45 protein-coding genes (2 of these 45 only partly in view) are annotated in these 57,671 nt (G+C 33.3%); 10 read left to right on the top strand and 35 right to left on the bottom strand.

Annotated elements, in window-relative coordinates; genetic code table 11:
• On the bottom strand, positions 1 to 671 hold the beginning of the coding sequence (locus P0R33_RS11830) for a T9SS type A sorting domain-containing protein (RefSeq protein WP_276175629.1). The gene continues 4,189 nt to the left of window position 1, outside the view; the window shows 671 of its 4,860 coding nt (coding positions 1–671); its start codon is at positions 669 to 671; its stop codon lies off the left edge, out of view.
• 119 nt (positions 672 to 790) lie between these two features.
• The gene (locus P0R33_RS11825) at positions 791 to 5,068 is read right to left on the bottom strand and encodes a T9SS type A sorting domain-containing protein (protein WP_276175628.1); all 4,278 of its coding nucleotides are present in this window, start codon (positions 5,066 to 5,068) and stop codon (positions 791 to 793) included.
• A 291-nt stretch (positions 5,069 to 5,359) separates the two neighbouring features.
• Here P0R33_RS11825 and P0R33_RS11820 point away from each other — a divergent pair, with 291 nt between their 5' ends.
• The gene (locus tag P0R33_RS11820) at positions 5,360 to 6,997 is read left to right on the top strand and encodes a S8 family peptidase (protein ID WP_276175627.1); all 1,638 of its coding nucleotides are present in this window, start codon (positions 5,360 to 5,362) and stop codon (positions 6,995 to 6,997) included.
• Positions 6,998 to 7,061: 64 nt separating this feature from the next.
• Positions 7,062 to 8,942, top strand: a complete 1,881-nt coding sequence (locus P0R33_RS11815; protein WP_276175626.1) for a M1 family metallopeptidase — start codon at positions 7,062 to 7,064, stop codon at positions 8,940 to 8,942.
• 433 nt (positions 8,943 to 9,375) lie between these two features.
• Here P0R33_RS11815 and P0R33_RS11810 read toward each other — a convergent pair whose 3' ends face one another.
• The gene (locus tag P0R33_RS11810) at positions 9,376 to 10,314 is read right to left on the bottom strand and encodes an L-threonine 3-dehydrogenase (protein ID WP_229353317.1); all 939 of its coding nucleotides are present in this window, start codon (positions 10,312 to 10,314) and stop codon (positions 9,376 to 9,378) included.
• A gap of 321 nt (positions 10,315 to 10,635) precedes the next feature.
• Between P0R33_RS11810 and P0R33_RS11805 the strand changes: the two genes are divergently transcribed.
• Both P0R33_RS11805 and mfd read left to right on the top strand, forming a co-directional pair.
• Positions 10,636 to 11,250, top strand: coding sequence for a hypothetical protein (locus P0R33_RS11805; protein WP_276175625.1), 615 nt, complete (start codon positions 10,636 to 10,638; stop codon positions 11,248 to 11,250).
• Positions 11,243 to 14,608, top strand: a complete 3,366-nt coding sequence (gene mfd / locus P0R33_RS11800; RefSeq protein ID WP_276175624.1) for a transcription-repair coupling factor — start codon at positions 11,243 to 11,245, stop codon at positions 14,606 to 14,608. The genes P0R33_RS11805 and mfd overlap by 8 nt, the downstream gene beginning before the upstream one ends.
• A 69-nt stretch (positions 14,609 to 14,677) precedes the next feature.
• Here mfd and P0R33_RS11795 read toward each other — a convergent pair whose 3' ends face one another.
• Positions 14,678 to 15,184 (bottom strand): DUF6169 family protein, encoded by a 507-nt coding sequence (locus P0R33_RS11795; RefSeq protein WP_276175623.1) that lies wholly within the window; start codon positions 15,182 to 15,184, stop codon positions 14,678 to 14,680.
• On the bottom strand, positions 15,168 to 15,317 hold the full coding sequence (locus tag P0R33_RS11790; protein WP_276175622.1) for a hypothetical protein: 150 nt from the start codon (positions 15,315 to 15,317) through the stop codon (positions 15,168 to 15,170). The genes P0R33_RS11795 and P0R33_RS11790 overlap by 17 nt, the downstream gene beginning before the upstream one ends.
• A gap of 179 nt (positions 15,318 to 15,496) precedes the next feature.
• Between P0R33_RS11790 and P0R33_RS11785 the strand changes: the two genes are divergently transcribed.
• A complete protein-coding gene (locus P0R33_RS11785) occupies positions 15,497 to 16,051 on the top strand; it encodes a DUF5683 domain-containing protein (RefSeq protein WP_276175621.1) in 555 nt (184 codons plus the stop codon).
• 222 nt (positions 16,052 to 16,273) lie between these two features.
• On the opposite strand, the gene P0R33_RS11780 is transcribed toward P0R33_RS11785, so the two are convergent.
• From P0R33_RS11780 to P0R33_RS11735, 10 genes are all read right to left on the bottom strand, one after another.
• Positions 16,274 to 18,421 carry a glycoside hydrolase family 97 protein gene (locus tag P0R33_RS11780; protein WP_276175655.1) on the bottom strand — a complete coding sequence of 716 codons (2,148 nt, stop codon included), beginning with the start codon at positions 18,419 to 18,421 and terminating at the stop codon, positions 16,274 to 16,276.
• An 80-nt stretch (positions 18,422 to 18,501) separates the two neighbouring features.
• Entirely contained in the window at positions 18,502 to 19,884 is a 1,383-nt protein-coding gene (locus P0R33_RS11775; RefSeq protein WP_276175620.1) for an alpha-amylase family glycosyl hydrolase, read from the bottom strand.
• Between the two features lie 98 nt (positions 19,885 to 19,982).
• Complete coding sequence (locus tag P0R33_RS11770) at positions 19,983 to 21,062, bottom strand: SusE domain-containing protein (protein WP_276175619.1); 1,080 nt, start codon at positions 21,060 to 21,062, stop codon at positions 19,983 to 19,985.
• Positions 21,063 to 21,075: 13 nt separating this feature from the next.
• The gene (locus tag P0R33_RS11765) at positions 21,076 to 22,584 is read right to left on the bottom strand and encodes a RagB/SusD family nutrient uptake outer membrane protein (protein ID WP_276175618.1); all 1,509 of its coding nucleotides are present in this window, start codon (positions 22,582 to 22,584) and stop codon (positions 21,076 to 21,078) included.
• 8 nt (positions 22,585 to 22,592) lie between these two features.
• Positions 22,593 to 25,796 carry a TonB-dependent receptor gene (locus P0R33_RS11760; protein WP_276175617.1) on the bottom strand — a complete coding sequence of 1,068 codons (3,204 nt, stop codon included), beginning with the start codon at positions 25,794 to 25,796 and terminating at the stop codon, positions 22,593 to 22,595.
• A 190-nt stretch (positions 25,797 to 25,986) separates the two neighbouring features.
• Positions 25,987 to 27,165 (bottom strand): FecR family protein, encoded by a 1,179-nt coding sequence (locus tag P0R33_RS11755; RefSeq protein ID WP_276175616.1) that lies wholly within the window; start codon positions 27,163 to 27,165, stop codon positions 25,987 to 25,989.
• A 449-nt stretch (positions 27,166 to 27,614) separates the two neighbouring features.
• A complete protein-coding gene (locus tag P0R33_RS11750) occupies positions 27,615 to 28,178 on the bottom strand; it encodes an RNA polymerase sigma-70 factor (RefSeq protein ID WP_276175615.1) in 564 nt (187 codons plus the stop codon).
• Between the two features lie 363 nt (positions 28,179 to 28,541).
• Positions 28,542 to 29,198, bottom strand: coding sequence for a hypothetical protein (locus P0R33_RS11745; RefSeq protein WP_008466087.1), 657 nt, complete (start codon positions 29,196 to 29,198; stop codon positions 28,542 to 28,544).
• A gap of 117 nt (positions 29,199 to 29,315) precedes the next feature.
• A complete protein-coding gene (locus P0R33_RS11740) occupies positions 29,316 to 29,687 on the bottom strand; it encodes a YraN family protein (protein WP_276175614.1) in 372 nt (123 codons plus the stop codon).
• A 167-nt stretch (positions 29,688 to 29,854) separates the two neighbouring features.
• On the bottom strand, positions 29,855 to 30,754 hold the full coding sequence (locus P0R33_RS11735) for an LD-carboxypeptidase (RefSeq protein WP_276175613.1): 900 nt from the start codon (positions 30,752 to 30,754) through the stop codon (positions 29,855 to 29,857).
• A 228-nt stretch (positions 30,755 to 30,982) separates the two neighbouring features.
• Here P0R33_RS11735 and P0R33_RS11730 point away from each other — a divergent pair, with 228 nt between their 5' ends.
• From P0R33_RS11730 to P0R33_RS11720, 3 genes are all read left to right on the top strand, one after another.
• A complete protein-coding gene (locus P0R33_RS11730) occupies positions 30,983 to 32,080 on the top strand; it encodes an endonuclease/exonuclease/phosphatase family protein (protein WP_276175612.1) in 1,098 nt (365 codons plus the stop codon).
• 118 nt (positions 32,081 to 32,198) lie between these two features.
• Positions 32,199 to 32,738, top strand: coding sequence for a 3-hydroxyanthranilate 3,4-dioxygenase (locus P0R33_RS11725; protein ID WP_276175611.1), 540 nt, complete (start codon positions 32,199 to 32,201; stop codon positions 32,736 to 32,738).
• Positions 32,739 to 32,861: 123 nt separating this feature from the next.
• On the top strand, positions 32,862 to 33,173 hold the full coding sequence (locus P0R33_RS11720) for a hypothetical protein (RefSeq protein WP_276175610.1): 312 nt from the start codon (positions 32,862 to 32,864) through the stop codon (positions 33,171 to 33,173).
• Here the strand turns inward: P0R33_RS11720 and P0R33_RS11715 are convergent.
• Together P0R33_RS11715 and P0R33_RS11710 are read right to left on the bottom strand one after the other, a co-directional pair.
• Positions 33,170 to 33,469, bottom strand: coding sequence for a type II toxin-antitoxin system RelE/ParE family toxin (locus P0R33_RS11715; RefSeq protein ID WP_276175609.1), 300 nt, complete (start codon positions 33,467 to 33,469; stop codon positions 33,170 to 33,172). The two genes, P0R33_RS11720 and P0R33_RS11715, sit on opposite strands and share 4 nt — an antisense overlap.
• Positions 33,470 to 33,523: 54 nt before the next feature.
• Positions 33,524 to 34,480, bottom strand: a complete 957-nt coding sequence (locus P0R33_RS11710) for a 3',5'-cyclic-nucleotide phosphodiesterase (protein ID WP_276175608.1) — start codon at positions 34,478 to 34,480, stop codon at positions 33,524 to 33,526.
• A 182-nt stretch (positions 34,481 to 34,662) separates the two neighbouring features.
• Between P0R33_RS11710 and P0R33_RS11705 the strand changes: the two genes are divergently transcribed.
• Positions 34,663 to 36,216, top strand: a complete 1,554-nt coding sequence (locus P0R33_RS11705) for an aldehyde dehydrogenase family protein (protein ID WP_276175607.1) — start codon at positions 34,663 to 34,665, stop codon at positions 36,214 to 36,216.
• A gap of 67 nt (positions 36,217 to 36,283) precedes the next feature.
• On the opposite strand, the gene P0R33_RS11700 is transcribed toward P0R33_RS11705, so the two are convergent.
• The 18 genes from P0R33_RS11700 to aspS all read right to left on the bottom strand — a co-directional run bounded on the left by P0R33_RS11700 (position 36,284) and on the right by aspS (position 56,519).
• Positions 36,284 to 39,136 carry a T9SS type A sorting domain-containing protein gene (locus P0R33_RS11700; protein ID WP_276175606.1) on the bottom strand — a complete coding sequence of 951 codons (2,853 nt, stop codon included), beginning with the start codon at positions 39,134 to 39,136 and terminating at the stop codon, positions 36,284 to 36,286.
• 464 nt (positions 39,137 to 39,600) lie between these two features.
• A complete protein-coding gene (locus tag P0R33_RS11695; RefSeq protein WP_276175605.1) occupies positions 39,601 to 40,371 on the bottom strand; it encodes a Bax inhibitor-1/YccA family protein in 771 nt (256 codons plus the stop codon).
• Between the two features lie 157 nt (positions 40,372 to 40,528).
• Positions 40,529 to 41,920 carry an NADH-quinone oxidoreductase subunit N gene (locus tag P0R33_RS11690; RefSeq protein WP_276175604.1) on the bottom strand — a complete coding sequence of 464 codons (1,392 nt, stop codon included), beginning with the start codon at positions 41,918 to 41,920 and terminating at the stop codon, positions 40,529 to 40,531.
• 64 nt (positions 41,921 to 41,984) lie between these two features.
• The gene (locus P0R33_RS11685; RefSeq protein ID WP_276175603.1) at positions 41,985 to 43,424 is read right to left on the bottom strand and encodes an NADH-quinone oxidoreductase subunit M; all 1,440 of its coding nucleotides are present in this window, start codon (positions 43,422 to 43,424) and stop codon (positions 41,985 to 41,987) included.
• 10 nt (positions 43,425 to 43,434) lie between these two features.
• On the bottom strand, positions 43,435 to 45,318 hold the full coding sequence (gene nuoL / locus P0R33_RS11680; RefSeq protein ID WP_276175602.1) for an NADH-quinone oxidoreductase subunit L: 1,884 nt from the start codon (positions 45,316 to 45,318) through the stop codon (positions 43,435 to 43,437).
• Between the two features lie 6 nt (positions 45,319 to 45,324).
• Entirely contained in the window at positions 45,325 to 45,645 is a 321-nt protein-coding gene (gene nuoK, locus P0R33_RS11675) for an NADH-quinone oxidoreductase subunit NuoK (protein WP_008466103.1), read from the bottom strand.
• A complete protein-coding gene (locus P0R33_RS11670; RefSeq protein ID WP_276175601.1) occupies positions 45,645 to 46,184 on the bottom strand; it encodes an NADH-quinone oxidoreductase subunit J in 540 nt (179 codons plus the stop codon). Before P0R33_RS11670 ends, nuoK begins: the two co-directional genes overlap by 1 nt.
• Complete coding sequence (locus P0R33_RS11665) at positions 46,185 to 46,730, bottom strand: NADH-quinone oxidoreductase subunit I (protein ID WP_276175600.1); 546 nt, start codon at positions 46,728 to 46,730, stop codon at positions 46,185 to 46,187.
• An 83-nt stretch (positions 46,731 to 46,813) separates the two neighbouring features.
• Positions 46,814 to 47,866 (bottom strand): NADH-quinone oxidoreductase subunit NuoH, encoded by a 1,053-nt coding sequence (nuoH, locus tag P0R33_RS11660; RefSeq protein ID WP_276175599.1) that lies wholly within the window; start codon positions 47,864 to 47,866, stop codon positions 46,814 to 46,816.
• A gap of 3 nt (positions 47,867 to 47,869) precedes the next feature.
• Positions 47,870 to 48,898 (bottom strand): 2Fe-2S iron-sulfur cluster-binding protein, encoded by a 1,029-nt coding sequence (locus P0R33_RS11655; protein ID WP_229353267.1) that lies wholly within the window; start codon positions 48,896 to 48,898, stop codon positions 47,870 to 47,872.
• A 171-nt stretch (positions 48,899 to 49,069) separates the two neighbouring features.
• The gene (gene nuoF, locus P0R33_RS11650) at positions 49,070 to 50,440 is read right to left on the bottom strand and encodes an NADH-quinone oxidoreductase subunit NuoF (RefSeq protein WP_276175598.1); all 1,371 of its coding nucleotides are present in this window, start codon (positions 50,438 to 50,440) and stop codon (positions 49,070 to 49,072) included.
• Position 50,441: 1 nt separating this feature from the next.
• Positions 50,442 to 50,972: an NAD(P)H-dependent oxidoreductase subunit E gene (locus P0R33_RS11645; RefSeq protein WP_276175597.1), complete on the bottom strand. Its 531-nt coding sequence runs from the start codon at positions 50,970 to 50,972 to the stop codon at positions 50,442 to 50,444.
• Positions 50,973 to 51,171: 199 nt separating this feature from the next.
• Positions 51,172 to 52,410 carry an NADH-quinone oxidoreductase subunit D gene (locus tag P0R33_RS11640; protein ID WP_229353263.1) on the bottom strand — a complete coding sequence of 413 codons (1,239 nt, stop codon included), beginning with the start codon at positions 52,408 to 52,410 and terminating at the stop codon, positions 51,172 to 51,174.
• Positions 52,411 to 52,431: 21 nt separating this feature from the next.
• Entirely contained in the window at positions 52,432 to 52,953 is a 522-nt protein-coding gene (locus P0R33_RS11635) for an NADH-quinone oxidoreductase subunit C (protein ID WP_276175596.1), read from the bottom strand.
• Between the two features lies 1 nt (position 52,954).
• A complete protein-coding gene (locus P0R33_RS11630; RefSeq protein ID WP_276175595.1) occupies positions 52,955 to 53,503 on the bottom strand; it encodes an NADH-quinone oxidoreductase subunit B in 549 nt (182 codons plus the stop codon).
• A gap of 154 nt (positions 53,504 to 53,657) precedes the next feature.
• A complete protein-coding gene (locus tag P0R33_RS11625) occupies positions 53,658 to 54,023 on the bottom strand; it encodes an NADH-quinone oxidoreductase subunit A (protein ID WP_276175594.1) in 366 nt (121 codons plus the stop codon).
• A 242-nt stretch (positions 54,024 to 54,265) separates the two neighbouring features.
• Complete coding sequence (locus tag P0R33_RS11620; protein WP_007137066.1) at positions 54,266 to 54,460, bottom strand: cold shock domain-containing protein; 195 nt, start codon at positions 54,458 to 54,460, stop codon at positions 54,266 to 54,268.
• Between the two features lie 307 nt (positions 54,461 to 54,767).
• A complete protein-coding gene (aspS, locus tag P0R33_RS11615; protein WP_276175593.1) occupies positions 54,768 to 56,519 on the bottom strand; it encodes an aspartate--tRNA ligase in 1,752 nt (583 codons plus the stop codon).
• 157 nt (positions 56,520 to 56,676) lie between these two features.
• On the opposite strand from aspS, the gene P0R33_RS11610 reads away from it, so the two are divergent.
• Positions 56,677 to 57,671, top strand: partial view of a TlpA disulfide reductase family protein gene (locus P0R33_RS11610; RefSeq protein WP_276175592.1) — the 5' portion only. 1 nt of this gene lie beyond the right edge of the window; 995 of the gene's 996 nt are visible here — the first part of the coding sequence; the start codon lies at positions 56,677 to 56,679; only part of the stop codon is in view: it crosses the right edge, with 2 bases visible at positions 57,670 to 57,671.

Below are 57,671 nucleotides of genomic sequence, written 5' to 3'. Positions count from 1 at the left end.
AAGTTTAAATTTTTTAGCGAAGCGAAATCTTGAAGCCCCGTTAAATCGCTAATACCGCTAAAAGATAAATCTAAACTAGTAACGGAATAAATGTCTGTGGTTATAACTTTTCCATTTTTTCCATCTTTATCGATGCCTAAGGCTATTAATTTTTTTTCAAAATTTTCATCTCGAATGCTCGTATAAATGTAGCAAGCAACACTATTGAATTTAGTAAGAGCATCTGTTTTTTTTCTCCAATTTGAAGTCAACGCAACATCATCAACCAAAATACACTCTAAAGAATAATTGTAAGTTGTATTAAGTTCAAATGAGGTGGCTCTTTTTCCTGTTTTTAAATTAAGGCTGATTAATTTATTATCAGAACAGTCTAATCTGTTTAAATTTGTGTTTTTAGAAAGATCAAGAATTTTTATTGCGTTTCCATAACAATTAAGATATTGTAAAGAAGTAAAATCTTGAATTCCAGTTAAATCTGATATACCGCTTGTTGAAACACTTAGAGAGGTAACATTAGCAACATCAGCAGTTAGAACTTGCCCGTCTGCAGTACCCGAATCAATCCCAAGAGCTATTAATTTTTTTTCAAAATTAGCATCAGGAATTAAGGTATATTGAGCGTGAAGAAAAAAGTTTGATAATAAGAATAACAAGAGTAGTTTTGTTTTCATAGGCTATAATTTCAGAATTTTAGGCAGTACAATAATACAGTATTTATTCTATAAATTGTATGAAAAATCCCGTTTTCTAAAAGTTGAAAACGGGATTTTTTTATTTTAAATAATAGTGATTATTCAACAATTATTTTTTTCGCAGAAGCAGCGTCTCCGCTAATTAAATACACAAAATAAACTCCTCTTGGTAAACCAGATAAATTTATAGTATTACTAGTTTCGCCATTATTGAAAACAAATGTTTTAACAAGTTGTCCTAACGAATTGTAAACAGTTGCTTTTTCTAAAGAAACATTATTAATGTTAACCTCTCCTTTTGTTGGATTCGGGAAAACTGTTGCTTTGCTGAAAATAGAATCTTCAAGTCCTAATGTACAAGTTGCAGAATAAGAAGCCGTAGCATCTTTAAAGAACACACCGCTTGAAGCAGCAAAAGATGGATTGTCAACTGTGATACAAGTTAAAGATGCATTTTTGTTTAGCAATGCACCTGTAAAATTGCTGTTATTGCCATTTTTAAGGTTTAACGTTTTCAATGAGTTCTCCGCCACATTCACATAAACCAATTTGCTGTTTTTAGATAAATCTAAAGCAGTCAGTTTGTTTTTGTTGGCATACAAAGTCGTAAGAGCAGTATTTGCAGATACATCCAATGTTGTCAAATCATTTCCGTGCGTGTACAATTCAATTAATTTTGAATTTTTAGATACATTCAAAGAAGTTAAAAGATTGAATTGGCAGTTTAAAAACTCTAAAGAAGTAAAATCTTCAATTCCAGTTAAGTCTTTAATATCGCTTAATTGGACATTTAAGTCTTTAACAGTTGAAATAGTTGAAGTTAAAACTTTTCCGTTTTTACCATCAATATCAATTTTTAAAGCGATTAACTTATCTTCAAAATTTGAATCAGGAATTAAAGTATAACTTCCGCAATTTTCTGTAAAGAAAGAAGTTTTGTCTAATTTTCCATTCCAGTTGTCATTAGAATATTTAGCATTATCAACTTGAATACAAGATAGAGAAGGGTTTTTAGTAAAATTCACACTAAACCAATCCATATTGGTATTGAAACCATTTTTTACGTTCAAAGAATTTAAATTATTGTTTGAAACATTTAATGCAGTCAATGCTTTGTTTTTACTAACATCAAGAGTTGTTAAAGCGTTGTAAGAAACATTTAATTCTGTTAATGTAGGATTGTTTGCAGGAGTTAAAGAAGTTAATTGGTTTGTACTACAGTTTAATACTTTCAAAGAAACAAAATCTTGAATTCCAGTAAGATCTTTAATAGAACTTGATGAAACGTCCAGTGTAGTAACAGAAGCAATACTTGAAGTTGCTACTTTTCCGTTTTTACCATCTTTATCAATTTGCAATGCAATTAATTTATCTTCAAAAGCAGCATCTGGAATTAAAGTATAAACTGCACAATCTAGATTGTAATTTGCTGTTGCATCTTTAATAGCAGACCAATTAGCGTTAGAAAATTCTACATTGTCAACTTGAATACATGAAAGATTCTTATTGTTTAAGAAATTACAAGCATCAATTACGGCTGCGGTTTTATTTGTGCCGTTTGTTGGAGGCAATATAAAGTTTTCATTATTTCCATTTTGAAGATTTAATGTAGTTATTGGATTGAATCGTATTAAAACAAGCTCTAGAATTGGATTATGAGATAAGTCTAAAGATTTTAATAAGTTATTACTAACGTTAATTCTTTTTAAAAGAGTATTATTGCTCACATCCAAAGTTGTCAACTGGGCATTGTCGAAATATAAATTTTCTAATTTTTTGTTTGTTGAAACATCAATTTGTGAAATTGAAGTAAAAGTACAATTTAATTGTAAAAGATTTGGTTGGTGTGACACATCTAGGGCTGTCAAATTATTATTACCACAATATAGAGATTCTAGCTTTGTATTTGCAGATATGTCAAGACTGCTTAGTAAATTTCTATCCGCAGTTAAAAGAACAAGAGCCTTGTTTTGTGATAAATCTATTGTTGAAATTTGATTTTTAGAGAACATTAAATTATATAAATTAACGTTTTTAGTAACATTCAAACTAGTTAATTTATTTTCGTGTAATGCTAGTTTAGTTAGTAACTTATTGTTACTAATGTCGATATTACTAATACTGTTATAATTAGCATCTAAATATGTTAACGATATAAAATCCTGAATTCCAGTAAGATCTTTAATATTACTTGATTGGACATCTAATGAAGTTACATTAGCAATACTTGCAGTTTGTACTTTTCCATTTTTACCATCTTTATCAATTCCAAGATCAATTAATTTTTGTTCAAAATTATCATCAGGAATTAACGTGTATTCATTACAATCTAAATTAAAACTTGTAATAGCTTCTTTATAAATTGACCAATTTGCAAGAGCATAATCAACTTCCGCAACCTGAACACATTTTAATTGGTAATTTAGTCTACTATCCAGGTAATTTAGGTTAGTATTTTTAGAAAGATCTATAGTAGTAAAATTGTTGTTCATTAAAATCAATTTTACTAATGCTTTATTCTCAGAAAGATCAATATTCTTAAATTCATTACTAGAAATATTTAACTCATTCAAAGCTATATTTTTAGTTAAGTTTAGTGTTGATAAATTGTTATTTCCGCAATCTAAAGTAACTAAGTTTATGTTGTTTGTAATATCCAGGGCATTTAGATTTACACCGGAACAGTTCAATGTTTTTAATGCAATATTTTTACTAAGATCTAAATTTAGCAAATCATGTGGTGGAACAGTTAATTTTTCTAAAGCAGTAAAACCTTCAATACCGGTTAAGTCACTAATTTTATCGTATGTTGAATATTTCAAATCAAGCTCTTTAACACTAGCGATTAGTGATGTTAGTACTTTACCGTCAAGTACGCCGTCATAACCTTTTAACATCAGTACTTTTTCAAATTCAACGTCCGGAATTGTTGTGTATTGAGGTGTTTGACATACAGAAGAATAATGAACCCATTTTTCCTTACTAACAGACCAATTAGATTCTGAATATACAGGATCATCAACTAAAATACAGTGTAAACTTGGTGTTTGTGTGAGATATAAAGTAGAAGGATTTATAATAGCATTATTTCCGTTTTTTAGATTTATAGTTTCTAAAGATTTGGCATCTGTACATCTTAACAATCTCATTGCAGGATTATGCGAAAGATCAAGATTTATTATTTTAGTATTAGAAATATATAGTTCTCTTAAATTAATATTATTTGAAAGATCAATGTTTTCAAGTAAAAAAGAATTGTTTATACTTAAACTTTTCAATGCTATATTAGCAGAAAAATCAAAACTAGTAGCTCTGGACGCATCAAAACTAATCGATTCAAGTTGCGGATGGCTGCTAAAATCAAAATTAGGGAGTTTTTGACCATCACATTCGAAAATTTTTAAATTTGGGTTATGAGAAAGATCTAAACTTGTAAATAATCCTGATCCTTCTTGTCCAGTGTTATAACCGCCAGAAGAAATAACTAATTCTTGTAAATTAACATTTGCGGTAACATCTATACTGCTTAATGAAGTTCTAACCAAAGATAGTTTTTCCAAATTTATATTTGAAGATACATTTAACGTGCTTTGTTTTAATCCGTCAAAACGGATTTCTTTTAAAGCCAAATTTTTAGAAAGATCTACAGTAGTTATATTATTATAATAAGATTTTAAGGAAGTCAATGACGTAAAATCTTCAATACCAGTCAGGTCTGTAATAGAATCGAAAGAAAGGTACAAATCTTTTACTCCTGAAATATTGGCCGTCTGCACCTTTCCATCTGGAGCTCCGGAGTCATAACCTAATGAAATTAACTTATTTTCAAAATTAACATCTGGTATTAGTGTATATTTTGGTCCAATTTCTGCCACGTCAACAATCGAAACATTATCAACCAAAATTTGAGCGCCAGTTGTTCCCTTTATCCAAATGCTAATTTCTGCGTTTTGAGTAGTGGTGGCAACATAATCAAATTCAATTTTTTGCCAGGCAGAATTTAAAGAAGTTGTTACTTCTTTTTTTGTTATAGGTGTTTTAAAAACATCAGCTTTTGTTAAGCTTAATTCCACAGAAGTTATCGTTCCCGAAAAAAGCTTATGATACATCGTAACACGATACGTTTTTCCTGATTGAGTAGCAAAAGGACTGCTATTCATGTAGTGGAAAGTTCCGCTTGTAATCTCCATTTTTGTACTTGAGGAACCTTTTTGTGCATCAGAATCTTGATATAAAAGTCCATTTGAGTAACGGAACCAATCGGTTGGTTGCGAATGTGCAGTCCAAGTTTCAAAATCTCCGTTAGAGACTAAGTTTGTTTGCGCATAAATAGAAAAATTTGCTAATAATAGCAACAAGAGTAGTTTTGTTTTCATAGAAATGGTTTAGAATTAGGTCGCGCAAGTTTAATACTAATATTCGGAGATTCCTTACGTGATTCCGTAAGCGCATAAAAAATATTTTGTGGAAGAAAAATAAATACGTAACCAGTTGGTCGGTTTTTTAATCAGATTAGTTCTAAAAAATTGATTTCTAAAGAATTGTATAGTCCTTGAGATGTGATAATTTTGGTCAAAATTTCATAACACATTGTTAACAGTTAGTTTTTTGTAACAAAAAATCATAATTTAGGCCCATCTTTTAACTTTACTTATATTTATAGATAGATGAGTCATATAAAACCTCTTAAATTATCTGCTTTTGCATTACTTGTTTTAGCAGGCTGCAGTGCAAGTTTGCAAGCACAAAATTCAGCGCCAAAACAGCCAATTGTAGCTCCTTTGGCAGTTGTAAAAAAAGCACCAGTTAGTGAAAATGAATTAAAAAGATGGAGTCATTTAGATTTAGTAAAAGATTCTATTCCGGGAATGAGTGTAGACAGAGCTTGGGCTGAATTACTGCAAGGTAAAACAGGTAAAAAAGTTATTGTAGGTATTGTAGATTCAGGAGTAGATATCGAGCACGAAGATCTAAAAGGAATGATCTGGACAAATACTAAAGAAATTCCAGGAAACGGAATCGACGATGATAAAAACGGATTTATCGATGACGTGCACGGATGGAATTTCCTTGGAGATGCTGTACACGAAAATCTGGAATTGACTCGCGTTGTTAAAAAAGGAGACGACGGATCTGCTCAATACAAAGAAGCTTTAGCTCAATATAATGAAAAGTATGAGGAAGCTTTAAAAGATAAAGAACAAGTAGATTTTTTACTTGAGGTTCACAATACAATCAAAAAAGAGCTAAATAAAGCAGATTACAAACTGGAAGATTTAAGTAAGATTACTTCAACAGATTCAAAAGTTTTAAGAAGCAAAGCAGTAATGACTCAGGTTTTTACAAATGCAGGACCAACTTTTAACCCTGAAGCTGATTTTGGAGAATACAAAGATCAAGTTTACGATCAGTTGAATTACAATTTAAACAAAGATTTTGACGGAAGAAAAATCGTAGGCGATAATCCAGAAGATATTAAAAACACGAAATACGGAAATAACGTTGTTTTTGGTCCAGATAAAGAAAAGGCACTTCACGGAACTCACGTTGCTGGAATTATTGCTCAAATTAGAGGAAATAATTTAGGAGGAGACGGAGTAGCTTCGCCAAATGTTGAGATTTTAACGGTTAGAGCGGTGCCAGACGGAGACGAATATGATAAAGATATTGCATTGGCAATTCGTTATGCCGTAGATAATGGTGCAAAAGTAATCAACGGAAGTTTCGGAAAAAGCTTTTCTCCACACAAACAATGGGTTTACGACGCTATTAAATATGCGGCTAAAAAAGACGTTTTAATTGTTCACGCAGCAGGAAATGACGGATACAATATTGATGAAACAAAAAACATCAATTATCCAAACGATTCTGAAGACAATGTAAAAGAATTTGCAGATAATTTAATTACAATTGGAGCAATTAATAAAGAATACGGAGAAAATGTTGTGGCTCCATTTTCAAACTTTGGAAAAATCAACGTAGACGTTTTTGCTCCAGGTGAAGAAATTTACGCAACAGTTCCGAATAATAAATACAAATATTTGCAAGGAACTTCAATGGCATCTCCAAACGCGGCAGGTGTAGCAGCATTGATTCGTTCATACTATCCAAAATTAAAAGCAGCTCAGGTTAAAAAGATTTTAATGGAATCTGGAGTAGCGCTTCCTTCAAAGGTTGTTCTTGGAAAAAGTGAAAATCCGCAAGAGAAACCAGTTGCAGTTTCTTCAGCAGAATCTTCAAAAACAGCAAAAATGGTAAATGCTTATAACGCTTTATTAATGGCTGAAAAGATGTCTAAAAAATAAAGAATAATATACTATTAACCGAATGGAAGGGCGAACGCTCTTCCATTTTCTATTACATATCTACATGCGAAAAATTATTTTACTTTCTTTCCTAAGCTTAGGTTTTACTTCTGCTTTTGCACAAAGCGCTCCATATTGGCAACAACATGCCGATTATAAAATGGAGGTTTCAATGGATGTAAAAAACTATCAGTACAAAGGAAAACAAGAATTGGTTTACACCAATAATTCTCCTGATACTTTAAAAAAGGTATTCTATCATTTATATCCAAACGCTTTCCAGCCAGGAAGCGAAATGGATGCACGTCTTCATTTTATCAAAGATCCAGACGCGAGAATGGTAAATAAAGTAAAAGGTGCTGATGGAAAAGAGGTAAAACAAAGCCGTATTGAAACTTTAAAACCAAATGAAATTGGATTTTTAAAAATTACAAACTTCAAACAAGACGGAGTTACAGCTCAGACAAGAGTTTCAAATACTGTTTTAGAAGTAACTTTGGCTAAACCAATTTTACCAAATTCTAAATCTACTTTTACCTTAGATTTTGACGGACAAGTTCCAGTGCAGATTCGTCGTTCTGGAAGAAATAATTCTGAAGGAATCGAGCTTTCAATGTCGCAATGGTATCCAAAATTAGCCGAATTTGATTTCGAAGGATGGCACGCAGATCCATACATTGCAAGAGAATTTCACGGAGTTTGGGGTAATTTTGATGTAAAAATTACAATCGACAAAGAATATACAATTGGTGGTTCAGGATATTTACAAGATAAAAATGCAATCGGACACGGTTATGAAGATGAAGGTATAACGGTTACATATCCTAAAAAAGCAAAAACATTGACTTGGCATTTTATCGCGCCAAATGTTCACGATTTTACTTGGGCTGCAGATAAAGATTATGCACATGATATTGTAAAAGGACCAAACGATGTCGATTTGCATTTCTTCTACAAAAACACGCCAAAAGTGGCAGAAAATTGGAAACAATTAGAGCCATTAATGGTAAAAGTTATGGAATATTACAACCAAAGAGTTGGAGCATATCCGTACAAACAATATTCATTTATTCAAGGTGGAGACGGCGGAATGGAGTATGCAATGTGTACTTTAATGTTAGGAAACGGAACTCTTGAAGGAATTCTTGGAACTGCAACGCACGAATTAGGACACTCTTGGTTCCAGCATATTTTGGCTTCAAACGAATCAAAACATCCTTGGATGGACGAAGGTTTTACGACTTATATTGAAGACAGCGCTTTGAATGAATTAAAAGGAGACAAAAAAGAAGTGAATCCATTTAAAGGAAATTATGCGGCTTATTATAGTTTAGTAAATTCTGGAAAAGAACAGCCTCAAACAACTCACGGAGATCGTTATGACGAAAATCGTCCGTATAGCATTTCTTCTTATATAAAAGGAAGTCTTTTCCTTTCGCAATTAGATTATGTAATTGGAAAAGAAAATGTTGATGCAACTTTAAAAAGATATTTCAACGATTTCAAATTCAAACACCCAACGCCAAACGATATCAAAAGAACAGCAGAAAGAGTTTCTGGAGCTGAGTTAGATTGGTATTTAACAGATTGGACACAAACGCTAAACACAATCGATTACGGAATTAAAGACGTTGCTGATAATGCAGGAAAAACAACGGTTACTTTGGAAAGAATCGGAAGAATGCCAATGCCAATCGATTTAAAAGTAGATTATACAGACGGAACTTCTGAAACATTCTACATTCCGTTAAGAATGATGAATTTCATTAAACCGAATCCAAACCCGAACGAAAAAAGAACAGTTCTAGAAGATTGGGCTTGGGCGCAGCAAAACTATAGTTTTACAATCGACAAAAACAAAACGTCAATCAAAAAAATCACTATCGATCCAAGCGGATTAATGGCTGATGTAAAACAAGCAAATAATGTTTTTGAAGTGAAATAATCTTTAAAAATGACAATTTAAAAAAGTCCCGTTTAAGAAATTTGACGGGACTTTTTATTTTAATGATCAGGAGCACCACAAAATGCATTTTAATAAACATGGTTTCCCGCTCTCGGCTATATCTCGCTGTTGCCCGACGTCGGGCCAGCAAGGATACCGCCTCCATCGGGGCTAGATACAAACAATTGGCTTCTTTTAAAGATTTATATTTATCTCTGCCCAAAACGTTCGCATTTTTGTCATTTCGACGAAGGAGAAATCTCCGCGAGAAGCTCGACAAAGATTGAACAATTGTTGCGGAGTTACTTGCGGAGATTTCTCCTTCGTCGAAATGACAAACCAATTAAAAAACTTCCCATAAAAAAACCTCCAGCTAAAGCTGGAGGCAATTGAGATTTTTCATTTTATAATGATAAATAATATCGATAGAGATCTAACTCAAATGCTCAATCATATCTTTTGTCATAGATTCCAAGTCAAATTTATGATTCCATCCCCAGTCTTCTCTTGCAGAACTGTCATCAATACTTGCAGGCCAGCTATCCGCAATTTTCTGACGGAAATCTGGATTATAAGTAATCTCGAATTCAGGAATATGTTTTTTAATTTCTGCAGCAATTTCAGTCGGAGTAAAACTCATCGCAGCTAAATTATAAGAAGAATGAATTTTGATTTCTTCGACAGGTGCTTTCATAATGTTTATTGTAGCATCAATCGCATCATCCATATACATCATCGGCATTTTAGTTTCTGATGATAAAAAGCATTCGTATTTTTTATCAGCAATAGCTTTATAAAAAATATCAACAGCATAATCTGTAGTTCCGCCGCCTGGAGGTGTAGACCAGCTAATTAAACCAGGATAACGAATACTGCGCACATCAACGCCATAAATATTATGATAGTACTCGCACCATCTTTCTCCCGCTTGTTTACTAATTCCGTAAACAGTTGAAGGTTCCATTACAGTATATTGAGGCGTATTTTCTTTTGGAGTCGTTGGTCCGAAAACGGCAATACTTGATGGCCAGAAGATTTTCTTGATTTTTTTTGCTTTCGCTAAATTCAAAACATGAAAAAGCGAATTCATATTCAAATCCCAAGCAAATGCTGGGTTTTTTTCAGCGGTAGCAGACAAAAGTGCCGCCATTAAATAAACATCAGTAATTTGATGTACTTCTACCAAATGTTCTATTTGATTAAAATCTAAAGCATTGACCACTTCAAAAGGTCCTGAGTTTACAACATCAGTATTTAATTTACGAATATCAGAAGCGATAACATTTTCTGTTCCGTATATTTTGCGCAGCTTTTGTGTCAGCTCCGTTCCAATTTGACCGCAAGCGCCAATGATCAATATTTTTGGATTCATTTTTTTGATGATTTTTAGAAAAACAAATATAACGTTTTCGCAATTACTTATGCTTTTTAGAATCATAAATTATTAATTCAATAATGAAAAAGTTTGTTTTTTGGATAATTCTCTCTGAAGGTGTGTCTTTGTGCCTTTTTGAAAACGGAACAAATACAAGCTAAAATTAAGATTGAAAGAGAAAAAATCACTTTAAATTAGTATTCTGTAAAGCATCAGAACAAACAAAAAAATAACAATCATTTACCGAATCTTTAGCAAAAATCAGAATTCGTAATTGTAAATTTACTTTGTAACTTTGTAGCTTAATGTTTTTATCAAATGAAATATAAAATATCTCTTTTTCTGCTTTTGACAGCTGTATTGTTTTCTTGCCAAGATCAAGATGAAAAACGCCGCGCAGAAAATGCAAAAGAAGCTAAAAAGAAAGAAGCTATTTTTAATAATATAAATAAAGGCTGGACGTTTATAGATGAGCCGATCAACGAGATTTCTGAATCGCAATTAAATTCGTGGACAGAATGGCGTGATTTTATGAAGGAAATTGGAGATAAGCCAAGAAAAACAATTGGAGCTTTTCAGAAAAAATCGGTTGCGATTTCCAAAAAAGCAATGGCTTTAAACAATACCATTCCAACAATATTTGATCAGCCCGCCTTTAAAAGCCGTATTTCTATTTTAATTACTAAAATTAGAATGTTGGATTTGTTTATTCATTTAAATAAAATTCCAGATGATAAAGTTGTTTTTTTAGTTCAAGAAATCAACAAAGAACTGATTTCTTTAGAAAGACAAATGGATAAAATTGTCGAAAGAGCCAAAGTTCCGAAAGAAGAAGGAGAAGAAGATTTCCTTAGAATGTTAGATACAGCGCGTGCAATTCCGAATGCTGTTGCACCGCCTCAAATAGATCAAAAAGTACCAAAACTTGAGTAAAAACGCCCTATATACAACTTATGATAATCTGCCAAAAGCGCAGCAGATTGCCACAAATTTACTGGAAGGGAATCAGATAAAAATGAACATCAGCGGATTGTTAGGATCTGCAGTTTCATTTATAATTCGTTCCGTTTTTAAGAAAACAGAATTACCTTTTTTAATTGTTTTAGACAATAAAGAAGAAGCCGCTTATTACCTGAACGACTTGGAGCAGATGATTGGAGAACAAGATGTTTTGTTTTATCCAGCTTCTTTTCGACGTCCGTATCAAATTGACGAAACTGATAATGCGAATGTTTTGCTTCGTGCTGAGGTTTTAAATAGAATCAATTCCAGAAAAAAACCAGCTGTAATTGTTACTTATCCTGAAGCGCTTTTTGAAAAAGTAGTTACCAGAAGAGAACTCGATAAAAACACTTTAAAAGTGGCTTTGAATGATAAAATTTCAATTGATTTTATCAACGAAGTTTTGTTTGAATACGAATTTAAAAGAGTCGATTTTATTACAGAACCTGGCGAATTTTCTGTTCGTGGAGGAATTGTCGATGTTTTCTCTTTCTCAAACGATCATCCGTACCGAATTGAGTTTTTTGGAAACGAAGTAGACAGTATTAGAACTTTTGATGTTGAAACACAATTGTCTGTCGAAACACATAAAAAAATCACGATTATTCCGAATGTGGAGAACAAACTTTTTCAGGAAAATCGTGAAAGCTTCTTAGATTATATTGCGGAGAAAACAGTTATTTTCATCCAAAATACCGAAGGTTTATTTAGTCAGTTAGACAAACAGTTTGCGAGAGCAGAAGAAGCTTTTGAGAAACTTTCTAAGGAAATAAAACACGCCATACCAGAACAATTATTTTTAAATCAAGCTTCGTTTATCAAACGCGCTTTGGATTTTTCGGTTGTAGAATTGGCTTCAAGACCTATTTTTAAAACCACTAAAAAATTCGAATTCCATATTCAGCCTCAGCCTTCTTTCAATAAACAATTTGATTTGCTGTTGAATAATCTAAGTGAAAATCATTTTAATGGATATGTTAATTATCTATTTTGTTCGAATGAAACGCAAGCAAAACGTTTTCACGATATTTTTGAATCTTTGGATGAAGCCAATTCTGAAAATATCAGAAAACAATATAATACGATTGTATTGCCTTTGTATCAAGGTTTTATTGATGAAGAAAATCAAATTACGGCTTATACAGATCATCAGATTTTTGAACGTTATCATAAATTCAATATTAAAAATGGCTATTCGAAAAAGCAAAATATTACGCTTAAAGAATTAACAGCACTTTCGGTTGGCGATTATGTAACACACATTGATCACGGAATTGGTAAGTTTGGCGGTTTGCAGAAAATTCAGGTAGAAGGAAAAATGCAGGAAGCCATAAAATTGGTTTATGCAGATAATGATATTGTGTATGTGAGTATTCACTCATTGCATAAAATTTCAAAATACAACGGAAAAGACGGAACGCCTCCAAAAATATACAAATTAGGATCGAACGCTTGGAAAGTTTTAAAACAGAAAACCAAAGCGCGAGTTAAACATATTGCATTCAATTTGATTCAGTTGTATGCAAAACGTCGTTTAGAAAAAGGGTTTCAGTTTGCGCCAGATAGTTATTTGCAAAACGAATTAGAAAGTTCGTTTATTTACGAAGATACTCCCGATCAAACCAAATCGACAGCAGAAGTAAAAGCCGACATGGAAAGCGATCGCCCAATGGATCGTTTGGTTTGCGGTGACGTTGGTTTCGGAAAAACAGAAGTTGCAATCAGAGCTGCTTTTAAAGCCGTAGATAATAGTAAACAAGTTGCGGTTTTAGTTCCGACAACGATTTTGGCTTATCAGCATTACAGAACTTTTTCGGAACGTTTAAAAGATATGCCGGTTACAATTGGTTATTTAAACCGATTTAGAACTGCAAAACAAAAAACACAGACTTTAAAAGATTTAGCCGAAGGAAAACTAGATATTGTTATCGGAACACACCAATTAGTAAACAAAAATGTCGTTTTTAAAGACTTAGGTTTGTTGATTGTTGATGAGGAACAAAAGTTTGGTGTTAACGTAAAAGATAAACTCAAAACGATTGCAGCAAATGTTGATACATTGACTTTGACTGCAACGCCAATTCCGAGAACGCTTCAGTTTTCTTTAATGGCAGCGCGAGATTTATCGGTAATTACAACGCCTCCGCCAAATCGTTATCCTATTGAAACGAATGTAGTTGGTTTTAATGAAGAGATTATTCGTGATGCGATTTCGTATGAAATTCAGAGAAACGGACAGGTTTTCTTCATCAATAACCGAATCGAAAATATAAAAGAAGTGGCAGGAATGATTCAGCGTTTGGTTCCAAATGCAAGAGTCGGAATTGGTCACGGACAAATGGACGGTGCCAAACTAGAAGAATTGATGTTAGGTTTCATGAATGGAGATTTTGATGTTTTGGTCGCAACAACAATCATCGAAAGTGGTTTGGATGTTCCAAATGCCAACACAATTTTCATTAATAATGCCAACAATTTCGGACTTTCAGATTTGCACCAAATGCGAGGTCGAGTAGGACGTAGCAATAAAAAAGCATTCTGTTATTTTATCTGTCCGCCGTATTCATCGATGACCGAAGATGCAAGAAAACGTATTCAGGCTTTAGAACAATTTAGCGAATTGGGAAGCGGTTTTAACATTGCGATGAAAGATTTGGAGATTCGTGGAGCGGGAGATTTATTAGGTGGTGAGCAAAGTGGTTTCATTAACGAAATTGGTTTTGATACGTACCAAAAAATCATGAATGAAGCGATCGAAGAATTAAAGGAAAACGAATTCAAAGATTTGTATCCTGAAGAAAATAATATCGACACGAAAGAATATGTAAAAGACATTCAGATCGACGCTGATTTTGAATTATTATTCCCAGATGAATATATCAATAATGTTTCGGAACGGTTGGTTTTATACAACGAATTGGGAGCGATAAAAGACGAAGCCGGTTTACAGGAATTTGAGAAAAAATTAATTGACCGTTTCGGGCCATTACCAAAACAAGCGGTTTCTTTATTAAACAGCATCCGAATAAAATGGATTGCGACCAAAGTTGGAATCGAGAAATTGGTTCTGAAACAAGGCAAAATGATTGGTTATTTTGTATCCGATCAACAGTCTGATTATTACCAGTCAGTGAAATTCAGAAATGTTTTAAACTTCGTTCAAAAGCACAGCACGCTCTGCAAAATGAAAGAAAAACAAACCGTAAACGGATTACGATTGTTATTGACTTTTGAAAATGTGAAGTCGATAAAACGGGCGCTGGAATTGATGGAGTTGTTTGAGGAGTAAAATTTATTTAGTTTTTTAAAATAATGAAACCGATATATAGAAGTATATCGGTTTTATCATTAATTGGAACTATGGCTTTTCTCCATCTAATGCATTCCTAATATTATTAAATGCTATTTTTATGTTTTCAATATTGCGATTATCTTTATGAAACATCAAAGAAGTATAAAGCTTAATCTTTTCATTATCAGAATCAAATTCTATAATATTATTAAGCTTTGTTATATGACCTGTCATTGAGCTATTATTGTACCATCTATCAAAAGCAGAAAATCTCTGAAAGGCTTTTTTGTCATTATCATCACAAATATAAATCAATGCATCTTCAATATTTTCAAAAAAAGAAATTATAATATTTTTGATTGTTTCTGAAACCTTTCTATCATAAAAAGCAGGTTTAGTGCCAATTTTATCAATCGTAATTTGATAGATATTTCCGAGTTTTTTGTCATCACTAATACATGATTCTAAAGTGAAATCTTCATAAAAGGCAACTCTGTATTCAATCTCACTTGTTGTAAAAAAACTATAATAACCAGAGTCAGCGTTAAAAGTATAATTATATCGTTTTAACAAGCTTGATACCTTTTGAAGTTAAGGTTTCGATCGATGCTGTTCCTTGTAAAAAAGAACGCACAGCAATTTTATCTTCTCTCATTTTGATAATTGCAGCTTTAATGGCTTCTTTATTTATTGTTGTAGATTTCATAATGCAAAGTAACAGATTTAAGTTGAATATTGCAAAAATTGTAGTATTATTTTTATTTTTAATGCATATATGATTGAGTATTAGGCAAATTAAAAATTGGCTTTTATTTGTCTATAATTTAAGAAAATTCTTAGAACTAAAAAGTTTTCTTTGAAACAAATATTTTAAAAGAAAACTTTATGCAGAATCAATTCATACTTCTATTATTCTTTTTGGGATTAAATTCAGTATTTGCTCAAGAAAAAACACAAATAATTTTAAAAGACACTTTTAAATCGGAAGAAATTGATCCGCTTCGTCCTGAAAAAGCAGCATTTTATTCGGCAATTTTCCCAGGTTTAGGACAGATTTACAATAAAAAGTACTGGAAACTTCCTTTAGTTTATGGGACAATAGGAACAAGTACGTATTTGTACATGGATAATCAGAAAAATTATAATGTTTACAGAGATGAATACAAAAATAGATTGGAAGGAATTAAAAGTGATTCACAATTTTTAGCAAACTTAAGCGAAAGCCAATTAATTTCTGCTCAAAAAATATATCAGAGAAATAGAGATTTATCAGCTTTATTTATCGTTGGATTTTATGTCTTAAATATCATAGATGCCAATATTGATGCGGCACTTTCACAATTTAATGTAGATGAAAAATTGGCATTTAAGCCTACTGTCATTAAAAACGATATTACATTAAAGAATGATTTTGGGGTTGCGCTCAATTATTCTTTCTAAAAAAATGTTGCCACGAATTGCACAAATTTACACGAATTCTTTTTTTGCCACAGATTAAAAGGATTAGGAAGATTAAAAAAAATCATTTAAATCCTTTTAATCTGTGGCAATAATTGTTTAAAATAAATTCGTGCAAATTTGTGCAATTCGTGGCAAAAGAAAAATAAAAAAAGCCGTATGAAATTTTCATACGGCTTTTTAATTACAACTATATTAACCAATTTATAGTTTTTTCAATCCTTTTAACTCTGCATTATTTCCTTCTTTAATGCTAATGGCAACTCCACCGCCAGAAGCTAAATACTGTTTCAATTTGCTTTTTGAATTTACAATAACTTTAGAAACCGTATACTTTTGTGGATTTTGATTCCAATTTGCATCTTTTGCATCGGCATAAATTGTGGCAACGAAATTTTTTCCGGCAGGTAAATAATCAAAAGAAATGTTGGCAGTTCTTGCATTTTCGTCTGTAATTCCGCCAATGAACCATTCGTTTTTGCTTTTTGCTTTACGCGCAATTGTGATGTAATCTCCAGGTTCTGCTTCTAGAATATAACTATTATCCCAATCTACAGCAACATCTTTAATGAACTGAAAAGCATCTGGAAAACGCTCGTAATTCCCAGGAATATCAGCCGCCATTTGCAACGGACTGTACATCGTAACATAATACGCCAATTGTTTTACCAAAGTAGTATTTACGCGTTGCGTGCTTCCTGTTCCATAATACGAAAGATCAGTTTGGAAAATTCCAGGTGTGTAATCCATCGGACCACCCATTAATCTTGTAAATGGCAAAATTGTCGTATGATCCGGCGCTAATCCTCCCATAGATTCGAATTCCGTTCCACGAGCAGATTCCTGTGCGATCCAGTTTGGAAAAGTTCGATTTAATCCCGTTGGGCGAACCGCTTCGTGACTATTCACCATAATTTTATAATCAGCAGCACGTTTGGCAACATTGATATAATGATTCACCATCCATTGTCCGTCATGATGTTCACCACGTGGAATAATCTGTCCTACATATCCTGTTTTTACAGCATCGTAACCATTATCATTCATAAACTGAAAAGCACGATCTAAACGACGTTCGTAATTGGTTGCAGATCCTGATGTTTCGTGGTGCATAATAATTTTCACTCCTTTTGAAGCCGCATAAGCATGAACCGCTTTAACATCAAAATCTGGGTAAGCTGTTACGTAATCAAAAACATCTTCTTTCCAGTTGCCAATCCAGTCTTCCCAGCCAATGTTCCATCCTTCGATAAGAATCGCATCAAAACCATTTTTAGAAGCAAAATCAATGTATTCTTTTGCACGTTCTGTAGTGGCTCCGTGTTTTCCGTTTGGAGTAAGTTTGGTGAAATCATCCGTCATTTTTACGTTGTTTTCTTTTCCAAAAGCCCAAGTGCTTCTTCCAGCTACAAAATATTCCCACCAAATTCCGATGTATTTTACAGGTTTAATCCAAGAAACATCTTTATAACTTGTTGGTTCGTTAAGGTTCAGAATTAATTTTGAAGCCAAAATATCAGTTGCTTTATCACTTACTACAATAGTTCTCCAAGGTGTTTGCGCATCGGTCTGCATATAACCTTTTGCGCCAACTGCATCTGGCGCTAAATGGCTGATCATTTTGTTAGTTTTAGCATCAACTTCAAGATACATTGCTGGATAATTGATTAACCCCGCTTCGTGAATGTTGATGTATAAACCATCATCTGATTTCATCATTGAAGGCGTTTGTACAGAAAGTGCCGCGATTGGTTGCTGTGCATTAATTTCAATTGTCGCTTTTTTCATCAAAGAAGGAATTTCCGAAATCTTTGATGTTGTATAAGCATATTCGTTGGTATCATAATCTCCTGGAATCCAGAAAATTTTATGATTTCCAGCTAATTGAAATTCGGTACGTTCTTCTTTAATAACAAAATAACTCAGTTCATCTTGTTTCGGAAATTCATATCTAAATCCCAATCCGTCGTTGAATAAACGGAAACGAATACGAATAAATCTATTGTTGTTTTTCGCTTGCGCTAAAGTGACAACCAATTCGTTATAATGATTACGAATTGTTTTTTCTTCCCCTAAAACAGGATTCCAATTTTCATCAACAGAAGATTGCGCTGTGTTTGTAATGGTAAAACCATCCATAAACGAAGCTTTGTTCTGAAGTTCTAAACCTAAAGAACTAGTTTTAATAACCGCTTTTTGTTTATATGATAATTGGTAAGACGGAATTCCGCCTTCTTTTAATTCAAATTTTAAAGAAAGATTTTTGTCTGGCGAATTTATTTCTTGCGCTTTAAGCGAAAATACACTTAGAAGTACAAAAAATAAAAGCGCTGTTTTTTTGCTCAAACGCATTTGAGACAATGATTTTTGGAATTGAAAATTCATGTTATTTTGTTTTGTTGCAAATTTAGTCTTTAAAGTTGCTTTTGAAGTTAATTTTTCAACACTAAATATTGAAAAGGTTGAAGTGTTACATCTGCGCCAACTGAAACAGTAGCTCCAGTAAATGCATCTTTCCAATTTCCTTTTAATGTATTTGGAATAAGATGTTTTACGGTAGAACTTGTTAAATTAGAAAGAACAAAAACTTTTTCGACATCTTTTATCATCGTGAAAGCACTTACGGCATTACTGCTGTAACCTGTAAATTCTCCTGTTTTAATTGCGTTGCTTGTATTTCTGAAAGCAATGATTTTTTTGTATTCTGCCAGCATTGAAGCATCAGCAGTTGACCAATCGATTGGAGTTTTAGCGAAATAATTTAATCTTTTGTCGTAACCAATTTCCTGTCCGTTGTAAATCATAGGAATTGATTTTAAATATGCCGCTACAACAAACATTGCTACAGATCCTTTTTTTCCTCCAAAAAGTTCTAAAGGCGTTCCGTCAGAAAGATTTACGTCGTGATTGCTTGTATAACGAACCACTTTGTTTGATGGATCGTAAACGTTGGCATATTCTGTTGCGTTCGAATCCTGAATCGTTGTTGCAGGTTTATTTTCTTTAAAAAGCTGTTCGATTGTATAAAAGAAATTGAAACCAAAAGTAAAATCAAAACCTGAAGCAAAATGATTGTATTTTGAACCTTCAGCCAGCATTAAAATTTCTTGATTCTTTTTGATTTTTCTTAATTTGGTAATAGCATCTGACCAGAAATTGTTTGGGACAAAATCAGCATAATCGCATCTAAAACCATCAATATTGGCATTGTAAACCCAATAAGACATGGCATCGATCATGGCGTCTTTCATTTCAGTATTATTGAAATTTAATTGTGCAACGTCATTATAATTTGTTCCTGGCGGAATAATAATATTTCCGTTTGCATCTTGCTGATACCAATTTTTGTGTTGTGTAATCCAAGCATTATCCCAAGCAGTATGATTGGCAACCCAATCAAGAATAACAGCCATATTTTTTTTGTGCGCTTCTTCAACCAAAGTTTGAAGATCTTGTAAAGTTCCGAAATCTGGATTTACGGCTTTATAATCTTTTACTGCGTAAGGAGAACCTAATTCGCCAGTTGCTCTTTCTTTTCCAACAGGAAAAACAGGCATCAAATAAATAACATTTGCCCCCAATTCCTGAATTTGAGTTAATCTGTCTTGAACTCCTTTCAAATTTCCTGCTTGACTAAAAGCACGAATGTTTACTTGATAAATTATGGCATCTTCTTTCTTAGGCATTTTATCAAAAGGAGCACCGTATTGTGTATATGGAGATGGCGGCGTTTTGTTTTCGTCATCAGAAGAACTGCACGAAACAAAAGCTAATGCAAGCAATAATCCGTAAACGATTTTTATATTGAATTTCATGATTTTTACTTTTTTATGTTTTTAAATGGCTGGAAAGTAACCTGCCTTTCGAAGTAAAAAGGCAGGTAAACTCAAACCAAACTAAACTTAATTTTTATCTATTTCTTTGTGATGGTATAAGTAGCAGTTGGAGGATATCCGGTAGTTGCAGGATCAACATCGTTTATTTGTAATGTGATTTCGTAAGTACCGCCTTCGCCAACATAATGAGAACCTTGATCATCTAGATATACAATTCCGTCTGTAGTGTTTTTAGGTCCGTAATTGATTGTCCAGCTATTGTTCAATCTGAATTTCACATTTCCAGGAACTAAAACAGCAGTCACTTTCCAAGTTTTTGTCTGATGATCGTAACTCATTGGCGTACTATTATCCCAGCTTCCAGAAGTTGCATCACCCACAATTCCCCAAGAATAAGGAGTTGCAGTCCATTTTAAAGTATTTAAATTCACTTTAATTTGATAGGAACCAGCAGCAGGAAGTTGAAAATCTGTATCACTCATGTTTTGCAAATCGCTGTTGGTTGCTCCAGCGCCATAAAACTGTGCCCAGTTTCTCTCTGTATTCAATTTGAATCCAAGTCCAGCTCCAGGAGCAGCCGTCATATAACCTTGGTAAACACCTTTTTGAATCGCAGTTAAAGCCGCCGCAGTTTCTATAGCCCAGTTTTGATAACTTCCCGGCATATAAATTTCGCCAAAAACAACGCTTTTTTCATAAGGCGTAATTGTCAAAGTAATTGGGTTAGAAAACACTTTACGATCCATTGCAGCTTCTACGCGAACGACCAATTTTCCTTCAACATCAATAGGAAGTCCTAAATCGACAGCAATTTTATTTAATTCCTGACCAATTAAAGTTTTGCTTAAAACATCTGTTCCAACTTCAATTCGTTTAGCTTTTTGCCAAGCATTTGCACCGCTTGTATCCCCAACCAAATCAAATTGAAGCGCATACGTTACAGGAGCTTCGATAGGAAAAGTAACTTCAGGCCATGAAACCAGTAAAACCTGATCGTCTGCTGTATCTTCTGTTAGAACAATTTTGCTAGATGAAACAGTAATTTCTGAAGGGAAATTAACAGCTTCTAGAGTTGTTAATTCGGCATCGCTGTCGCAGGATGAACCCAAGAACAGCAAACTGCCTAATATGAATAATTTATTGATATATTTTTTCATGATAGTTTTGTTTTTAGTAACCAGGGTTTTGTTTTAATCCGCGATTAGCATCTAAAGCTGAAGTTGGAATTGGGAACAATTTTCTGAATGCAGGAGACGCAGGTCTGAATTCGTTTGCCAATAAAAATTTATCAAAACGAATCATATCTTGTCTTCTGTGGCCTTCCCAGCTTAGTTCAAAACCTCTTTCGTTATAAATCTCATCAAGAGAAGGATTATGATCTAAAGCACTTAATCCTGCACGCTGTCTGATTTGATCTATAAAAGGTTTTGCAGCTGCGGCATTTCCTAAACGAGCGTTACATTCTGCCATCATTAAAATTACATCTGCATATCTAAAAATAGGGAAGTCGTTAGAAGCTCCTCCACCTGTTCTTGGCGCGACAGGATAAAATTTCACATTACGAACTCCCGCCTGTGGATCTGCTCCTGGATTATCTAATGAAGCAACATCAAGCGTATAATTGAACCCTCCTGGCTGTTCTCCAAACAAATATTGTTTTCTACGAATATCATTCGCATCATATTTTAAGAAAAACGCTTTCGGAACAATAGTACCATTCCAACCGCTAAAACCAAATAAAGCTTGAGCGTGCGCGCCGTATAAACTACGAACTGCATAAACATTACGAGAAACTATATCTAGTGTTGCGTAAATTGGAAGAATAGTTTCGTCTTCTGGAAGAACATCTCCAAATAACTCAAAATACTTGCTTCCTAACGGATTTGCGGCATCTGTAGCGCCAGAATGAAGCGTAAATCCGCCTTCGGCAACTTTGTTACAAGCCGCTAAAGCTTCGTTCCATTTTGGAGTTCCGGTATAAACTTGTGCATTCAAATACACTTTTGCTAACAAAGTATAACCTGCCCATTTATTGAATCTTCCGTAATAATTTCCGCCTCTTGTTCCTGATAATAAATCAACGTTTTCTGTCAATTCTTTTACGATAAAATCATAAACTTCTTTACGGCTTGATTGCGGAATTTTATCAACGGTAATATTATTGTCTGTGAAGAAAGGAACATCTCCATAATCATCAATTAATAAATAATAAAAGAAAGCTCTCAAGGTTTTAGCTTCAGCAATTTTTGAAGCATCGGCATTTGCTTTTTGCAATAAATCTACCGCAAGATTGGCATTGAAAATAGATTTGTAAAGCCAGTTCCAAGTATTGTTGATAATAAAATCTGTTGGAAGCCATTCGTGTTTGTGCAAACGTGCAAAATCCATTTGCCAGTCGCCTGTATTTCTGTGCGGAATAACCTGTTCGTCAGAAGACATACAGTTCATATCGTACCAGCCATTATCGGCTCCGGCATAACCAACGCCACTTGCTCCATCTCGAACAAATTCTCCTGGAACTTGCGCGTATACATTTGCAAGGGCAATATCAGCTCCAGCAGGTGTTCCGTAAAAATCTTCTGCGGGATATTTATCGTACACATTTTCTTCAATATCTGTACAACTAAAAAGTGTCAAGAAACAAATGCTTCCTGTCAATATTATATTTTTGATTTTCATTTCTTTTACTATTTAAATTTTACAGTCAAACCAAACGCCACGCTTCTGGTACGAGGATAAATTCCTCTATCGCCACCGAAGTTATCTCCACCACCGCTTACATTCAATTCTGGATCAATACCTGAATAATCGGTAATTAAGAATAAGTTATTTCCTGTAAGTGAAAGTCTTATAGTATCAATATATTTATCTGTAAAACGGAACGTATATCCCGCTGTAAGATTTTCTAAACGAACAAAAGAACCGTCTTCTAACCATAAATCTGAACCATATGGCGAAGTATAAATTCCGGTTTCTACAGCACTTGCCAAAACATTCGATTTACCAATATTTTCTAATCTGCTTAAGTTAGAACGTAATCCATTATAAATTTTATTTCCTCCAGAACCTCTCACTAACATAGAAGCATCGAAATTTTTATATCGATAAGATGGATTAAATGAGAAAGTGTAAGTTGGTAAAGCTGAACCTGCATAATAACGGTCTGGACTTTTAACTCCTTGATCGATTATGCCGTTTCCGTCACGATCCAAAACGGTCTCAACATTGTTTTCGTTTTTACCTGTATGTTCTAAAATATAAAACGCTCCAATTGGTTTTCCTTTAACTAAAAAAGAGTTTGCAGCTCCCCACGGAACATAATCTGTATTTAAAGGAACTCCGTTAATACTTCCGTTTAGATTAAGCACTTCGTTTTTCATAAAAGAAACATTTCCGCCTAAAGTAAGTGTGCTGTTTTGCGATTTAATTACATCATAAGCAAGCGAAACTTCGATGCCTTTGTTTGAAATACTTCCAACATTTGCCTTAATTGTGTTGTAAGGATATGGAGGCTGAGGTACTGTATAATCAAATAATAAATCTTCTGTTTTTGAAGTATAAACGTCAACAGTTCCTCTTAATCTGTTATCTAAAAGAGCAAAATCAAGACCTAAATTGGTTTGCTTTTTTGTTTCCCATTTTAAATCAGCATTTGAGTTTTGGTAAATGCTGTAATTGGTAATCGGCTGACCTCCAAAATAAGTAATTCCTGAACTTCCAACCAATGAAAGTGATTGTTGCGGAAGAAGACCTTGCTGATTTCCAGTTGCTCCATAACCAACGCGAACTTTCAACTCATTAAATAAATTTTGTTTTTGCATAAAAGGCTCTTTGTCAATTTGCCATGCAACAGATGCAGAAGGGAAATTTCCCCATTTGTTGTTTGCGCCAAATACAGACGAACCATCACGACGAATACTTGCTGTAACTAAATAACGATCTAATAAAGAGTAATTTACTCTTGCTAAAAATGAAACTAAAGTTCTGTCGTTTTTATATGATTCAATATCTCCAGGTCGAATTTTAGTTAAATCACCTAACTGAAGTGCATTAAATGTTGCCTGATCATTCATAAAACCTCTAACCTGTGCAAAATTTCCTTGATAAGCCTGATTTTGCCATTCGTACAACCCTAAAACATTTACGTTGTGTACGCCAAATGTCCTTTTGTAATTTAAACTAAAGTTGGTTAGTTTTTCATTTTGTCTATTGTTTCTAACATTTCCATAACCATTTTGATCAATTGCATAAGCACTAGTAGAAACTACAGGAAGATAGTATCCTTCGGTTGTATTTGTTTTTCTCCAGCTTCCAAACCAGCTTGCCGTTAACCCTTTTGCTAAATCTAAATCTGCTTTTAAACTTGCAAATAAGTTGTCATTTTCACGTTCATTGGAAACTGTTTGTGCAGTTGCATATGGATTTAAATATTGAAATACGTTTGGATCTGTAAAATAAGTTCCGTCTGTATTAAAAACTGGATCTGTCGGTCTAACCAAATAAGCATTTGTTATTAAATTTGAAGTATAAGCAGCCGTTCCAATACTTTGAATAATACTCGTCGTGTTATTAATCCCTGTATTTAAATTAAACGTCAATTTTAATTTATCATCCAAAGCCAATTGAGTTGCCTGAATACGTCCGATATATTTTTTATTGTTTGAATTGATTACAACTCCATCTTGCAAAATTGCACTTAAAGAAGCTCGATAATTGAATTTATCTGTTCCTCCGCCAAAAGATAAAGTATGGGTTTGCGAAATTCCAGTTTGTGTTAAAAGTCCATACCAATCTGTATTTGAACCATGATTGGCAGATGCAGGAACACCAACACTTTGCGCCGCCGCCCACCATTCATCAGCATTTAACATGTGTAATTTCTTTGGAATAAAATCTAAAGAAGTAGAACCGATATATTCAATTGTAGTTTTACCCGCTTTATTCTTTTTTGTTGTAATGATAAGCACACCAGGCGCACCGCGCGAACCGTAAATTGCAGTTGCAGAAGCATCTTTCAAAATATCAAAACTTTCAATTTCGCTTGGCGGAACTTGGTTTAATAAATCCATATTTCCTTGAATTCCATCTACAACTACCAAAGGATCACTTCCTCCAATTAGAGACGAAATTCCACGAATACGAACGCTTGGTCCATTACCTGGCTCACTTCCTAATTGCGTAATATTTACTCCGGCTGCTTTTCCAGCAATTAATTGCAACGGATTCACGATCGCACCTTGATTCATGTCTTTTGAAGCAATAGAAGAAACCGCACCCGTAACATCTCTTTTTGTAGCTGTGCCGTAACCAACCACAACAATTTCTTGTAAATCAGTTGCATCTGGAAGAAGCTGAATATTGATTACGCTCTGATTAGCCGTAACTTTTTTCTCTTTATATCCAACAAAAGAAACCACAATTACAGATTGTGCGCTTTCAACAGTAAGTTTGTATTTTCCATCAAAATCAGTAACCATTCCGTTTCTAGTTCCTTCTTCAATAACAGAAGCGCCAGGTAAAGGCATTCCGTTTTCATCGGTTATGACACCTGTTACGGTTTGTTTTTGAAATTCGATAATCTGTGATTTGAGTTCTGGCTTTTTTAGAATAATCTGTGTGTCACGAATTTTAAATTCGGTTGGGGTTCCTTTAAAAATTCGATCTAAAACCACATATATAGACTGATCTTTTACAGAAATTGAAACCGTTCGATCTAAGTCGATATCGCTCAATTTGTAAATAAATCTGAAATCCGTTTTTTGCTCAATGGTCTCAATAACCTTTTCGATTGTTGAATTGTTTAATTCCAGAGTAACTTTTGTCTTTTGGGCATAAGTATTCCCTCTAATATTAAACATGGCGACCAAAATAAGTAGTGTAGTTAGTTTCAATTTTAGGTCTTTTTGGAACAATGAGTATAGAAACCCATTATTCTTAGATTTTTTTTTCATAATTTTGTTAATTGATTGTAGTTAATTCGTTATATTCAATCACTTAGTTAATCGGAAATTGTTCGCAGCTCTTTCCGATTTTTTTATTTAATACGCTTTTTTCTTCATAGATTTTGGTTGGTTTTAGTGGTTATTTAATTAGTATTTGATTGTTTTTTATCGTGTAATTAATGCCGTGGATATCGTTAAAATAACTCATGACATTTTCTATAGATTCTTCTTTAAAACTTGCGTTGAATTTTTCGTTAGCCAATTTTTCATTTTTATTGATAATCGTAACGTTGTAGCGTCTTTCAAGTTTTGTAATGATATTTTTGAAAGTCATATTTCTAAAAGTCAATCCGCCATTTATCCAAGAAGTGTAGATATCTGTAATAACCGCTTTTGTCGAAATTTTAGCATTTTCTTTGTTGAAACTTCCTTTAAATCCAGGCTTTAAAATGGTATTTTTATTAGCATCAAATTCTTGGTTAGATTGATACATTCCAACAGAACCTTCAACCAAAACAACATCGGTTAAAGGATCTTCGGGATAATTTGAAACGTTGAAATGTGTTCCTAAAACACGAACGTTCAATTCGTCAGCATTTACTATAAAAGGATGTTTTTTGTCTTTTGCCACATCAAAAAAAGCTTCACCGTCAAGAAAAACTTGTCTGTTTTCTCCTGCAATAAATTTTACAGGATATTTTAAAGTCGTTCCAGAATTTAAGTGAACAAACGTTCCATCAGATAATTGCAAACGGAATTTTTTGCCATATGGAATTTTGATCGTGTTGTAAACCAATTTTTCAGGATCTGAATTATTGTCGTAAACCAATTTATCTCCATTTTGATTTCCGATAATATTTCCTTTTGAATCTTTTACTTGAGAAGAATTCTGTTCAGATATGATTTGAGTTTCTCCATTTTCTAATTGCAAGACAATGTCAGAGCTTTTAAAATCAAATTTTTGCTCAACAGGTTTGTCTGTCATATTTTGTTTGTAGAAAAAGCCAATTCCTAATAAAACAACAATCGAAGCGGCAATAGAAATGTATTTTCTGTAATTAGATTTTCTTGCAGGCATTTCGATAACAGATTCTTCTTCTTTTGACGCTGTTAAAATATTATTGAAAATAGAATCTGCTTTTTGCTTGTCCATTTTTGGCATTTCGTCCAAAAGATTCTGAACATTTTCCACAGTCGGAAAATCATCTGTAATCTGATTTTTTTTATAATAAGCAATTACCTCGTCTATTTCTTCGGGCGTGCATTGGTTTAAAACAAACTTTTGTAAAAGACTTTTTATTTCAGGATTTGAATTCATTACGAATTGATTTTATTTCTGGGTTCTTTATATAATACAGCTGAGAATAATTTTAGTACTACTCAAACGTTGTAAATTTTTAAATTTTAACATTTTAATTGGTTTAAGGTGTTGATTTTTAATGATTTGTGTTCTTGGTTTTTTTTAGAAAAACAATGCTAAAGAAATTTTATCAATTGCCTCCAGTTTTAACTGGAGGTCGAAAATGTCATCACAAAAGGCTTTAGCCAAACTATCCTAATTTGGCTAAAGCCCAATTTTACTCACTTCTTAAACCTCCAGCTAAAGCTGGAGGCAATTAAATGTTGTTTTTAGCCACAGATTAAAAAGATTAAAAAGGATTTCAATCTGTGAAAATCCTCTAATCTGTGGCTTAAAAAAGGGTATGAATTATAATCAAAAAAAAATCACTCCGAAGAGTGATTTTAATGGCATTATTGTGGTTTTGGTTAGATAATTTCATCGTGAAGTTGAAAAAAACCGCGCATCGATTCGAGCGCTTTACTCATCTGGTTCCGGACGGTATTTATCGAAATACCTAGTTCCTGACTTATTTCTTCATAGCTCATTCCTTTTTTTCGAGACATTTTAAAAATCTGCCGTCGTTTAGGAGGAAGCTGTTTTATAGCTTGTTTTTGGAGTTTCTTGCAATCGGCTTCCCGAATGGAATAATCTCCGTATTCATGTGATTTCTGACTTTCATAAAAAACAGCTTCTTTTAAAAGAATTTCATTTGCTGCTTTGTTCAAAACATTAAAAGCCTGATTTCTTGCAATTGTAAAAATATAGGCTTTAAATGATTGTTCTATATTTAAATTTTCGCGGTTGAGCCAAACCTTCATAAAAACATCCTGCACATTCTCTTCTGCCGCCTCTTTTGATTTTAAAAGACTAATGCTGTAACCATAAATATCTTGGTAGTATAAATCAAAAAGTTGCCGAAAAGCTTTTTCGTTACCATTTTTGAGTTCACTCACCAATAATTTTTCACTATGGTTTGCTGCTTCTAACAATTTAATTCGCTTTATTTAATTCTAATGGTATTAAACTATCAAAATAGAGGTCTGGTGTCTGACTTCTTGGCAAATATATAAAAATATTATTCGCAACAAATCATATATAAAAAAACTTAATTCGGATTTTTTGTTAGTTTTTTAAATAAAACAGTCAAAAACAACGTCAAGTGGCTTTTATACAAGTAAGTGTTATTTTGACGCTTTAGCCAAATAAAAATTTATTTCGAATTTGACTTTTGAGAATATTCTTATGTGCGAAATATGAAATTGAGGTTTAGGCTGAGTATATTCAAAAAAAAATCCTTTCGTCTTCCTGAAAAGAACAAAAGGATTTCAATATATATAACTCTGATTTTCGAATTAGTTTTTCAAATCTTTTATTACTTTAAAAGCAACATCAACTTGATCTTCTCCAACTAAAATGGTAAATTCATTTGAAGTCGAAATAACTTCATTAATAATAATTCCTTCCCAAGCCAAACGTTGGAAAATGAAGTAGTAAATACCAGGAACAACAATGTTTTCTTTTGGTAATTTTACTGTAATTGAAGCTAAATTATCCAGTTTCTGAATTAATTTCTCTCTCATAAAGTGTTTCTCAACTAAGTGATTTACACTGCTGCTGACAACGATATTAGTTTCGTTTACACCACGAGATGAGGTATAGAAAATATCAGATAAAGCGTTAATATCAGAAATTAAATCGGCTTGTTTGTTCAGAACAGTTTCAGAAGCAGCAAAAGTGTAATCTGTAAGCTCAGAACGAACCGTGATTTCTCCGATATTTTTAATTACTTTATTGATTTTGTGGTTAAGTTTAAAATCTAGTTCTTCCGTTAGTCGTTTTAAAGACATTACAACAGCGCCCTGTTTTACTTCTTTTCCAAACTCACTTTCTAATTCGGTCATAATGTTTCGCGAAAGTGAAGTTAGGTTAATAATTCCGAGCGAGAGGGCATTCAATAAAAATGGTTTTGTTTTAATGTAGTTTTCTACAATAGAAGACACAGTTTTCATAATTCTTTTTTTTTTTTGTAATTCGGTTGGTTGTTAATTTAACATTGCGATGTTATAATTCTTTGCAAATATAAATAAAAAAACAAATTGTTACAATTATAACAATAAAAAATTATGTTAAAAGTGATAAAAAGCGTCGGTAAGATGTTCAATTGCAAATGATTCGCCGTTTTTATGGATGCCAATGATGTCAAAACGGATTTCTAAATCTTCTCCAAAATCCTTTTCCCTATCGTTTATGTAGGCATTTACTGCTTTAATAAGTAATTGAATTTTTTTTGGTTTCACAAAATCTTGCGGAGAACCAAAATCTAAGCTCGAGCGTGTTTTAACTTCAACAATTGCGAGAATCGAACCTTTTTGTGCAATTATATCTATTTCGGCTTTTTGAAAAACATAATTTCGTTCTCGAATTCTATATCCATTTTCTTCAAGATGTGAAACTGCAAGATCTTCACCAAGTTTTCCTAAATCGTTATGTTCTGCCATGATGTTTTTTGTTTCAAGTTTCAGGTTTCAGGTTTCAAGTTGTGCGGTTTATGTTTTTTGCACGCAAAGACGCGAAGTCGCAAAGTGACTTAAAACTTTGCGACTTCGCGTCTTTTCGAGATTTTAATATGTGGTATTTTAAGTTTCCTTAAAAAAGGATTGTAGTTTTATCTTTTAAAAGTAAGCGTACCTCCAGAAGCAGTAACTTCCATTGTAACGGTATTTCCCATAATCAAAGCTCTGTTGTCTCTAATATGACCAGCTGGGAAATTAAAAATTACTGGAATATTGTATTTTTTGGTAACGTCATCGATAATCTCCAAAGCATTTTTGCCCCACGGAACTTCATTATCTTTCATGCTTGTCATTCCGCCAATAATAATTCCTTTTAGGTTTTCGATGCATCCATTTCGTTTCAAATTCATCATCATACGATCAATATGATACAGATATTCATCTAAATCTTCAATAAATAATATTTTGTCTTTGCAGTCAATTGCAGACGGAGATCCCAATAAACTATACAAAATAGATAAATTTCCTCCAACTAATTCTCCAGTCGCACTTCCTAAACGATTCATTGGAGTTGGACTGATAGAATACGAAACCGGCTCTCCAAATAAACTCGCTTTTAGCGAACTTACAGCATCTGGAGTAGCTCTCGGAACGGTTACGGGCATGATTCCGTGAAGCGATTTGTAACCCATCGTATTCAAATGATTATGCAAAACCGTTACATCGCTAAATCCGATAACCCATTTTGGATGTTGTTTAAATTTGCTAAAATCTAATAAATCTAACATTCTAACAGTTCCATAACCGCCGCGAACGCACCAAATTGCTTTAATATTCGGATTGTCTAATTGTTTTTGAAAATCGGCTGCTCTTTGCTCGTCTGTTCCTGCCAATTGATGATAATCTAATCCAATTGTAGATCCGACTACGGCTTCTAATCCCCAGCTGTGCAATAAATCTATTGTTGGTTTTAAGTTGTCGTCAATGTTTTTTCGAGCAGTTGCTAAAAGCGCAACAGTATCTCCTTTTTGTAAATAAGGTGGTGTTATCATGATTTGTTGGGATTGACAAGTGAATGATTGTAAAGCAAAAATAAGAAATGCGACTTTATAAAAAATAAAGTGTTTTTTAAAGAATAAACTGTTTTTCATTGTGATAGTTTTTTTGCTTTTTCATTTTGAATGAAAAACAAATATAGAAAATTTAGAACTTAAAAATATTAGATTTTTCCTACATTTAAATAAAATGATTAATATTGAAACTTTTTAAAATGTAAATTTATGAAGTTTAATAAAATTTGTTTTTACATAATTATTATCGGAATATTTCAGGGTTATTCTCAATCCAAAAAATATAAAATACATACCGTTGCTTTTTACAATTTTGAAAATTTGTACGATACTATAAATGACGAATTTACAAATGATGATGAATGGACTCCAAATGGAGCACAAAATTGGACAACCGAAAAATATCAGCAGAAATTAAAAAATCTGGCAAGAGTTATTTCTGAAATTGGAACACCTGAAAATTCAAATGCACCAGTATTAATCGGTGGAGCTGAAATAGAAAATCGTGGAGTTTTAGAAGATTTAATAAACGAGCCAAAACTACAAGAATTAGATTTCGGAATTATTCATTTTGATTCTCCAGATAAACGCGGAATTGATGTCGCATTGCTGTATCAGAAAAAATATTTTAGACCGATTTCATTTTCTAATATTCCGCTCATTATCTACAAAAATAATATTCTAAAGAAAGAAGAAATTTTAGATACAGAGGATGAAGAAATTGAAGTTAAGAAAGAAATCAAGAATCGTGTTTTTACGAGAGATCAGCTTTTGGTTTCGGGATTTTTAGAAGATGAAGAAATTCATATAATTGTCAATCACTGGCCGTCAAGATCTGGTGGCGAAAAAGCAACAAGTTTGTTTCGCGAACCTGCCGGAAAATTAAACAGAAAAATTATCGATTCTCTGCAACAAATTAATCCGCAAGCTAAAGTTTTAACTATGGGAGATTTTAATGACGGGCCTTCAAACAATAGTATAAAATTGGGATTAGAAGCAAAAGGCAAAAAATCAGAAGTAAGAGAATTTGGCACTTTCAATCCGTTTGAAGATTTGGAAAATAAAGGATTGGGAACACTTGCTTATCGTGATTCTTGGAGTCTATTTGATCAAATTATAATGACGGAATCGTTTATTAAATCTGATTTTTCAACGTATCAATTTTGGAAAGCGGGTATTTTCAACAAACCTTATCTCATTCAAACTTCTGGAAAATATAAAGGTTATCCTCTACGAAATACGCTTGCAGAAGCTGGTTTTAGCGATCATTTTCCAGTTTATATTTATTTGATACGAGAGAAATTGTAGAGGCGCACTGCAGTGCGTCTACACTTCTAAAAGAAATAACAAATGAAACTATAAGATGCACTGCGGTGCATCTCTACAATTTCACTAACTTAGCTTTTCAAAATTTAGAATTAGAAAAATGGCTATAGCAAAACCTTTCAACCTCACAAAATGGATCGACGAAAACCGTCATTTATTGAAACCGCCAGTTAGAAATAAAAACTTATATGTTGATTCTGGAGATTATATTATAATGATTGTGGCTGGTCCAAACGCTCGAAAAGACTATCATTATAACGAAACAGAAGAACTTTTTTATCAGTTAGAAGGAAGTATAAAAGTGGTGATTCAGGAAGACGGAGAGCGAAAAGAAATGGAATTAAATGCAGGCGATATGTATTTGCATCCAGCAAAAGTGCCACATTCTCCAGTTCGTTCTGAGGGTTCTATTGGTTTAGTCATAGAAAGAAAACGTGCAGGACAAGGTTTTACAGACGGTTTGCTTTGGCATTGTGACAATTGTAATCATAAACTTTACGAAGTGTATTTTGAACTTCATAATATAGAAAAGGATTTTCTTCCTCACTTCGAACATTTTTACAATTCAGAAGAATTACGAACTTGCGATAATTGCGGAACTGTTATGGAAAGTGATCCGAGGTTTGTGGCTAAAAAGTAATATATAATAACAGTATCGAACCCGACAAGTTTTTAAAACCTGTCGGGTTTTTGTTAAAAGAGAGAATTTTGTATCATTTTTGATATATATTTGTATCATAAACGTTATTAAAAAGTAATATAAATGATACAAGAAATTATCGCATACAAAAATATAGTTGAAAATATTGAGAGTCTAATTGATAAATCAACTTATAAGAGAAACTATATTATTGAAAAAGTTGGTATTTCGAGTCCAACGTTTTATAGAAAATTGAAATCACATTCATTTACTCCTGATGAAATGCTTTCAATTGCAAAAATTCTTTCTCCAGAGGAAAATTTTAAAATACAACTAAAAGCCGACATTGCACAGGGGAAACTTGATTATATAAATGGAGATTATATAACTCATGAAGAAATGCTTGCAGAATTAAAAAGAAAAAATCTTATCTAAAAATTTTGCAGATTTAAAAAACTCAAAGGCTTTTGACGATTATTTGAGAAAGCTATTAATATTATGTCATCTTCGTTTATTTCATAATATAATTTAACCTGTTTTGAAAGAACAATTTCTCGGCATTCCAGTTTTGCATTGTATTTGCCCAATTCAGGATTATTTTCGAGTAAATTGATAATATGCAAAGAGTCCTTTATGAATTTTTGTAATATCGCTAAAGTCCAATATTGTTCTAAATAATATTGAATGTTATAAAATGTATAATTCGCTTTTTTTGACCAAACAATTCTCATTATAAAGTTTAGATTATCTGGTAAAAATATAAAAAATAACTTACAAAATAATTTCTATAACTCGAACTTTTTCCCTTGTTCAGGATAAATAATCTTTAATCCTAAATCATTTTGATTTTTTAATTGCTCTTTAATTTTGACAATATTTTTTGCTGGAGGCTTCAAATGTGTAATAATGATTTTGAAGTTTTCTAAAGAACCTTTTCCTGCCAAATCTTCTAAAACATGAAGTTCTTTCATTAAATAATTTGGTGTTAAATGTCCAAACAGAAATTTATCTGGCTGTTCATTTGGAAATGAAACTTCAATAAAAATTCCTTTTAATTGTTTTGCTTTAACTAACGGCGCAATTGCTGTCCATAAATCTTGAAGATTATTGCTTTTTTCTACTTCGTCTGGTCCTGTATCACCTAAATACAACGCATAATTATTTTCACTTTTAACTAAAAAAGCGGTACTCTCAAACGGATTGACATGACTTAGAGGAAAAGCTTTAACCGTCATAGTTGTGTTGGTGAGAGGAATTTCTTCGTTTAAATTTAAAGTCTGAAAATGATATTTTTTTAAAGGAAAACCTGGACCTGCATCTCCAAAATTTGCCCAGGTCTGATCGTTGAAATAATGATTTTCCATCATTTCCATACATTTATTAGTCGCATAAACCGTTTTTGAAGAGTCGGCGGGAGAATTAATAATCAAACCCGAAACATGATCTAAATGCGCATGAGAAATCAAATAGCCTTTTATGTATTTTTTTAAAACTTCGCTAACAGAAACTTTAAAAGTTTTCTTTTCGATTGCTTTTTCAATTCCGGCATTTATTGTTCCCGCATCTAAAGAAATAAAATCATTTGTGTTTGAAGGGGCAAGTAAATAAGCAGAGAGATTTTTTTCGTCAATTCCGCCTTTTACTCCTAACGGAACTACTTGAAAAGAAGATTTGTCTTTTTGAGAAAAAACATTTGTAGAAATTAAAAGAATGCAAAGTAGAAGTGAACCAAAAAATTTCATATTTTTTTATTTGAGAATGCAAATTTCACTAAATAAACTGAATAAATAGAAACTTTACTTCTCTTATTAGTATTAAATAACCTTAAATTTACTCTCATTTATGAATTAAGTTTCAATTAAAATTAATTTTAAAACAATATCTTTACAATAAAAATATAACAATTTTAACCAAAAAAGTTACAATGACAACAATAGCATCACAATTTGGAATGACGGAAGCTCTTGAAAAATTGGGCATCAAAACGATAAATGAAGGGACATCAACAGGAATTAATAATTTTTCTTCTGGAGAAATCTTAGAAAGTTATTCGCCAGTTGACGGCAAATTAATTGCTTCTGTAAAAATGTCAACAAAAGAAGATTATGAAAAAGTAATCCAAACGGCTGCTGAAGCTTTCAAGATTTTTAGATTGATTCCAGCGCCACAGCGTGGTGAAATTGTACGTCAGTTTGGAGAAAAATTGAGACAAAACAAAGAAGCTCTAGGTAAATTGGTTTCTTATGAAATGGGGAAATCATTACAAGAAGGATATGGCGAAGTTCAGGAAATGATTGATATCTGCGATTTTGCTGTTGGTTTATCTCGTCAATTGCACGGATTAACTATGCATTCTGAAAGACCAGGGCATCGTATGTATGAGCAATACCACTCTTTAGGAATTGTCGGAATTATTTCGGCATTTAATTTCCCAGTTGCCGTTTGGTCTTGGAACACGGCGCTGGCTTGGATTTCTGGTGACGTTTGTGTTTGGAAACCTTCTGAAAAAACGCCTCTTTGCGGTATTGCATGCCAAAATATAATTGCTCAAGTTATTAAAGAAAATAATCTTCCAGAGGGAATTTCTTGTTTAATAAATGGAGATTATAAAATCGGAGAATTGATGACTGCCGATACTCGTATTCCGCTTATTTCGGCAACAGGTTCAACTCGTATGGGAAAAATTGTAGCGCAAGCAGTCGCAGGAAGATTGGGAAAATCGCTTTTAGAACTTGGTGGAAACAATGCTATTATTGTGACTCCAGATGCCGATATAAAAATGACTGTTATTGGTGCTGTTTTTGGAGCTGTAGGAACGGCTGGACAAAGATGTACTTCAACACGAAGATTAATTATTCACGAAAGTATTTATGACAAAGTAAAAGACGCTTTAGTAGCGGCATATAAACAATTACGAATCGGAAATCCGCTTGACGAAAATAATCACGTTGGACCTCTGATTGATACTCATGCTGTTGAAATGTATGCAGCAGCTTTGAATAAAGTTGTGGCTGAAGGCGGAAAAATTTTAGTTGAAGGCGGAGTGCTTTCGGGAGAAGGTTACGAAAGTGGTTGTTATGTAAAACCAGCCATTGCAGAAGCCGAAAATTCATTTGAAATTGTACAGCATGAAACCTTTGCTCCAGTTTTATATTTGATTAAATATTCTGGTGAAGTTGAAAATGCAATCGAAGTTCAGAATGGTGTTGCGCAAGGTCTATCTTCTGCAATTATGACGAATAATTTACGCGAAGCAGAAAGATTTTTGTCTGTTACGGGTTCTGACTGTGGAATTGCAAACGTAAATATTGGAACTTCTGGAGCGGAAATTGGAGGTGCTTTTGGCGGAGAAAAAGAAACTGGCGGAGGACGTGAATCTGGTTCTGATGCTTGGAAAATTTATATGAGACGCCAAACAAATACGATCAATTATACAACAAATCTTCCTTTAGCTCAAGGAATTAAATTTGATCTGTAAATTAGAATTATTCAAAAGAAAAAAAGGCTTCCTCTAATGTAGGAAGCCTTTTTAGTTAAGTTAGTTTTTATTTTTTAATTAGTGTTTGGTTAAATGATCCGTCTTCTGTGTAAATTTTGGCTAGATAAGTACCAGGAATTAGACTGCTGGTATCAATGCTTTCAGATTTTCCTGAAGTAATTACTAAATTTCCAGAAATATTGTAAATAAGTATTTTTTCTACTTTTTGATTGGCATCAGATACATATAAAGTGCTTGAAAAAGGATTTGGATACAATACGATTTTAGTATTTTCAATTACTACAGAATCTGTTACTGGAGCAACTTTTAAAGTGGTTCCTCCACTGTAAGCTGTGCTGATATAAAACAGATTAGCGACAGAACCTTTTGTTATAGTGTGCGAACCAGCAGCAATAGATGCAGTGACAATACCGGCAGAAGCTGTGTATGACACATTATCTACTTTGATAGTTCCTGTAAAATTAGAGTCAAAAACTAAAGTTAAAGTTGATGAACTTGTTGTTGTATATGTTATTGTTGTATTTGATTCAATTTTTAAGCGTTCTGTTAATGTTAATCCGTTATAAGTTACAGATCCAGTCGTAGAATTCATATTTCCAGTGATAGAGTAGAAGCTGCTCGTTTTACCTGAAGTAGTAAAATTATGAATTTCATTTCCTCCACCAGATCCTGTGGTAACTGTTATGTTTCCTGATGCTGTTGCCGGCGAACCTGCACTTCCTGAAGTTGTTACCGAATATGGAACATTTGCCGTTGGTGTACCTGAAATTGTAACCGTTTTTGATGTTGAATTTTTCACAAAAGTTAATCCATAAGCTGGTAGTCCTGTTACAGTTGCATCGGTTGCATTTCCGCCCCAAGTAAATACAATAGAAGAAATTGCAGTTCCAGAAGAAACAGTTTGATTGTTGTTTCCTGTGGAAGTTAAAGTTTGATTTCCCGAAGCCGTCACTGTTACAGTTCCTGAACCAGTGGCAGGGGAACCACTAGTTCCAGAAGTTGCAATCGAGTACGAAACTGTTACTGTTGGAGTACCCGAAATAGTTATGGTTTTAGCTGTTGAATTTTTTACAAAAGTCAATCCAGAAGCGGGTAATCCTGTTACTGTTGCATCTGTCGCATCTCCGCCCCAAGTAAACACAATTGAAGTAATTGATGTGCCACTTACAATTGTTTGATTATTGTTTGAAGAAGAAGTTAAAGTTAGAGTTTGGGTTCCAGCTGGCGGATTTCCTTCTCCTTGTACTGAAACTAAAGTTCCTGTATAATTGGTAAGAGCTGATTTTAGTGCTGTAATAACTAGTGAAGAAGTATCTTCAGTTGCGTTGTTGAAAGTCCATTGTAAATCTCCTCCAGAAACGCGTCCAGCGTATTGCATTGTTTTGGTTTTAGCTGCAGCAGGCTGATCGATTGTCAAATTTTTTACATATAAAGTGGCGTCAGTATCGAAGTTGTTATAAGTATTTGCTCCAGATTTAGATTTTACAGTATTGCTTACTACTTCTCCTCTTGTAGTGGCAACATAAGCATCGAAATCAGTTGTGGAGCTAATTTTTCCAGATATATTATATAATGGATTTGGATCATTATAAGCCACAAAACGCATATTGTTTGTTCCATTTGAAGCATCGAAAGTATTGTTGAAAGCCTTTATACTTCCGCCTGCTTCACCAGAAAAAGTTCCCATTGTTCCGGCATTATTCACTTGATTGGTTTCATCCCAAATATCAGAACCCTGAAGCGATGTTAGCATCGGATGTTTACTATTTCTAAAATAATTTCCTTCAACAAAAAGAGAAGAACCCATTGTAGATCCTGCACCGTATTTAGCAACACCATCATAATAATTGTTATAAATATGTGCTGAATAATAGCGAACGCGCGGATGACGAGAATCAGAATGATCAAACCAGTTGTGGTGGTAAGTGATATATAGTCCCGAAGTTGTTCCTTCGCTTAAACCCAATAAACTCGCTTTGCCATTATCCCAAAAGTGATTATAAGAAAGTGTAATGTAAGTTGAAGTTTTGTTATCTAAAGCGCCATCACCTTTTATCTGGTCGGCATCACTTCCTGCATTTCCGTAGAATAAATCACAGTTATGAACCCAGATATGATCATTATCTTGTTGCATTCCAACATTGTCTCCCGCTGTACTGTCACAATTCATGAATCCGATGTTGTTTACTTCAATGTTCGAAGCAGATTTAAGACGTACGCCCCAGCCATTTGCAACGGCATCATTACCAATACCTTCAAATGTTACATAACTAGAAGCGTTGTTATTATTTTCTATAACTACGTCGCCACCTTCCATAACAGTCATATCGGTTATATTTCCAATTAAGCGAATAATAAATGGTCGCGTATCTTTCCCCTTTTTGATTGCATATAGAATATTTTGTAAACCAATGCAAGGATTTGAACTTGCCCCAGTAATATTCATCGAGATCGTGTTTTTTGTATTTTGGGTAATGTAAAGTATTACCGCATTATCCTTTGGGGTTCCATCAACTTTATAACCTCCAGGAATACGGCCGCCTTCAAATGCAAAGCCATTTCTGTCGTGGGCAGATACAGTTAAAGTTCCTGTCGTAGCACCAGTTCCTTCTATGCCATTTACAACTGGTTTTACTTTCACAGTGTAGGATCCAGCTTTAAGGCCTGGAATGTCTGCTCGGAAATACGAACCGTAACTTCTGATTAGTTGGTCGTCTATTTTCTTGTCTGTAAATCCGTTACCGGTGTAATACACATTGTAAGTTTGTGCTCCACTGACAGGTTGCCATTTTACAAATGCGGTTTCTAACCAGCCCGATGCTTCATTAATTTGAATAGTTTGTGCCCATAGCTGTACGGTCATGAGAAAGACCGCTACGAAAAGTAGGTTTTTTTTCATAAGTGTTTGTTTAAGATAGTTAATAATAAGTAAGTGGCTTTACTTTCAACTACAAGTGGTTTAATTGTAATCGATTACACAAAATTATATAATAATTTTTATTAATATAATTTTTGTTGAATATTTAAAGAATAATTTATTTATAAAGCTGTTTGGTTGTTAAAAATGTAATAAATTGCATAAATTGTAATTTATTACATGATCATTTTATTATAAAAAACCTTACGGTCATTAGCTTTTAAGAATCTTATCGAATTAGAATCAATAATGTATTAAAATGATAATAAATTTTAATTACATAAATTACATTTTAATTTTTGTAGGAAAAATATTTTATTTTGTTTTTGAATAAAAGAATATTCTGAAAATTTTTTAGATAATTCGTATTGAAAATTAAAAAATTAACAGAAAAAGCCTTTTTGATTTACTCAAAAAGGCTTTAAATTTTTATTATAAAGAGAGAATTAGTCTTTGCTTGAAAGTTTTAATAAAAGTCTTAAGAATTCGATATACAACCAAACTAATGTAATCATTAATCCCATTGCTCCATACCATTCCATAAATTTTGGCATTCTTTCTCTTGCTCCTTTTTCAATTAAATCAAAATCTAAAAACAAATTAAGAGCAGCAATAACAATTACAAAAACGCTAATACCAATACTCACAGTAGAATTTCCATAATGAATAGGCTGAAAATTGAAGATCAATGAAGCAAGCCAAGAGAATAAATAATAAGTAGCAATTGCCAATGTTGCAGCAACAACGACAGATTTAAATTGTTCAGTAACTTTAACAACTTTGAATTTATATAATCCAAGGCAAACTAAAAAAGTAACCAACGTCGCTCCAACTGCATTGATAACAATTCCAGGAAATTTTAATTCAAAGATGGCAGAAATTCCTCCGATAAATAAACCTTCAAATAAAGCATATCCTGGTGCTAAATAAGGTGAAGCCTGAGGTTTAAAAGCAGAAACAATAACAAGAATGAAAGCAACAATTGCACCTCCAATAGTTGGTAGCATTGGATTTATTTCGTTGAATGCCATCCACCATGTTACCATAGCAGCACCACATAAAATTAGGAATAAAATAGCAGTTTTGTTGATGGTTCCAGACACCGTCATTTCTTGATTGTAATCAATAATCTGAGCTTGGTGTACTTCAGTTCTAGGTTCAGCATTAGATGAAAAACGCTTACTGTTTAAGAATGGGTTTTTTGAATTAAAGTTCATAATGTAATACATTTAATTGAACTCAAATATATGGAGATTTTTTGAAGTGCAATTCTGAGATGGAATTTTTTAACATGAATTTCTCTTCTTTATTTATCATAAAAAAAATCCACCAAAATTTAATTTGATGGATTTCCTTATAATGTTATATTTTATGTTATTGTAATAAATCTAAAACCAAAGAAGGGAATAAACCTAAAGCAATATTTAATACGATTGAGATTATTGCTGTAGCATAAATAAGGAATGGTTTTCCTGTTCGTTCCTCATTTGGTTCCTTAGAGTACATTGCAATGATTAATTTGAAATAATAACCAACACTAATAATAGAATTAATTACTGCTACAATTACTAAACCAATATATCCTGCTTGAATTGTTTGATTGAACAAAAATAATTTAGCAAAGAATCCAGAGAAAATTGGAATTCCGGCCATAGACAATAATGAAGCTGTTAATATTGCAGCCAATAATGGATTCGTTTTTCCTAAACCATGGAAGTTTGTAATGTCTTCGTTTTCACGATCTCTACATACGTATAGAATAACACTGAATGCAGCAATTCCAGACAATGCATATGCTGCTGTATAGTATAACAAAACTCCTGCTGATGCAGATACAGTTAATAAAGTCATTAACATGAAACCTGCGTGAGAAATTCCAGAAAATGCTAACATACGTTTTACATTTACTTGTCTCAAAGCCATGATATTACCAACAGACATTGAGGCTATTGAAATGATAACAACAATTACTTCGAAAGTATGTAAAAGATCTTGGTTTTCTAAAGAAGAAATTACGTTCATACCAGCAATTAACTTGAATAAAGTTGCAATTGCTACTACCTTTGCTAAGGTACTCATTAAAGCAGTTGTTAAAGCTGGAGAACCTTCGTAAACGTCTGGAGCCCAAAAGTGAAAAGGAACTGCGGCAACTTTAAATAACATTCCGATAATCATTAAAATCAATCCAATCGGAAACCAAATTGGTAATTCTGCAGATAACGCACTCTCATGAATTTCGCTAATATCAAAACTTCCCATTGCTCCGTAAATCAAACAGATTCCGAATAATATAATTCCTGATGCAAAAGATCCCATTAAGAAATATTTCATACCAGCTTCATTACTTTTAATGTTCAAACGATCACTTGCAGCAAGTACATATAAAGCAATAGATAGGATTTCAATTCCTAAAAAGAACATAGCTAAATTTCCAAAAGAAACCATCGCTACAGCTCCAGCCAATAAGAATACTTTTATGGCAACGAAATCTGAAATTTTTGTTTGATGATTTTGATAAAAATTATGACTCAATGCTACAAGAAAGATTGTCAAAACGATAAACAATGATGAAAAAGCTGTAGAAAACTTTGATACCGCAACCATATTGTTGTAATAACTTTGTTCCGTTCCAAATTCACAGTAATTAAGCGCCAATACGCCTACTAAACCCAAAATGGTAATAGGAATGATGGCCTTTCTTAAATTAAGAATTTCAAACAATAGGCAGAAAATACCCAATCCTGTTATAGCTATTAATGTATTCATTTTTGTCTTTTTGATTTAGGATTTCAAATTTTAGCAGAAAGCCTAATTTATTTTGTTTAAAATATTAGTTCTTATTGATAACTTGTAAAATGTTTTCCAAGCTCGGTGTAATCAAATCTGTAATTGGTTTTGGATAAAATCCGAAGAACAATAAAACAGCAATTATTACAGCAAATGAAATTCCTTCGCTAAGGGTAACATCAGCAAAAGCTTTCGAATTTGTCTCACCCAACATTACATGCTGAAACATTCTTAACATATAGTAAGCCCCTAAAATAATGGTTGTTCCGCCAAGAATGGCAAACCAGATATTGATTTGAGATAAACTGTATAATACTGTAAATTCTCCAACAAAGTTAAATGTACTTGGTAAAGCAACAGAAGCCAAAACTAAGATTAAAAACATTGAAGTAAATTTTGGAGCTTGCGTACGAATTCCGCCTAAATGCTCAATTTCTCTAGTTTCAAATCTTCTGAAAATTACTTCAGCAGCAAAAAATAATCCCACTACAACAAAACCGTGAGCAATCATTTGCATAACAGCACCTCTTAAACCATCAAGAGTTAAAGTATAAGAACCTGCAGCGATTAATCCAACGTGAGCAAGAGAAGAATAAGCTAATAATTTCTTTAAATCTTTTTGTCTCAATGCAACGATTGATCCGTAGATAACACCAGCAATTCCTAAAGCAACAAAGATATATAGATATTCTTTTGCAGCAATTGGTGCAAGTGGCAATTGCCAACGAAGTACGCTGTATAATCCCATTTTTAACATGATACCAGATAAAAGCATTGTTCCAACAGTTGGTGCTTTTTGGTATACATTTGCTTGCCAAGTATGAAAAGGAATAATTGGAATTTTAATAGCATAAGCTAAAAAGAAAGCTAAGAAAATCCAGAATTGCTCGCAAGCAGATAATTCTACTTTGTATAAATCTTCAATTAAGAAAGAACCTGCTTTTTGATACAAATAAATGAAAGCAGTTAGCATGAACAATGAACCAGCAAGTGTATAAATAAAGAATTTAACCACTGCTTTTCTGCGTTCTTCAGCATCGCCATTACCCCAAATCAAAGCAATAAAATAAATAGGAATAAGAGCTAGCTCCCAGAAAATATAATATAAAAGACCATCAGCAGCAAGGAAAGTTCCAGTCATAGCAAAAGCCATAAATAAGATTAGTCCGTAAAAACCTTTTGCATTTTTATATTCATTTCCAAAAGAAGAAAATATAATAATTGGAGTTAATGCAGCAGTTAATAAAACCATTGCAAGTCCAAGTCCGTCAGCATTTAAAGCGAATGAAATTTTTGGCTGTGTAATCCAACTGTTGATCACACTGATATTTTCGCCTGCGTTATAATTATTCAATAATACAATTGAACATCCTAAAGCGGCTAAACTAAAAAGTAAAGCAACTTTCGAAGCTAGTTTGTCACCAGAAAAATAAGTGGCAAATGCACCAATTAAAAGTATAATTAATATAGTAGAAACGTTCATAGTAATAATATTATTGAGCTAAAAATATATAGGAAACAATTGCACAAAGTCCTAAAACAAAAACAAATAGATATAATCCTATACTTCCGGTTTGTAATTTTTTTCCTTGAAAAGCAATTTCGTTTGCTATTTTGCCTAATCCAAAAACAGCAGCAGATAATCCTGTCTCGATGTAATCTCTAAAGAATTTAGATAGACTATTAACAGGAGCTACAAATACAGCATCGTAAATTTCGTCTACATAATATTTGTTGTATAACACTTTGCTTAAACCAGTAATGTTTTCATCAGATTCTGGAACATTATCTTGTTTAAAGTATTTTACGTAAGCAATTAAAATTCCAAGTAATCCGCCTAATACTGCAACACCCATTAAAGTGTATTCGGTTGTGCCTAAATGGTGTTCTTCACCAGCCACTTTTGTGAAAAGAGGAGCAAGGTATTCATTTAACCAGCTGTTTCCAGGTAAACTAATTAATCCGCCGAAAGTTGCTAAAATAGCCAAGATGATAAGTGGAATAGTAATTAATGAATCACTTTCGTGTAAATGATGTTTTTGCTCTTCAGTTCCTCTGAATTCTTTGAAGAAAGTTAAGAACATTAAACGGAACATATAGAAAGCGGTCATAATTGAAGCAATCGAACCAACAACGTATAATGGAATACTGTGGTGGAAAGCTGTCAATAAAATTTCATCTTTAGAAAAGAATCCTGAGAAGAATGGAACTCCAGAAATTGCTAATGAAGAAATCAACATTGTCCAGAATGTGATTGGCATTGCTTTACGCAAACCTCCCATGTTACGCATATCTTGTTCTCCATGTAATCCATGAATTACAGATCCAGATCCTAAGAACAAACAAGCTTTAAAGAAAGCGTGAGTGATTACGTGAAAAACCGCTACTTCATAAGCTCCAAATCCTAATGCTAAAAACATTAAACCTAATTGAGAAACTGTAGAGTAAGCCAATACTTTTTTGATATCGTTTTGAACTAAACCAATTGTAGCCGCAACTAATGAAGTGATTGCTCCAATAATTGCAATTACAGATTGAACATCAGTTGCAAGATCAAAAACAAAGTTTAATCTAGTTACCATAAAGATACCAGCAGTTACCATCGTAGCCGCGTGGATCAAAGCAGAAACTGGAGTTGGTCCAGCCATCGCATCAGGTAACCAAGTGTATAATGGAATCTGTGCAGATTTACCACATGCTCCAATAAATAAACATAAAGCAGCTAAAGAAAGTAAAGATGAATCTAAATTAGAAGCTCCAGCAATTGCCGTTTTTAAAGTTGCGTAATCTAATGTAGAGAACATCGAACCGATGATGAACATTCCGATTAAAAGACCTAAATCTCCAATTCTGTTCATGATGAAAGCTTTTTTTGCAGCATCATTGTAATCTTGGTTTTTATGCCAGAATCCAATTAATAGGTAAGAGCAAAGTCCAACACCTTCCCATCCGATGAAAAGAACTAATAAGTTGCTTCCAATTACAAGTGTAATCATAAAGAAAACGAACAAATTCAGGTAAGAAAAGAATTTGTGCATGTTTTCGTCATCATGCATGTAACTGATAGAGTATAAGTGAATCAAAGATCCAATTCCAGTTACAAAAAGTAACCAAAGAACAGATAATTGATCTAATAAAAATCCAAGGTTGATTTTTAAGTTGCTAATTTGAATCCAATCAAATAAAGTAACTTCGATTCCTTTTCCAGTTGAAGTTATTTGATTAAAAAGTAAAACAGAAACTACAAAAGAAATTGCTACGGCAATAGTTCCGATTGCACCAGAAACTGTTTTGCCTAAGCTTTTTCCAAAAAAGACATTTACTAGAAAACCTAGTAAAGGAGTTAAAACTAAAATTAAAGCTAAATTGGTATCCATTTCTGATTATCCTTTTAAATTTTTTAAATTATCGATACTAATTGATCCGATATTTCTAAAGATAGAAACTAAAATGGCCAATCCTACCGCAACTTCGGCTGCAGCAACCGCCATCGAGAAGAACACAAAAACTTGTCCTTGCGCATCTTGATGATAAGTTGAAAAAGCAACAAATAAAAGGTTCACCGCATTCAACATAATTTCGATAGACATGAAAACGATAATTGCATTTCGTCTGTACAATACACCAAAAATACCAATACAGAAAAGTACAACACTTAAAAAGATGTAATTTTCAATACCTATTTGATTTAATATATTACCCATTATTTATTTAATTTTTCTTTTTTAGACAATAGAACTGTTCCAATCATAGCAACCAAAAGTAAGACAGAAGCAAATTCGAAAGGAACCATATATTCGTCCAATAAAATTTTACCTAAAACTTTAATTGATTGGAAATCTTCTCCAGTAGAATCGTATTCACCAACGATTGGTTTCGAGTTGATAAAGATTGTAATCAAAACAATCAATATTAGACAGAAAGAAACAATAGCTCCTAAACGTGTAATTCTCGGACGGTGGACTTCTTTCTGTTCGTTTAAGTTCATCAACATGATCGTAAACAGGAACAGAATCATAATAGCTCCAGAGTAGACTATTATATGTACGACTGCTAAAAACTGAGAATTTAATAGTAAATAATGACCAGCAATCGAGAAGAAACAAATTACTAAGTAAATTGCTGAGTGAATTGGGTTTCTGCTGAAAATAGTTAAGAAAGCTGTAATAACAGTAATAAACGCTAAAAAGCAAAAGATAACTTGTACAGTTGTTGCGTGTGCAAAATCAGGAATATGTATCATTTAGTTAGCGTTTTTAAGTTGAGCATTTTTCATGGCCATTTCTAAAGGCATTACTAATTTGTCTTTCCCGAAAATAAAATCTTCTCTTTCGTAACTAGCAGGAACTAATACTTTAGAAGTCGTTAAGTAAATAGCGTCTTTTGGACAAGCTTCTTCACATAAACCACAGAAAATACAACGAAGCATATTGATTTCGTAGATTTCTGCATATTTCTCTTCTCTGTATAAATGTTTTTCATCAGGCTTGCGTTCAGCAGCTTTCATAGTGATTGCTTCTGCAGGGCATGATAAAGCACATAATCCGCAAGCAGTACAGTTTTCACGGCCTTGTTCATCACGTTTCAACATATGCTGACCACGATAAACTGGACTCATTTCACGAACCTGTTCAGGATAGTGAATGGTAACTTTTTTTCTGAAAAGGTGTTTTACGGTAATAAATAAACCTTTCACAATCGCCACAAGATACAATCGCTCAATAAAAGTCATGTCCTTATTTGACACCACTTTTTTTCTACCCGATAATGATATAGTTTCTATTGACATTTTTACTATTATAGTTTATGATTCAAATTTTAATTATTCAAATTCAAATCTATTTTGTTTTTATTTGATGCTTATTACGGTTCTTAGAATCCTAAGAAAGCTGCAATATCGTGTCTTAATATTACAATTCCAGTAATCATGATATTAACAATCGAAAGTGGAATTAAAATTCTCCAACCTAAGTTCATTAATTGGTCATATCTAAATCTAGGAATTGTCCAACGAACCCACATGTAGAAAAATATGAAGAAACATATTTTTGCAAAAAGAGCTGCGATACCTAATAAGTTAGCTGTATTTACGCCAACATTTTCTACCATCCATTGCATTCCTGGGTAGTTATAACCACCAAAGAATAAAACAGAAATAATAGTAGAAGAGATAAACATACTTGCATATTCAGCAAATAAATAGAATCCCATTTTCATAGATGAATATTCTGTATGGTAACCTCCAATTAATTCGTTTTCACATTCTGCTAAATCGAAAGGCGTTCTGTTTGTTTCTGCAAAAGAACAGATTAAGAAAATTAAGAATGATAACGGCTGATAGAAAACATTCCAGTTCATTCCTTGTTGTTGCAATGAAATTTCTTTCAAACTCATTGTTCCAGTCATCATTAATAAAGCAATCATTGATAATCCCATGGCTACTTCATAAGAAACCATTTGAGATGCAGCACGAATAGCTCCCATCAATGAGAATTTATTGTTAGAAGCCCATCCACCAATCATGATACCATAAACTCCTACAGAAAGAACACCAAAAATGTATAATAAAGCAATATTTACATCTGTTGCCTGAAGTATTATGTCTCTTCCGAAAAGATGCAAACGATCTCCCCATGGTATTACAGCACTAGTCATTAATGCTGTGCTCATTGCAATTGCAGGACCTACGAAGAATAAAATTCTATTAGGAGTATTTGGTTCAAATTCTTCTTTTGAGAATAATTTCATACCGTCTGCAAGTGGCTGTAATAAACCTCCCCATCCAGCACGGTTTGGCCCAACACGATCTTGTAAGAAAGCAGCAACTTTACGTTCAGCCCATGTAGAGTACATTGCCATAATCATAGTTACCGCAAAAACGACAACAATAACAACACTTTTTTCTATAATAAATGCACTTTCCATTTCTTATTTTTTATCGTTTGTATTTAATGGAATTGATGCCATACTAATTTTTTTACGGTCGATATCTCTACCTAAAAGAATATTCTTTTCTGTATCAATTTCAACTTTCTCTAATTTTTGAGTATAGTTATTTTGGTTGATAACAGAATCTTTTTCAAATTCTCTTGGTCCTTCAATAACCCAATCTTTTACATCTTTGTGATCAAAACGACAGCTGTTGCAGATGAATTCTTCTACTTCATGATATTCATCTTTACGACCAGTTACACGCTGAATTTCTCCACCAAACATCCAAACGGTAGTTTTACCGCAACATCCTGGAGTAGTACATTCTCTGTGTGCGTTGTAAGGTTTGTTAAACCAAACTCTTGATTTAAAACGGAAAGTTTTATCTGTTAAAGCTCCAACTGGACAAACATCAATCATGTTTCCAGAGAACTCATTGTCGATTGCTTTAGAAATTCCAGTTGAAATATTAGCGTGGTCTCCACGATCTAATACTCCGTGAACTCTGTTGTCTGTTAATTGATCTGCAACTTGTACACATCTTTGGCATAAAATACAACGGTTCATATGCAGTTGAATATTTGGACCAATATTTTCTGGCTCAAATGTTCTTTTTTCTTCAATATAACGTGATTTAGGATTTCCGTGCTCAAAACTTAAATTTTGTAAATCACATTCTCCAGCCTGATCACAAATTGGACAGTCTAATGGATGGTTAATCAATAAAAATTCTGTTACAGATTTACGTGCTTCGGTAACTCTGGCAGAAGATTTACTGTTTACTTCCATTCCGTCCATACATCCTGTTACACAAGATGCCATTAATTTTGGCATTGGTCTTGGATCAGCTTCACTACCTTTAGAAACTTCAACTAAACAACAACGACATTTACCGCCACTGCCTTTTAATTTTGAGTAATAGCACATGGCTGGCGGTACCAAATCTCCACCAATCATACGTGCAGCTTGCAGGATCGTGGTTCCTGGCTCTACGTCTATACTTTGACCGTCTATGGTTACTTTCATCTCTTATTTTTGTTTTTTTAGTTTCAGGTTTCATGTTTCAGGTTTTAACTTGAAACTAAAAAAACTTGAAACTTGAAACTATTTTAAACTTTTTTGTTGAAAGTCGGAATATTGAAAAGAATTGCTGTCCTTTTTAACATTATGAACTTTATAACTTTCTGCTTTTTATTTTTATACGATTACTTTACCGCCTACTAAATGCTTTACTTGCGAAAAAGGTTCAGCAACAAAGTGATCTCTATTTTTGATTTTTTCAGGGAAGCGAACGTGATATTCGAACTCATCTCTAAAATGACGAATTGCAGCTGCTACTGGCCAAGAAGCTGCGTCGCCAAGTGGACAGATTGTGTTTCCTTCGATTTTACTCTGAATGCTCCACAATAATTCGATATCTTCTTCACGGCCTTGACCGATTTCGATTCTCCATAAGATTTTTTCTAACCAACCTGTTCCTTCACGACATGGTGTACATTGTCCACAAGATTCGTGGTGGTAAAAACGGGCAAAGTTCCAAGTGTTTCTAACAACACAAGCAGTATCATTGTAAACAATAAATCCTCCAGAACCTAACATAGATCCAGTAGCAAAACCACCATCACTTAAAGATTCATAAGTCATTAAACGATCTTCGCCATTTGCTGTTTTGAAAATCAATTCAGCTGGTAAGATTGGCACAGAAGAGCCTCCTGGTACAAATGCTTTTAATGGACGGCTTGAAGACATTCCTCCTAAATATTCATCAGAATTCATGAATTCGTCTACACTTAAACCTAATTCAATTTCGTAAACTCCAGGATTTTTGATGTGTCCAGAAGCAGAAATTAATTTAGTTCCTGTAGAACGTCCAATTCCAATTTTAGCATAATCGTCTCCAGAATTGTTTACAATCCATGGCACAGTTGCAATTGTTTCAACATTATTTACCACAGTTGGATTTGCCCAAAGACCAGAAACCGCTGGGAAAGGTGGTTTAATACGAGGATTTCCTCTTTTACCTTCCAATGATTCGATTAATGCTGTTTCTTCTCCACAGATATATGCACCAGCTCCACAGTGAACGTGAAGTTCAAGATCATAACCTGTTCCTAATATATTTTTTCCTAACCAACCGGCAGCTTTTGCTTCGGCGATTGCTCTTTCTAAGATTTTGAAAACCCACATATATTCTCCACGGATGTAGATATAAGATAGGTTAGCGCCCAAAGCGTAGCTTGAAGTAATCATTCCTTCAATCAATAAGTGAGGAATATATTCCATCAAGAATCTATCTTTGAATGTTCCAGGCTCAGATTCGTCGGCATTACAAACTAAGTGTCTTGGTCTTCCTGATTTTTTATCAATAAAGCTCCATTTCATTCCGGCCGGGAAACCTGCACCACCACGACCACGTAATCCTGATTTTTTTACTTCTTCTGTAACTTCGTCTGGAGTAAGTGTTTTTAAAGCTTTTTCTACAGAAGCATAACCACCATTTTGACGATAAACTTCGTAGGTTTTAATTCCAGGAATATTGATTTTATCTAATAATATTTTTTGTGACATCTTATTTATCGTGTAATATTATTTTATCCTCTTTACAATCAGCGATTAACTGATCGATCTTTTCTTCTGTCAATTTCTCTTTGTAGAAATCGCCCAACTGCATCATCGGAGCGTATCCACAAGCACCTAAACATTCTACTCCTGCAATGGTAAACATTCCGTCTGGAGTTGTTTCTCCCATTTTAATGCCTAGTTTTTCAGAAGTATAATCCATTAAATTTTCGGCACCGTTTAAACAACAACAAGAAGTCTGGCAAAATTCAAACATATACTTTCCAATTGGCTTCTGGTTGAACATCGTGTAGAAAGTAACCACTTCATAAACCTCGATTGGTTTTATTTGAAGAATCTCGGCAACTTTATCTTGCAATTCAATACTAAGCCAGTTGTTATGTGCATCCTGAACTTCGTGCAAAACAGGCAATAAAGCCGATTTTTGTTTGCCTTCAGGATAATGACTGATCAATTCATTGATTCGAGCGATCAATGGTTCAGTCATGTTTATTTCTTGTTTGTAATGTTTACGTTCCATTTTAATTTTAGATTTCTGATTTTAGATTTTAGATTTTTTCAAATCTTTATCTACAATCCTTATTCTGCAATCTTTGTTTTAAGTTTTAGATTCTTCAATCTGAATTTTTCAATTCCTAATTATAATTTTTAAATCTAAATTCTAAAATCTGCATCCTCAATCAGCAATCTAAAATCTACAATCTAAAATCTACAATTTTTTAGGCATCTAATTCTCCAGCAATTACGTTCAAACTTGAAAGGATGATAATTGCATCAGAAAGCATTGCGCCTTTGATCATTTCTGGGAATGCTTGATAATAAATAAAGCATGGTCTTCTGAAATGTAATCTATATGGAGTTCTACTTCCGTCTGTTACTAAATAGAAACCGATTTCTCCATTTCCTCCTTCTACAGGGTGGTAGATTTCTGCAACTGGTACAGGAACTTCTCCCATTACGATCTTAAAGTGATAAATTAAAGATTCCATAGAAGTGTAAACATCTTCTTTTGGAGGAAGGTAGTAATCTGGAACTTCAGCATGGTATTCGTTTCCTGGAGGCATTTTTTCTAAAGCCTGACGAATAATGCTTAAACTTTCCCAAACTTCAGCGTTACGAACACAGAAACGATCATAAGTATCTCCTGATTTTCCAACAGGGACAATAAAATCGAAATCTTCGTAAGATGAGTAAGGTTGTGCAACACGTACGTCATAATCAACTCCTGCGGCACGTAAGTTTGGACCTGTAAATCCGTAAGCCATAGCTTTTTCAGCAGTGATTCCACCTACATTTACAGTTCTATCAAGGAAAATTCTATTTCTCTCGAAAAGGTTTTGGAATTCTTCCCAAACTGGCGGGAATTCTTCTAGGAATTTATCTAGTTTTTTGAAAACTTCTGGAGACCAGTCTCTTTCAAAACCACCAATTCTTCCCATATTTGTAGTCAAACGAGCTCCACAAATTTCTTCGTAGATTTCGTAGATTTTTTCCCTAAATTGAAAAACGTATAAGAAACCAGTATACGCACCAGTATCAACACCTAAAATCCCGTTACAGATAATATGATCGGTAATACGAGCCAATTCCATCACGATAACTCTTAAATACTGAGCTCTTTTCGGAACTTCAACACCTAATAGTTTTTCTACTGTCATCCACCATCCCATATTATTAATAGGAGAGGAGCAATAATTCATACGGTCTGTAAGTGGTGTAATTTGATAAAAAGGACGATTTTCGGCAATTTTTTCAAAAGCTCTATGAATGTAACCAATAGTTGGCTCAGCTTCTAGAATTTTTTCACCATCCATCAACAAGATATTTTGAAAAATACCGTGTGTAGCAGGGTGTGTCGGACCTAAATTCAGTACAGAAAGCTCGCTTCCGTCTTCATTTAATCTTTCCTTAATTATTTTAGCATAACGATGCTCTGGTGGTAATAATAGTTCTGACATTTTATAATGTTGAATTATTTTTTAGCAATTTGTTGTTGTTCTTCCAAAGAATCTGTCGTCTTTGTCCGTTCTTCCGCTGTCTTCCATTGGGAATTCTTTTCTCATTGGGTGTGACTGCATTTCATCCATATTCAAAATACGTTTCAATTGAGGATGTCCAATAAAGTTAATCCCAAAAAAATCGTATGTTTCTCTTTCCATCCAGTTAGAAGACAAGAAAATATTTGAAACCGATTTAATTTCTGGTTTTTCACCATTTAAGAAAACTTTGATTTTTAATCTTTTGTTTTCGTACCAGTTATGCAAGTGGTAAACTACTGCAAACTGACGTTCACTTTCATTATCTGGATAATGAATACCGCATAAGTCAGTTAAGAAATGAAATTTTAATTCTGAATCATTTTTAAGAAATAGAATCAATGCTGTAATTTTATCAGCAGAAGCTTCTAAAGAAAAAATATCACTTTCTTGCTGAAAATTGAAAACATCATTATTAAATGTTTCAGTAAGTTTATCTTGGATCAGGGTATTTTCTAAAGCCATCTTATGAGATATTATATGATGCTAATAATTCTTGGTATTCTGGTGAGCTTCTGCGTCTCACAGATTCGCTTTTCACTAAATCCTGAAGTCTCATAACGCCATCTACGATTTGTTCTGGTCTAGGCGGGCATCCTGGCACATATACGTCAACAGGAATTACTTTGTCAATTCCTTGAAGAACAGAGTAAGTATCAAAAATACCTCCTGAAGAAGCACAAGCTCCAACTGCAATAACCCAACGAGGTTCAGACATTTGTTCGTATACCTGTCTTAAAATAGGAGCCATTTTTTTAGAAATAGTTCCCATTACTAATAACATGTCTGCTTGTCTTGGAGAGAAACTCACACGCTCAGAACCAAATCGAGCTAAATCGTAATGAGATGCCATTGTTGCCATGAATTCGATACCACAGCATGAAGTAGCGAAAGGAAGTGGCCATAATGAGTTGGCTCTTGCTAAACCAACAACATCACTAAGTTTTGTGGCGAAGAAACCTTCACCAGTAACTCCTTCTGGCGGTGCAACCATATTTACTTTTGAATCGCTCATTTTATTTTAGATTTCTGATTTTAGATTTTAGATTTTTTCAAATCTTAAAAAGGTAAAATCAATTTTTTAAATCAGTTTTGTTTTGATGAGATTAAATTTTAAACTTTAATTTTAGATGAATCTAAAATCAGAAATCTAAAATCTAAAATCGTTTTTATTCCCACTCTAATGCTTTCTTTTTGATGATATAGAAAAAACCAACTAAAAGCAAAGACATGAAAACAATCATTTTTAACATTCCTTCAATTCCTAAATCTTTGAAGTTTACTGCCCAAGGGTAAAGGAAAATTACCTCTACGTCGAACAATACAAACAAAATGGCAACAAGGAAATATTTTACAGAAAATGGAATACGGGCATTACCAATAGATTCGATACCGCATTCGAAATTTTTATCTTTAACTTCAGAGTTTCTTTTCGGGCCTAGTTTTCCAGAAATAATGATTGTTCCTACCACAAAACCTACAGCTAGAATAAACTGCATTAAAATAGGAATGTAACTGTATTGATCAGATTGCATAAACTTCGATTTTATACTTAAAAAATGAGCCACAAAGATAGCTTGGAACTCTGTAAAACACAAGCTAAAAAGGGTTTTAAGTAGGGTGCGAAACTGCGTTTATGCCTAATTTTTATTGATTATAAATAACATGATGTTATTTTAGTATTTTTTTAAGAATTGTCCAAAAAAAAACGCCCCGATACTTCGGGACGTCTTTTGAGACCATTCAGAGGCAAAAAAAATAAATTGCTATATTTTTCTTAGATTACTGCTACTTTAGCAGCAACTTTCCCTTTTCTTCCTTCTTCTTCTTCATAGCTTACACGGTCACCTTCGCGTAATTCTTCCGCGTTAATTCCTGAAGCGTGAACGAAGATGTCCTTTCCTGTTTCTTCGTCTGTAATGAATCCATAACCTTTAGACTCATTGAAAAATTTTACTGTACCTGTACGCATTGTAATTGTAATAATAATTTATAATAAAACAAATGTAACATATAAAATCATACAAAAGACATGTACGTGTTAATTTTTTGTAAAAATTATTGATTTCCAGTGTTTTTACGTGGTTTATTGCATCAAATTTTATATGAAATACGATAATTTGAGAATCATTAATTGTAAGAATATTAAAAAAATTAATTTGTAGGAATTTCATATTGCGAAAAACGAAAATTTTAAGATTATTTCTTCATTTTTTGGTAGAAAAAAAGCGACTGAGAATTTTCAGCCGCTTTTTTATATGCTTTTTTAAGATTTTATCTTAAATAGAATCAATTTTAATGTGTAATTCTTTTAATTGAGCATCATCAATTGCAGCTGGTGCATCAATCATTACATCACGTCCAGAATTGTTTTTAGGGAAAGCGATGAAATCTCTAATTGTTTCTTGACCTCCTAAAATAGCAACTAATCTGTCCAATCCAAATGCTAAACCTCCGTGTGGCGGCGCGCCAAATTGGAAAGCGTCCATTAAGAATCCGAATTGGGCTTTTGCTTCTTCTTCAGTAAATCCTAAATATTTGAACATTAATTGTTGTGTTGCTTTGTCATGAATACGAATTGATCCACCTCCAATTTCGTTTCCATTCAACACCATATCGTAAGCGTTTGCACGAACTTTTCCTGGTTCTGTTTCTAACAAAGCCATGTCTTCTGGTTTTGGAGAAGTAAAAGGATGATGCATTGCGTGGTAACGACCGCTTTCTTCGTCTAATTCCAATAATGGGAAATCAACAACCCATAATGGAGCAAATTCTTCAGGATTGCGTAATCCTAAACGAGTTGCTAATTCCATACGAAGCGCAGATAATTGAGCTCTTGTTTTGTTTGCTGGTCCAGAAAGTACAAAAATCATATCTCCAGGATTTGCCTCTGTTGCTTTTGCCCAATTTGCTAAATCATCATTATCGTAGAATTTATCTACAGAAGATTTAAATGTTCCGTCTTCGTTACATTTTACGTAAACCATTCCAGACGCACCAACTTGCGGACGTTTTACCCATTCAATTAATCCGTCGATTTCTTTACGAGTGTAATTTCCTGCTCCTGGAACTGCAATTCCGACAACTAATTCAGCTGCATTGAATACAGGGAATTCTTTATGTTGTGCAAATTCATTTAATTCACCAAACTTCATTCCGAAACGAATATCCGGTTTGTCGTTTCCGTATGTTTTCATGGCATAGTCGTAAGTAATTCTTGGAAATTTATCTACTTCGATACCTTTAATTTCTTTTAATAAATGTCTTGTCAAACCTTCAAAAACATTCAAAATGTCTTCTTGTTCTACAAATGCCATTTCGCAGTCAATTTGTGTAAACTCTGGCTGACGGTCTGCACGTAAATCTTCGTCACGGAAACATTTCACGATTTGGAAATATTTATCCATTCCTCCAACCATCAAAAGTTGTTTGAAAGTTTGCGGAGATTGTGGCAAAGCATAAAACTGACCTTCGTTCATACGGCTTGGTACAACGAAATCTCTCGCTCCTTCTGGAGTAGATTTGATTAAATAAGGAGTTTCAACTTCGCAGAAATCTAAATCTGATAAATATTTACGAACTTCCATTGCCACTTTGTGACGGAATAATAAACTATTTTTTACAGGATTTCTTCTAATATCTAAATAGCGATATTTCATTCTGATATCTTCACCGCCGTCAGTTTCATCTTCAATTGTAAAAGGTGGTGTTAAAGCCGTGTTTAAAATCGTTAATTCAGAAACTAAAATTTCGATTTCACCCGTTGGAATATTTTTGTTTTTAGCTTCACGCTCAATAACAGTTCCTTTTACCTGAATTACAAATTCTCTTCCTAGAGTTTTTGCCAATTCAAAAACAGTTTTGTCGGTACGGCTTTCGTCAAAAATAAGTTGTGTAATTCCGTAACGGTCACGTAAGTCAACCCAGTTCATAAATCCTTTATCGCGCGATTTTTGTACCCATCCCGCTAGCGTAACTTCCGTATTAATATTTGAGGCATTTAGTTCGCCGCAATTATGACTTCTATACATGATCTAAATTTTAGACTGCAAAAGTAAACACAAAATTCAAATTAATATAGTAAAGTGATAAGTTGATGCATAATAATTTCAAATAAATTGTTAATTGTGAAATTCCGAAGCTTTAATTTTTTAGTTTTGATACTCTAAAAAACAAATAATAATATCCATGAAGAAACTTTTTGTTGCTGGTTTGGTAATTTTTAATGCTTTGAATGTTATAGGGCAAAGCAATAATTCGATAAAATTCACTGCTAAAATCGAAAATAGAAATAGTGATACCTTAATAATAAGAGGGAAAGATAATTTTAAGCAAGTAATTCCAATTGACAAAAAAGGAGTTTTTGCTGCAACCTTTGATGCTCCAAAAGGATTTTATATGTTTTCTGACGGAAAAGAATCTTCTAATCTTTATTTAAAACCAAATTCTGAAGTTAATTTGACAATGAATGCAAAAGAATTTGATGAAACGATTGTATATAAAGGTAAAGGTGTAAACGAAAGTAATTTTTTGGCACAGCAAGCTTTAAAAGATGAAACTTTTCAAAATGACGCTTTCAAAAAAGAAGCAGCAGAATTTACTGCGTTACTTGATGGTAAGTTAAAAAAGGATACAGAAAGTGTTGAAAAAGGCGATTTAGATCCAGAATTTAAAGCAGCTTTAAAACGCAGCTTTGAAAGTTTCCACCAATATGCGGCAGAAAATTATGAAAGAGTAGCGAAAGCTAATGAAATGATTGGAAAACCATCTCCTGGTTTTGACTACGAAAACTTTAAAGGAGGAAAAACAAAGCTTTCTGATTTAAAAGGAAAATATGTTTACATTGATCTTTGGGCAACTTGGTGTGCGCCTTGTAGAGCTGAGATTCCGTATTTGCAAAAGATTGAAGAAAAGTATCATGGAAAAAACATCGAATTCGTGAGCATTTCTATTGATAAACTGAAAGACAACGAAAAATGGAAAAAATTTGTAACCGATAAAAATCTTGGCGGAACACAGCTTTTTGCTGATAAAGATTGGGAATCTGAGTTTGTTATGAATTACGGTGTAACTGGAATTCCGAGATTTATTTTAATTGATCCTAAAGGAAATATTGTAAAGTCTGAAGCGCCTAGACCATCTGATCCTGAGCTTGATAAAGAACTTAGTGCATTATTGAACTA

This window comes from Flavobacterium sp. YJ01 (assembly GCF_029320955.1).
Taxonomy (GTDB): Bacteria; Bacteroidota; Bacteroidia; order Flavobacteriales; family Flavobacteriaceae; genus Flavobacterium.
This window is presented reverse-complemented; position numbering and strand designations above follow the sequence as displayed.

Bases quoted from the DNA above. Each gene is read 5' to 3' on its own strand.
- P0R33_RS11825 (WP_276175628.1), bottom strand. From the start codon at position 5,068: ATGAAAACAAAACTACTCTTGTTGCTATTATTAGCAAATTTTTCTATT.
- P0R33_RS11820 (WP_276175627.1), top strand. From the start codon at position 5,360: ATGAGTCATATAAAACCTCTTAAATTATCTGCTTTTGCATTACTTGTT.
- P0R33_RS11815 (WP_276175626.1), top strand. From the start codon at position 7,062: ATGCGAAAAATTATTTTACTTTCTTTCCTAAGCTTAGGTTTTACTTCT.
- P0R33_RS11810 (WP_229353317.1), bottom strand. From the start codon at position 10,314: ATGAATCCAAAAATATTGATCATTGGCGCTTGCGGTCAAATTGGAACG.
- P0R33_RS11805 (WP_276175625.1), top strand. From the start codon at position 10,636: ATGAAATATAAAATATCTCTTTTTCTGCTTTTGACAGCTGTATTGTTT.
- P0R33_RS11790 (WP_276175622.1), bottom strand. From the start codon at position 15,317: ATGAAATCTACAACAATAAATAAAGAAGCCATTAAAGCTGCAATTATC.
- P0R33_RS11785 (WP_276175621.1), top strand. From the start codon at position 15,497: ATGCAGAATCAATTCATACTTCTATTATTCTTTTTGGGATTAAATTCA.
- P0R33_RS11780 (WP_276175655.1), bottom strand. From the start codon at position 18,421: ATGCGTTTGAGCAAAAAAACAGCGCTTTTATTTTTTGTACTTCTAAGT.
- P0R33_RS11775 (WP_276175620.1), bottom strand. From the start codon at position 19,884: ATGAAATTCAATATAAAAATCGTTTACGGATTATTGCTTGCATTAGCT.
- P0R33_RS11770 (WP_276175619.1), bottom strand. From the start codon at position 21,062: ATGAAAAAATATATCAATAAATTATTCATATTAGGCAGTTTGCTGTTC.
- P0R33_RS11765 (WP_276175618.1), bottom strand. From the start codon at position 22,584: ATGAAAATCAAAAATATAATATTGACAGGAAGCATTTGTTTCTTGACA.
- P0R33_RS11755 (WP_276175616.1), bottom strand. From the start codon at position 27,165: ATGAATTCAAATCCTGAAATAAAAAGTCTTTTACAAAAGTTTGTTTTA.
- P0R33_RS11745 (WP_008466087.1), bottom strand. From the start codon at position 29,198: ATGAAAACTGTGTCTTCTATTGTAGAAAACTACATTAAAACAAAACCA.
- P0R33_RS11740 (WP_276175614.1), bottom strand. From the start codon at position 29,687: ATGGCAGAACATAACGATTTAGGAAAACTTGGTGAAGATCTTGCAGTT.
- P0R33_RS11735 (WP_276175613.1), bottom strand. From the start codon at position 30,754: ATGATAACACCACCTTATTTACAAAAAGGAGATACTGTTGCGCTTTTA.
- P0R33_RS11730 (WP_276175612.1), top strand. From the start codon at position 30,983: ATGAAGTTTAATAAAATTTGTTTTTACATAATTATTATCGGAATATTT.
- P0R33_RS11725 (WP_276175611.1), top strand. From the start codon at position 32,199: ATGGCTATAGCAAAACCTTTCAACCTCACAAAATGGATCGACGAAAAC.
- P0R33_RS11720 (WP_276175610.1), top strand. From the start codon at position 32,862: ATGATACAAGAAATTATCGCATACAAAAATATAGTTGAAAATATTGAG.
- P0R33_RS11715 (WP_276175609.1), bottom strand. From the start codon at position 33,469: ATGAGAATTGTTTGGTCAAAAAAAGCGAATTATACATTTTATAACATT.
- P0R33_RS11710 (WP_276175608.1), bottom strand. From the start codon at position 34,480: ATGAAATTTTTTGGTTCACTTCTACTTTGCATTCTTTTAATTTCTACA.
- P0R33_RS11705 (WP_276175607.1), top strand. From the start codon at position 34,663: ATGACAACAATAGCATCACAATTTGGAATGACGGAAGCTCTTGAAAAA.
- P0R33_RS11700 (WP_276175606.1), bottom strand. From the start codon at position 39,136: ATGAAAAAAAACCTACTTTTCGTAGCGGTCTTTCTCATGACCGTACAG.
- P0R33_RS11695 (WP_276175605.1), bottom strand. From the start codon at position 40,371: ATGAACTTTAATTCAAAAAACCCATTCTTAAACAGTAAGCGTTTTTCA.
- P0R33_RS11690 (WP_276175604.1), bottom strand. From the start codon at position 41,920: ATGAATACATTAATAGCTATAACAGGATTGGGTATTTTCTGCCTATTG.
- P0R33_RS11685 (WP_276175603.1), bottom strand. From the start codon at position 43,424: ATGAACGTTTCTACTATATTAATTATACTTTTAATTGGTGCATTTGCC.
- nuoL (WP_276175602.1), bottom strand. From the start codon at position 45,318: ATGGATACCAATTTAGCTTTAATTTTAGTTTTAACTCCTTTACTAGGT.
- nuoK (WP_008466103.1), bottom strand. From the start codon at position 45,645: ATGGGTAATATATTAAATCAAATAGGTATTGAAAATTACATCTTTTTA.
- P0R33_RS11670 (WP_276175601.1), bottom strand. From the start codon at position 46,184: ATGATACATATTCCTGATTTTGCACACGCAACAACTGTACAAGTTATC.
- P0R33_RS11665 (WP_276175600.1), bottom strand. From the start codon at position 46,730: ATGTCAATAGAAACTATATCATTATCGGGTAGAAAAAAAGTGGTGTCA.
- nuoH (WP_276175599.1), bottom strand. From the start codon at position 47,866: ATGGAAAGTGCATTTATTATAGAAAAAAGTGTTGTTATTGTTGTCGTT.
- P0R33_RS11655 (WP_229353267.1), bottom strand. From the start codon at position 48,898: ATGAAAGTAACCATAGACGGTCAAAGTATAGACGTAGAGCCAGGAACC.
- nuoF (WP_276175598.1), bottom strand. From the start codon at position 50,440: ATGTCACAAAAAATATTATTAGATAAAATCAATATTCCTGGAATTAAA.
- P0R33_RS11645 (WP_276175597.1), bottom strand. From the start codon at position 50,972: ATGGAACGTAAACATTACAAACAAGAAATAAACATGACTGAACCATTG.
- P0R33_RS11640 (WP_229353263.1), bottom strand. From the start codon at position 52,410: ATGTCAGAACTATTATTACCACCAGAGCATCGTTATGCTAAAATAATT.
- P0R33_RS11635 (WP_276175596.1), bottom strand. From the start codon at position 52,953: ATGGCTTTAGAAAATACCCTGATCCAAGATAAACTTACTGAAACATTT.
- P0R33_RS11630 (WP_276175595.1), bottom strand. From the start codon at position 53,503: ATGAGCGATTCAAAAGTAAATATGGTTGCACCGCCAGAAGGAGTTACT.
- P0R33_RS11625 (WP_276175594.1), bottom strand. From the start codon at position 54,023: ATGCAATCTGATCAATACAGTTACATTCCTATTTTAATGCAGTTTATT.
- P0R33_RS11620 (WP_007137066.1), bottom strand. From the start codon at position 54,460: ATGCGTACAGGTACAGTAAAATTTTTCAATGAGTCTAAAGGTTATGGA.
- aspS (WP_276175593.1), bottom strand. From the start codon at position 56,519: ATGTATAGAAGTCATAATTGCGGCGAACTAAATGCCTCAAATATTAAT.